The sequence below is a fragment of the Sphingobacterium sp. UBA6320 genome (genome assembly GCF_002440335.1).
Lineage (GTDB): Bacteria > Bacteroidota > Bacteroidia > Sphingobacteriales > Sphingobacteriaceae > Sphingobacterium.
The window spans coordinates 220,335-278,005 of the sequence record NZ_DJTA01000022.1; the positions used below are offsets into that span (position 1 = coordinate 220,335).

A 57,671-nucleotide genomic window follows, 5' to 3' on the forward strand; every position below is an offset into this window, starting at 1 on the left:
AAAGGCTATTTTTATTATTATAAAAAATTATTTTTAGTTCAAGACCAATTCTGTGTTGACAGTGATGGCTACATTTGCAGATACTGCTTCTACACCTGAAGGTAATTTATCATTATATTTCATTCCAAAATCAAAACGGTTTATAGTCGTTTTAGCTGTGAAACCAGCACGTGTTTTTCCCCACGGATCGGTAATGATTCCACCATTTTGAGTAACCTCAAAAGTCACTTGTTTCGTCACATCTCTGATGGTCAGATCAGCTATTAATACATATTTTCCTTTTTTGCCCGGTTTAAAAGAAACAGATTTCAATTTCATTGTCGGGTATTTTTCCGCACTGAAAAAATCATCAGATTTCAAGTGGCCGTCACGCGCATCAACACGTGTATCAATACTGTTGACATCAATAGTAAAATCTATTTTAGCATTATTAAAGTTTTCTTTGTTAGGAGCATCGATTGTGCCCGAAACTTTGGTAAATTCACCATCAACAAAACTAATACCGAGGTGGTTGACATCAAATCTGGCATTCGTATGTGCAGGGTCTGCTGTCCATTTAACCTGTGCTACGGCGCCATTGATCATTAAGGCTGCAGCTACTACAATTTTGAAAAAATTATTCATCATCTTATCTTTTATCTTTATTTAACAGCAAGGTGGTATAAATTGTTTTTATGATCCACAAACCAGCTGTTTGATTTACTTCAACAAAGATCAGCAATAGAAAGCTTTAAAAAATTGATCTACATCAATAAATAGCTTTATTTGCCCGGTTTGAGGATTTGTCTTTTCAATCGACTTAGGAACTCTTGGGTCACACCAATATACGATGCCAACTGCAAGTTAGAAATTCTGGGATATATTTTCGGGTAGCGCTTTATAAAATCCAGATACCGCTCTTGCGCTGTAAATCCCAGTGCTGCGATGATGCGATGCTGAGAAGCTACCTGAGACCGCTGTGCCATAATGCGAAATAGGCGTTCAACCTGCGTGCAGTTAAGAAACAGCTGTTCCTTTTGTTCTTTGGAGATGATGAATACTTCTGAGTCCTCCAAAGCCTGAATATATAATTGAGCCGGTTCTTGCTCATTGAAACTTGCAATATCCGAAATCCACCATTCCTCTATCGCAAAATATAAAATATGCTCTTCGCCATTAGGAGTTAAGTAGAAAATCTTAAAACAACCTTTTTTGACAAAGCCTTCAAAATTACAGATCTCTCCGGCACGGAGAATAAAACTTTTTTTCTTGACATGAGTGGAGGTATAGCTGGAGGTGATCTGTTCCAGCTGTTCATCCGTTACGGATATTCTTTTTTTAATATATGCTCTAAAAATTTCCATGTAGTGATTAAGTCTGCGATACGCTTAGTCAAGGACCTTTATAAAAGAAATCTCCTCTAAGGTATCTGAAACTCCAAAAATTTGGTAGCCGTGGCGGTGTAATGAATCTAATAGTAATTGCGTTTTCTCCATTCCATTATCAAAAAAACGTTCGTGTATTTCTAGTAAAATTTGTTTGACTTGAATGGATGAATCTAAGATACTATCGATCACGCAATATTCCGATCCTTCAATATCCATTTTCAATACATCGATATAGGTATGGTCATTTTCCGATGCGATATCGACGATTGATTTCATCTGTACTTCCACCATGTTATGCTCATCGACATTGGGATGGTTGATAATAGAACCAGATACATGATCTTTATTTTTAGGCAGATTGAAATGTGTTATTCCCGTTTTATTGTCCAATCCAACAGGATGAAAATGAAATTTTGGCGAAAGATCTGTCCGTTGTGCTATCCATTCAATGGACTTTGGGGTAGGATCATAACCAAATACATGACAATTGTGTTTTTGTATCAGGGTATCGTCAAAAGAAGTATCTTGTCCTATGCCAAACGAGTAGACTATAGAATCAGCATCTAACAGTTCGGGATTAACGTAAAATCCACCGTACGAATTACCGTACCATACATGAGGGCATTTATGCTCGATTTTAAAGGATGTTATTTTTCCAGAAAGTATTTTATACTGCTTCTTTAACGTATTGATCAGGCTTTGCCTCATATAATTTCTATCTTTAATGGTGCTTGTAAGTTACGATAAAAATTAATTTTAAATGAAATCGAAATTTAATTTACAGCGTGAGATCGCCAATTTTTACTAATTTTTCCGATGCCGCCAGTCCGTTAGGATTGCAACCCAATTCTCCTTCAGGCACTTCCAGTCCCTGCTTCTGATAAAAATCTCTCCAAAAACTGTCGATTTGACCTGTCGCTGGGTTTATAAAAGTCATGGGTTCTAAATGAAAAATATGCCCATGGCGAAAAGCTCTCTCGATAAAGTCGGAACAGTAAAAACTGCTGTCGTTCAAGATGTAGCTCCAATTGTACGGTTTTCCCAGCAGCAGTTTTGCTGTGGTAATGGCTTCTGGTATCGTATGTTGATACGCTTCCTTTAGACGGTAAACCACTAAGTGGTTATGCTCTTTTTTTTGAGTCTGGTAGAAACTGTCAATCCCTTCACGGATAGATCCTTTTTTGGAACTTGCATGTAAGACAAAGAAATTGCCCTGATCATATTCCAAGAGTCCAATATGGTCAAAAGAACTATTTGTATCACGTTGTGTGACCCGATTGATGGCACCAGACAAATGCTCCTGTTCGGCTTCGACAAAAATTAAATCACCATTTTTAAGGTTGGTCAGTTTCAGATGCTGGGCGAAACCCAATGAGCTGATCAGAATCAATAAAATACCTAAAACTACGGATTGTATTTTCATGGCCTAAAGGTACAAGCTATTTGATAGAAATAGATTCATTACCTAAAAATAAGTGTCTAATGAGAGAATCTTTGTATCTTTGCAAGATGGGAAAAATGTACAATGATGTGGTGGAGTTATTACCAGAACTGATTCATTGCTTCAATAATCATTTGATGTTTGATAGCTTAGAAGAAGAAGATGTAATTTCTTTTCTTCCGATCGAAGATGAGGAGGTTGCACGAGAATTTGTCGCACACACCAATAAAGTTTTAGCCGATCATTTTGAAGTAGAAGATGGTGAATTATGTTATCCGGAGGATAGTTATCTCGATAAGATAGATAACCCTATTTTCTTTTGGAAAGATTATTTAGGCTGTTTTTTCAATTTTGAATTGGTGGAGGATTTATTAGAGCGAGAAGATATGAAAGGGACTAGTTTTGGGACATTCCGTATCACTCAAATTGCCTATATCAATGAGGTGAACAAACGCATTAAAAAAAGACGTCTGAATGGAATCAACCTCGAATATCGGGTGATCCCTACGCCGTTAGATAGCCATAAACACTGGAATCGGACATACGATAAAGAATGTTAATTTTTGTCGTATCAAGGAATGGAGAGGATGTTCATATCCATCTGACCTTTTTGGTCTAGGTATCTTATCCTAATTTCTTACTTGATGCGGATGTCAGCTAAACGTATAGGCATAGCGTATCCAGTTCATGGTTAACAGCTCTTTTTAAGTATCTTTATACACAAAACTCAATTGAAATGAAATATATTTTTTTCGGATTGTCAATCTCGATATTGATGAGCTGTTCCGAAGCTAATCAAGAAAAACCATTAGAGCAATTGGATAAGAAATCAGCACGTGAAGTTGTTTTGGTTACGGAGACAAAAGGCGATTCGGTTTTACATATCACCAAACAGCATATTTGGTTTAATGGTGAAAAGATTGCGGACAAAAGTGATACCATCATCACAGCTAAGCGCGTCAATACCTGGAGTGTGGGAGATACAGCTCAAACATTGAGTGAAGTACCGATCTATGTAACTGTTCAATAAATATGAGAAAAAAAGCATCTTCAACGATCAAGTTGGTCCTGATTACTTCCGTATTGGCTTCATGTGGTCAGCAGCCTGTTGCACCAGCAGAGGAAACGAAGCAACGCGTTTTTATGCGTGCCGATTCTACAGCACCTTACACCGAAGTGACCAAAGATTATCGCGATCAGCACCGCACAGGAGGAGGGATGGGCTCATCACTTTTATGGTTTATGGCTTTTAGACATATTGGTGCAGGTCTGGGCTATTCAAATAACAATCTGAACCCAAGTTCTGTATCGGGTACCAATGCAAAGAAAGCGGCTGCATATCAAGCAAAGAGAGGTGGATTTGGCAACACTGCAGCGTCATCTCAGTCATCTTCTTTCGGTTCATAATGAAACTCAAAAAGCTCACGATCGATCCCAATTGGAAATCCAGATTGACTGCCATCGGATATGGTTATCATACGGACAACGATGAACCCTATTGGATCGAGGATTATTATTACGAGATCACCAATAGCGAAGCGGATACCATTTATCAAGCAACGGCCGAAGTGTGGGACATGTGCCTCAAAGCGGTTGAACACGTGATGGCCAACAAGCTATATCATCTCTTTCATATTCCCAGTCATATGATACACCATATCGAACAATCGTGGGAAAATGAATCTCCCTCGATTTATGGTCGCTTTGATTTTGCATACGACTCGGTCAAAAGAAAATTGAAGTTGTTGGAATTTAATGCCGATACACCAACCTCTTTATTTGAATGTGGAATCGTCCAATGGAACTGGAAAAATCATTATTTTTCTGAATCTACCGATCAGTTCAACAGCGTACATGAGCAGCTTATAGCGAGCTGGAAAGAGATCAAACCCTATCTAAAAGGAGATGTACTTTACTTTTCATGTGCGAAAGAAACATTAGAGGATTTGACCAATGTTGAATATTTGAGGGATACCGCTATTCAGGCAGGTATACAGACACAATTGATTTATATCGATGATATTGGTTGGAATGGTCATGCTTTTATAGATTTGGAGGGTGAATCGATTACCTCCATTTTTAAGTTATATCCCTGGGAGTGGATGGTTCATGAAGAGTTTGGCCATCATATCGTAAATGATATCCATAGAACACAATGGATAGAACCTTCATGGAAAATGATCCTTTCCAATAAGGCGATTTTACCCATTTTGTGGGAATTGTTTCCGCATCACCCCAACTTATTGGCTGCCTATTTTGAGCCCCAGAGAACGCTTAAAAATTACATCAAAAAACCGATCTTATCGAGAGAAGGTGCCAATATTGATCTCTACTATGATAAAGAACTGATCTATGCGACGCCAGGGGATTATGGACAGGAAGGTTATATTTATCAAGAATTAGCTACTTTACACAAAGAAGAATCTGGTTTTTCTATTATAGGAAGTTGGATTATTGGGCAAGAGCCCTGTGGAATCAGTTTTCGGGAGTCTACGATGCCCATCACAACGGATAAAAGTCGATTTGTACCACATATCATCAAGCATTAAAAACCTCGATATTTTTAGCATTAAAACCATTGCCACTGCTTATATCTGAAAAGGGTTAATGAAGTAGTGCAGGCACAAAAAACGCGCATAATCGGAGTTTTTTAAATTGAGGGCAATGATATCTATGGATGCGAGGCTATTTTATTCCTCCATATATTTATCATTTAAACTTCTTAACACTTGCCGCTATCGGCAATAAAATCACTGTTTAAAATACTTTTTTATTGTATATTTGCCGATAACGGCATTTATCATAAAATTATGAATTATATTTCAGTAAGTGAATTTGCGAAAAAATGGAGTATTCCAGAAAGAACTATTCGTAATTACTGTGCTATAGGCAGAATTAAAGGAGCATTCTTAACTGGTAAAACTTGGAATATTCCAGAGGATGCTCTGATATCTGAAAAAGGGCGTAAGAAAAAAATCAGTGACAACATTTTACTCAATCATCTGAAAGAGCAAAAACAAATGAAGCTGAAAGGCGGAATTTACCATCGTACACAGATCGATTTAACTTATAATTCGAATCGTATTGAAGGTAGTAAACTAACCCACGATCAAACTCGATATATCTTCGAAACCAACACCATTGGAGCATCTACAGAAAGTGTTAATGTCGATGATATTATAGAAACAACAAATCATTTTCGCTGTATTGACTTCATTATTGATAAAGGTAAAACCAAGCTGACAGAATCTTTAATTAAAGAATTACATTATCTTTTAAAGTCAGGTACTTCCGATAGTCGAAAAGATTGGTTTAATGTTGGTGAATACAAGAAACTTCCGAACGAAGTTGGGGGCAATGAGACTTGCCCTCCAAAAGAAGTTTCAATTAAAATGAAAGAATTGCTTTCACATTATCATGATATTGAAAAGAAAACTTTTGAAGATATTATCGATTTTCATTATAAATTTGAAGTAATCCATCCTTTTCAAGATGGTAATGGTCGTATTGGTCGTTTGATTATGTTTAAGGAATGTCTAGCCAACAATATTGTTCCATTTATAATCGATGAAGAGATCAAATTGTTTTATTACAGAGGCTTACAAGAATGGACAAATATAAAAGAGTATTTATTAGATACTTGTCTTACCGCTCAGGATCATTACAAAACTATTCTTGAATATTTTGAAATTGAGTTCCAATAAATTAAGCGTGACCATGCTCATAATTCTTTTTTAAGGCATTTATAGAGTTGATTTTTTTAACTTCACTTTATACCTACTATATGGAGTACGCTTTTGAGTCAATTTAACTAGTTCGCGTCTCCAAGCGGAGCCTGATTACAATCCTTGCAGAAAGTGGATTAAAAAGACCCTTTATTTATTTTTTCAGATTACCGAAGATTTCCTCGTATTCTTCAAATCGATGTGCCCTTATGGGTCTTATATAAGGTTCCGTATTAAAATACAGTAAGAGGCATGGCGCTATTTGTTTATACTTGTCCACATACTCATACCTGATGAGTTCACCATTGTTAATACGCTGTTTAATTTTATTGTGATAGGGATACATTTCTTTCCTTCGCTCAGGTGGACAATATACTGGATCTAATTGATATGAAGGTAATGAGATGTCAAAAATGATAAAAAACAAAAACGGTTATGATTTGTTCTAGTCATAAATACCAATAAGAAAAGGAGAATATTATGAACCTTATTCACAAAATCGAACACTGGGGAGATACCCATCATCCCAGATGGATAGATTACCTACGGATATTAGTAGGTATTTTGATCCTAATCAAAGGACTTAGTTTTGTAGGCGATCTTGATCGCGTCAGTTCCTTGGTGCAGCAAGTGAATTATACCATCTATATATGGGGAGGTGTGCACTATATTGTTTTTGCTCAAATTGTCGGTGGTTTGTTTATCATTTTTGGTTTCCAAACCCGATTAGCGACAATTGTCTTGTTGCCCATTTTATTTGGAGCGGTTTTCTTTATTAACTTAACAAATGGATTTAGTTTTTTAAACGGGGAACTGTGGCTATCTGTTGTTGTCTTGCTTATGCTCATATTATTTCTGGTGATGGGATCGGGTAAATATTCACTAGACAATTTGATGAATAAACCAGGTTACAACAGGGAAATTTAAGCAGAGTTACCAACCACATGATCTAAACATGTATATCGTGAAGGATATAAAAAAACCTCCTGCAATTTTTTGCAGGAGGTTTTTTGTCAAGATGTTATTGTAAACTATTTTTTATTTTCTGCGATCCAGTTGCGCGCATTAACAAAAGCCTCTAACCATGGCGTAACTTCATCTTGACGTCCTTTTGGATAGTTAGCCCAATTCCATTGGAATGTAGAACGCTCAATATGTGGCATAGTGACCAAATGGCGACCCGTTTTATCGCAAAGCATTGCTGTATTATAATCAGAGTCATTTGGATTGCCAGGATATGCTTCGTAAGCATATTTTGCTACGATTTGGTAAGCGGACTCCTCCTGAGGCAAATTGAATTTTCCTTCACCATGTGAAATCCATACCCCTAACGTTGTACCCGCTAAGGTTGATAACATGATCGAGTTATTTTCTTGAACGGTAACCGATACGAAATTGGACTCATGCTTCTGTGAGCTATTGTGGATCAATTTACCATGAACCTCATGTTCAGGATTGATCAATTCCAGTTCCATAAACAATTGACATCCGTTACAGATACCTACTGACATCGTATCAGGGCGGTTGAAGAAATTTTCTAACGCTGTTTTAGCTTTTTCATTATATAAAAATGCACCAGCCCATCCCTTTGCTGACCCTAATACATCAGAATTGGAGAACCCACCAACAGCACCGATAAATTGGATGTCTTCTAGGTTTTCGCGTCCCGAAATTAAATCCGTCATGTGGACATCTTTCACATCAAATCCTGCTAGAAACATGGCGTTAGCCATTTCTCGTTCAGAGTTGGAACCTTTCTCACGGATAATAGCCGCTTTTGGTCTAGGCTTTGATTGGTCTAGTGCAGGTTGCAATCCCGTGAAATGATTCGGGAATACAAAATTCAATGGTTGATTTTTGTAATTGTTATAACGCTCTTGTGCCGTTCCATTTTTAGATTGTTTTGAATCCAATAGGAAAGAAGTTTTATACCAAGTATCACGTGTTTCGATTACATTGAAAGTAAACGTATCCGCATTATTTTTAAATGAAACTTCCGTGCCAGCGATCGCTTCACCAATTTTCACCGCTTCAATTCCAGCCGCAGTCAATGTGCTTTCAAAAATAGCATCATCTTTTGCTTGTAAAACAACAGCGATATTTTCATTAAACAACGCTTTTACCGTATCAGCCTCACCTAAGCCTGACAAATCATAATTTGCAGCTAAATCAACGTCGGCAAATGTCAATTCCAATAAAGTCGTGATCAAACCACCAGAACCAATATCATGACCTGCTTCAATTTGTCCTGCTTTAATTAGATCTTGGATGGTATTAAATGCTGTTTTGAAATAAGCTCCATCTTGAATCGTTGGCACTTCTTTACCAATTTTGTTTAAGATCTGAGCAAATGAAGAACCCCCTAATTTGAAACTATCTTTTGATAGATTGATATAATAGATCGATCCCGCATTTTTGTTTAATACAGGTTCAATAACTTGTGTAATATCGGTACAATTACCAGCTGCAGAAACAATCAAAGTACCAGGCGCGATCACATGGTCACCGTTCGGGTATTTTTGTTTCATCGATAGCGAATCTTTTCCGGTCGGGATATTGATTCCTAATTCTAAAGCAAAATCAGAACAAGCTTTTACAGCTTTATATAGACGCGCATCTTCACCCTCATTGTTACAAGCCCACATCCAGTTTGCCGAAAGTGATACACCTGCAAGGCCATTTTTAATAGGAGCAAACACTAAGTTTGACAAAGATTCGGCAATAGCCGTTCTACTTGCAGCTGCTGGGTCGATAATTGCTGCCACAGGAGAGTGCCCTACAGTAGTGGCCACACCTTCCTTACCTTTATAATCTAATGCCATTACCCCAACGTTATTCAGTGGTAATTGCAATGGACCGACGCACTGCTGTTTCGCTACACGACCACCAACACAGCGGTCTACTTTATTGGTTAACCAGTCCTTAGATGCCACTGCTTCCAGTTGTAGGACTTGATTTAAGTAAGTTGGAATATTTTCGGTACTGTAGTTTACATCTTCATAATTTCTGACAATTGTCTTGTCGCTCATGATTGTTTTTGGAGACGAACCAAAGAAATCTTCCAAGGCATAATCCATTGGTTTTTCACCCGTTGTTTTGGATTCGAAAGTAAAGCGGTGATCGCCCGTTACATCACCCACGGTATACATCGGTGAGCGTTCACGGTCAGCAACACGTTTTAATGTTTCGATATCTTTTTCACCAATGACCAATCCCATCCTTTCCTGAGATTCATTACCAATGATTTCTTTCGCCGAAAGGGTAGGGTCACCTACAGGTAAAGCGTCCAAATCAATTAAACCTCCAGTTTCCTCAACAAGTTCTGAAAGACAATTTAAGTGACCACCTGCACCATGATCGTGAATAGATACAATTGGATTATGATCAGATTCCACCATACCACGAACTGCATTTGCAGCACGTTTTTGCATTTCTGGATTTGAACGTTGAATCGCATTCAACTCGATGCCCGAACCGAAAGCTCCTGTATCTGCAGAAGAAACGGCTGCTCCACCCATACCGATACGGTAATTTTCGCCACCTAGAATAACAATTTTGTCACCAACTTTTGGCGTATGTTTCTTAGCCTGATCCAATTTACCGTAACCAATACCACCAGCCTGCATGATTACTTTGTCAAAACCTAATTTGCGCGCATCTTCTTCATGTTCGAATGTTAATACCGAACCTGTGATCAAAGGCTGTCCAAATTTATTTCCAAAGTCGGAAGCACCATTTGATGCTTTGATTAAGATATCCATCGGAGTTTGGTACAACCAAGGACGTTCTTCCATCGCTTGCTCCCAAGGGCGGTTTTCTTCCAGACGAGAGTAAGAAGTCATGTAAACGGCAGTTCCAGCCAAAGGTAAAGAACCTTGACCCCCAGCTAAGCGGTCGCGGATTTCACCTCCAGAACCCGTTGCGGCACCTGAGAATGGTTCTACGGTCGTTGGGAAATTATGTGTTTCCGCTTTTACGGAAAGAACAGAATCAAATTCCTTTTCAGCATAAAAATCAGGTTTATCTGCCGATTGTGGTGCAAATTGTGTGATCCGTGGGCCTTTAACAAAAGCAACGTTGTCTTTATATGCCGAAACGATCTCATTAGGATTGGTTTCGGATGTTTTCTTAATCAGTTTGAATAATGAAGTCGGCTGTTCTTCGCCATCGATAATAAATGTACCGTTGAATATTTTGTGACGACAGTGTTCGGAGTTTGCCTGTGAAAAAGCAAATACTTCAGAGTCGGTCAACTTACGGTCTAGTTTTGTCGCTAAGTCCGAAAGATACTGTACTTCCTCCGGATTTAAAGAAAGGCCTTCTTGTTTATTATAAGCATCGATATCCTCAATTTCCAGAATAGATTCTGGCGCAATATCAATGGTGTACATTTCTTGTGTCAATGCCTCATATTTTTGAGAAATCATTGGATCGAAATCATGAAAATCAGCTTGTACTTTTCGGAATTCTTCTATTCGAATGATGCCTTCAATACCCATGTTTTGGGTGATCTCCACAGCATTTGTACTCCAGGGAGTAATCATAGCTGCACGAGGACCAACATAATAATCGTTTAGAGTTTCTTTTTCGATTTTGTTAGCGTTTCCAAATAGCCAGTTTAGTTTAGAGATATCATTGGTAGATAAATCTTGTAGGGTTTGCACACCGTAAACGATGTCGCTTGGGTTCACAAAGAAATGAATCATTATAACTGTAAGTTTTTGAACGTTCTTCAAATTAAAGTACAAATTTACGTTAATCCTTTGACTTATCGGGAATCAAAAGTCTAAATAATCGTAAAATTTATTTTTCTGATACCGTCATCTTATTTTCCCTTAAACTTGATCTATTCGACCGGTCGATATGTTGACTAATTTAAGGTGTTTGCATGGTAAAATCAGAAAAATATACGCCTCCTGATGTATGGATTTCTACTATAAAAGTGAAAATAATCCAATTGATCGACGATAAAAACACACAAGGGCTGAGGCGAAAACGATAAATATGACTTGATAACACTGCAATTATATTGCGAATCAGAGCAAATTTATCTAAGTTTGTGCGTAAAATCAGATTCTAAAAATGAATATTTCATATAAGTGGCTTAAAGATCATATTGATATCGATACCAAACCAGAGGAGTTATCTTTAATTCTAACGAACGTTGGGCTGGAGGTAGAGGTATTAGATGTGGTGCAAAGTATACCTGGAGGATTAGCGGGATTGGTCATCGGCGAAGTGAAATCTTGTGAACAACACCCCAATGCAGATAAATTGAAAGTAACGACGGTTGATGTCGGTCAAGCAGATTTATTACACATTGTGTGTGGTGCTCCAAACGTTGCAGTAGGTCAAAAAGTGATTGTCGCAACGGTTGGTTCCACTGTTCACCCAACAAGTGGCGAGCCCTTTAAAATCAATAAATCAAAAATTCGTGGTGAAGTTTCTGAAGGAATGCTTTGTGGTGAAGATGAAGTTGGCTTGGGCAATTCACATGCCGGCATCGTCGAGTTGCCATTGGATGCTCAGGTAGGTACACTTGTTAAAGATTTTTATCATATAGAGGACGACTATCGTTATGAAATTGGTTTAACACCAAATCGTGCAGATGCAGCTTCACACCTTGGAGTGGCTCGTGATATTGCCGCTTTCTATAGAAAAGAAATGAAAGCTTCTGATCTTTCTTTATTTAAAGAAGGAACAGGGATCAACACGGAGGTTGTTGTTGAAAATCATGCAGGAAGTCCACGTTACTCAGGTATCAATATCTCAGGAGTACAAGTAAAAGAATCCCCTGATTGGTTAAAGGAACGCTTGAATGTCATCGGTATCCGTCCGATTAACAATATTGTAGATGTTACGAATTTTATCTTGCATGATCTTGGACAACCCTTGCATGCCTTTGATCAAGACAAGATCGCAGGTAATAAGATCGTTGTGCGACAAGCAAAGCAAGACGAGCTGTTCACGACATTGGACGCTGTAGAGCGCAAACTATCCGCAGAAGATCTTGTTATTGCCGATGCTGAAAAGCCAATGTGTATTGCTGGTGTTTTCGGTGGTGCTCATTCAGGTGTGTCGGAGTCTACGACAAATATATTTTTAGAGTCCGCCTATTTTAATGCCGTTTCTGTTCGTAAAACAGCGAAACGTCATCAATTAAAAACAGATTCTTCATTCCGATATGAAAGAGGAACAGATCCGAATATCACGGTAAATGCACTCAAAAAAGCAGCTATCCTGATTCAAGAAGTGGCTGGTGGACATATTAGTTCGCAGATCACAGATCTTTACCCATCAGAAATAACACCTTTTGCTTTTCATGTAAGCTACCCTAATGTACGTCGATTGATCGGTCAGGATATCCCAGATGAGGAGATCAAATCGATTATAGTAGCCTTGGGTATCGGTATCGAGCAAGAATCAACCGATGGTCTGGATGTTTTAGTTCCAGCTTACCGTGTAGATGTCACCCGTGAAGTGGATGTTATCGAAGAAGTATTGCGTATTTATGGATATAATAACGTGGAATTAAAACCACAGATCAAATCTTCCTTAAATACGTCTGAAAAGCCAGATAAAGAAGTTGTTTTAAATCAATTGGCAGATCTGTTAATTGCCAATGGTTTTAGAGAGACCCTTTCAAACTCGTTAACAAAGTTAGATTATGCAGATGACGAAGCTACAGCTGTCCGTCTATGCAATCCGCTGAGTTCAGACTTGGATACCATGCGTCAAAATATGTTGTTTTCTGCTTTGACAACGGTTTCATACAATCAAAAAAGAAGAAATTCGGATTTAAAAATCTTTGAATTTGGAAAGACTTATGCGATTGATGGCGAAGGGTACAAAGAAAAGCAGCATTTGTCTATTGCTATCAGTGGTAAACTGGAAGTGGAGCAATGGAACAACAGCAAACAATCTGTTAATTTCTATAATCTCAAAGCGGTTGTTGATCTGATCTTAAAAAGATTAAAAATCGAAGGACTTCAATTGGAAGATGCGCCTGCCGATCATTATGCCTATGGCCTCAGTTATTTGAAAGGTACAAAAGCATTGGTCACCTTTGGTGCGGTATCCACTGCAGCATTGACAAAAGCGGATGTAGAAGGACAGGTGTTTTTTGCAGATTTTGACTGGGATCAACTCTTGAAGATCATCCGTAAAAATGTCATCAAATTTAAAGAGGTATCTAAGTTTCCTGCTGTGAAACGCGACCTATCGCTGTTAATTGATGAAGCCGTTACCTTTAAGCAACTGGAAACAATAGCGTATAAGACCGAGCGTAAACTGTTGAAAGAAGTCAAAGTATTTGATGTTTATAAAGGAGATAAAATTCCTGCGGGCAAAAAATCTTATGCTTTAAGTTTTATGATCGAAGATGATGAAAAAACTTTAATGGACAAACAAATTGACGCAATAGTTCAAAAATTAATTCTTAACTTTGAGAAAGAAGTAAGCGCAGAAGTGCGTGGTTAATTTGAATAATAAGATTTAATTGTATAAATTTAATATATGGCAGCATTATCTTCACAAATGAATATTATCGTTGAGAAAACGAAAAATTTAATTCAAATGTGCGAAGTCTTGCAAGAAGAGAATGATTTACTTAAATTAGAGGTTCAATCACTTCAAGTTGCTTTTAATACGTGTAGCGATAAGAACAAGCAAATGGAAGAACAGATGAAAGCAATGGCAGTTGCTCGTTCTTTAGATAGTTCTGAAGCTGACAAAGATGCAATTAATGAAAAAATACTTGACACAAAGCAAAAAATTAACGATTTTGTGCGAGAAATAGACAAATGTATTAGTTTGTTGAAGTAAGTCGGTCGAGTAGCATAAGGATAACTTACTAATACAACGTAAAGCTCAAATAACAATGGGAGAGATTTCCATCAAAATAAATATCGCTGATCGCGTGTATCCGCTTCGTGTAGATATAGCAGAGGAGGAAATTATCCGCCATGCAGCGAAATTGATTAATGAAAAAGTAAAAGAGTTACAGGATAGTTATACTGTTCGTGATAAGCAAGATTTATTGTCGATGTGTGTGCTTCAATATGCAACAGGAATGTTGAAAGCGGAGCGACAGGTACAGACACAAGATCAAGGTTTAGAGCAGTCGGTTCATGAACTGGATCAACTATTATCTAATTTCTTTACAAAATAATCGTTCTTTATAGCGCTTTACTAAACGAATTTGCCGCAATTGAATTCGGGTTGTCACTATTTTAAACTTAACGCTTCAATATTACAGGCGAAAAGATGTAGGTCATTTTGCGTAAGCCATCTGGACCATGATCATAGCCTAATTATGTATATTAGAAGTTTAATAATATTAGATACCCGGTATTTAATTGCGGTTTTTTTTTGAAAATTATAAATAAATAAACTACATATAAACAATTAATAAATACATGGACATCGCAATTTATATCATACTTTCTCTGATTGTTGGTATTGCAATTGGCCGTTATCTTTTAGCTCTTATGTTTACTAAACAAACACAAGAAGCTCAAGAAAAGGTGAAAAGCATTATAAAAGAAGCCGATCAAGAAGCAGAACATCTGAAAAAGAAAAAACTATTAGAAGCAAAAGAAAAGTTTCTACAGTTGAAATCAGAGCATGAAAAAGAGGTCAGCCAACGCAATAATACCATCAGTCAAAAGGAAAATACCTTACGTCAGAAAGAACAATCAGTCAACCAGAAGCTTGAAAACTTAAACCGTGAAAAGCAAGAATTAGACGCTACACGCAAGCAACTTGAAAAGCTTGTTGAAGTCAATGAAAGTAAGTCTGAAGAAGTCGAGCAGATCAAATTACAACATATCAAGCAATTAGAAGGTATTGCTGGGGTGACCGCTGAAGAAGCTAAAAACCAATTGGTAGATTCACTACGCGAAGAAGCTCGCTCTCAAGCGATTAGTCAAATTAAAGATATCGTTGACGAAGCTAAATTGACAGCAACTAAAGAAGCAAAGAAAGTCGTTATCCAGACCATACAACGTACGGCAACTGAATCTGCAATTGAAAACACCGTTTCGATTTTTAACATTGAAAATGATGAAATCAAAGGACGTATTATCGGACGTGAAGGACGTAATATCCGTGCTTTAGAAGCAGCAACCGGTGTTGAGATCATTGTAGACGATACACCTGAAGCCATTATTTTATCTGGTTTTGATCCAGTACGTCGTGAAATCGCACGTTTAGCTTTACATCGTTTGGTCACAGATGGACGTATCCACCCGGCACGTATCGAAGAGGTCGTCGCAAAAACACGTACGCAGATTGAAGACGAAATTGTGGAAATCGGTGAACGGACTGCTATTGACTTAGGTATTCACGGTTTACATCCGGAATTGATCCGTATGGTAGGCCGTATGCGTTACCGTTCTTCTTATGGACAGAATCTATTGCAACACTCACGTGAGGTCGCAAATTTTGCCGCAACAATGGCTGCAGAATTGGGCTTAAATGTGAAACACGCAAAACGAGCTGGTCTTTTACACGATATTGGTAAAGTGCCTGACGATAATCCTGAATTGCCACACGCGATTTTAGGGATGCAGTTGGCCGAAAAATACAAGGAGCATCCTGATGTGTGCAACGCAATCGGTGCCCACCATGATGAAGTCGAGATGACTGCTATGATTTCACCAATTGTTCAAGCTTGTGATGCGATCTCTGGAGCGCGTCCAGGAGCACGCCGTGAAGTGGTAGAGAGTTATATCAAACGTCTTAAAGAATTAGAAGATCTAGCATTATCATATCCAGGAGTTGAAAAAACTTTTGCGATACAAGCAGGGCGTGAACTACGCGTTATTGTTGAAAGTGAGAAGATATCAGATGCGCAAGCAGAGATTTTAGCCGCTGATATTTCAAACCGGATTCAGACCGAGATGACCTATCCAGGTCAAATCAAAGTAACTGTTATCCGTGAAATCCGTTCTGTCGCATACGCGAAATAACGCGAATGTCAACATATCAAGTACAAAAGCCTCAACATCGTTGAGGCTTTTGCTTTTAATAGCGCTTTAGGTCTATATTTCAATTTTTATTTTTAGTATTTTTGCTGTATTATTTGGCAAAAACTGTAATCTCGATTAAATGAAGAAAAAACAAGCTCCCGTACCAGAAGTCAAAAGGCCCGTTGATCAATATTTTGATCATTTAGATGCTAATTTTCAAGATCCTAACAATAGGATGATTCAAATTATATTTTTACCGCTATTTTTTTTCGGCTTGATGGGGATGATTTGGATGATTCCATTTCCACAATTTGATTTTTTAGTCAAACTGGGCTGGCACACCTTTTTGAATTGGGGATCTTTCTTTATTGCAATTGTTATTTACTACTATTTAAAGCTTTCTCCGACCTTATCGTATGCCGTATTGCTCTGCATTGGTATCATGAGTTATTTTATTGTACAGCTCGAATATATAGAGCGTGATGGTGGTCCAGGTGTATTGTTGGTTTCTACGTTAATCACTTTAATTTCACTACTTGTATTATGGGTAGGGAAGTCCAAGGAAAAAAATACGATTTCGTTCAAACAGTTTTGGTTGTTTCTGACGGTAGGGCCTATTTGGTTATGGCACTTTGCTTTTCAGAAGATCAAACTTAAATATTAAAAGTTTTTGAGCGATCTTAAAAGCCTTGTTGTTTCAGTACAACAAGGCTTTTTTTATGCAATTATCATGTTAGGTATTCCTTTTGCCCAACGAGCTGCCTCAATATGTGTATTTGCGTATCTTCTATAATCAACACGCCCACATTGTAGGGCTGCTTACTGGAGTCAAATTTTTAAGGGAAATATTGAAATTGGAATACAATCACTAGCTCCATTTTTTGCTCCTCTAAATCCGTTTGTATGGTGTGCACTTGACGTGATCGTTAACCGTCACTGATTAGCTTTGACAGGTCATAAATCTAATTTGCTCAACGATGAGTTCTATTAGTTAGCGTGCTAATTTATTCAAGATTCGATCGGCGCGGTGAGAACAAACTCAGCCAGAGTAGGATCACTTCTTGCAAAGAAGCCATCATATGTTTCAAATAGGTGATTGTTTCTTCTAAACAAGTGATCGCTTCTTCCAAGAAAGTGATTACGTTGGGCTAAAGTAATCACTTGCTTGGAAGAAGAAGGTGTATCTTACCAAGAAGTGATCACTTGTGAGACAACATGGAGGTAAATCTGATAGAGAAGTCATCACTTGTTGAGAACAAATAGGTACATCTTTTGGATAAGTGTTCATATGTTACAAATTTGTGATCACATCTTTACTAGATGGAGATGCTTCTTAGTAAGATGTGTTTCAAACTTGACAACAAGTGATCCCTTTAGGCTTATGCGATCATGAATCGTGAGAAAGAAGTAGGATTTTATTGAATAATAGTAAGGTTATCTGAAATAAGTGATTCTTTCTTGAAAAGAAGGGATTACATTTTGGAAAGAAGTGATCAAATCTTTTCAAGTTGTGACTTGTCAAAGCTAAGAAGTAGTCCCAGAAATAGGCATAATAAGTATGGAAACGGTCTCTATGATGTCTTAAGCATGTTTCTTTATTCAGATATCTGATCATAAAGGCAGTTTCATGATTACGTTTTTTTAATTGTTATGCTAACCTTTAGCTGTCTTAAACGATGGTGATCTTGTTATCTAAAGTTTGATGAAGATCAGTGACTATGCTATTTTATAGGGTAATAGCTGAACAAAAACTTTTCTGCTACTTGTGGTTAATAATCCCGTAAATCTAAAATATTTAAACAAAGCGTGAAGTTAGTTTGTTTAATAAAGTGGAAGTTTTATGATAGAATAATCAAAAAATAAATCATTTTTGTAGAAAGAGGATGATTTATGAAAATAACGTTGCTGTGCATTGGGAAAACAGATGAAAAATATTTGATTGAAGGTATTGAAAAATATTTGAAGCGATTAAAGTTTTATATTACCTTTAACTTGGTCGTGATTCCTGCTATCAAGAATAGCAAAAATTTGACCCAAGAGCAGCAGAAAGAGAAAGAAGCACAGCTTTTGCAGAAGTATATCACTTCTCATGATACGGTGGTCTTACTGGATGAGTTTGGAAAGGAATATCGTTCTTTGGAATTTGCATCCTATCTGGAAAAGCACATGGTTCAGAGCACGCAGCATCTTATTTTTATCATAGGTGGACCTTATGGTTTCGATGATCAGATCTATCAGCGTGCAAATCAGAAAATATCATTGTCAAAAATGACCTTTTCACATCAGATGATCCGTTTGTTTTTTGTTGAGCAGACGTATCGCGCATTTTCAATATTAAAAGGTGAGCCATATCATCATGAATAATTATGGAATTTATTTAATTTGAGCATCTACTAAAGAAAGGAGTTAATATGTTACCAAGTAAAAGAGATTATAACTTTAAAAGCGATGATAGTAATTCCCGTATCACCAAAATTATTATTATTGTCGGCATTATCCTCGTATTGCTATTGGCTTATTTTACATAGCATATCGGGGAGTACCATGTTTATAGAAAAGTTCTAGATGTATATTTAGAACTTTTTTTATTTGATGGTTATCCCATATTTGGTGACCAATTAAATAAGCGTACCATATACTCAAATCGGCACTATTTATGATCATAAATTGGGTCAGAGACTTAATTGATCGATACTCAGAATAGAGGCAGTTGAATGGCTTAAATCACCAAGGTGATCCTGATCAAAACGAATCTGGCGTACCGTAATTCTTTAGCATAGAGCAGATGGATTATACACTGTTTCTAGGGTAAAAAGAAGATGCCCCCCAATAGCAACTATAACCTGAATATATAGTCGAAAAATATGTGTTGAAATTAAAATTGTACCAACAACTATCCTTCTTTTTCTTCCTAAATCCTATAGCCCATTTTCTAGTTTTTGTGGTTGTCTTTTTAGTTGCGCTAGGAGCGGAGATCATGAAAACGCCATGACTGCCGAAAGCTGGCTCAAGTTGGGGCAGATCTATACCGGCTCCATACCAGATTCGGACACTGTTTTACCGAAAGCCGTCTATACACCGCTTCTGCACCGCCTATTTCCCGTCCCTGACCCGGGAAATGGACGGTGCAGGGACTGTGCAATTGCGGAGTAGGGACAAGAAAGTTTAAAACAAGGTACGAACAAGGTTAAAACAAAGTACGAATCAGATCCAAATAACTTGACATTTTTGCTGTCCATTTTAAAGCAAAATAGAGCTTTCAAATGGGCCAAGAGTGTACCGTTAGTGTACGGGTTATTCATGGGGAGTGTACAAAAGAGCTACTAAGAGTCTACGGGAAAGCGAGTAAGAAGCTGCCGAATAGTTACTCAGGTTAGTCGCTTGGCTCAAGATCAAGAGGAGAGACTAGGCAAGCACAGGAGTACCGTTGTTCAGGTATAGATCAAGCATGCGTAGTGCATATGCTAAGTAATGATAAAGCATAGATAGTGCGTAAAACGGTACCCATTGATACACTATCTATGCACTATCAACGCTTTATCTATGCTTCATTTATACTTGATCTTTACCTCAAAGGTGCTTCATTTGAAATAAGAAGTTTTAAGCTGTTAAGTTTTATTTATCATACATGAGGGTATTTTTGTGATGATCATCTCGTAAATCGCTTAAAATGCTTGTGAGATAAAAAGATGGTGGGTGTTGATGATGTCGGAATCAATGGGCTGTGCACAGGTATGAAGTTTAAGATATCCTTTCTGCAGCTCAGGAATAAGGCGAAATTGACCGATTGGGGTGAGAAAATTTAAGCGGTGGATTCGATCTGAAAAGAAGTATTGTTTGTGCAACTAAATTGGTTGAATGGTCAAGTTGAAGGGAGTTGTTATTTTTGGTATTCTAAAAGGCGTATTACCAAATGTGTTAATATATTTTCTGATAAAGAAAATCTGCTCCATGTCAGGATTTTACAAAATACAGCGACGTTTACTCATTAAGTATTTACTTGTGAAATTTGTCGGTGTATAATTGATCTCTATAAAAAAAATAGGCGATACTGGGAGTATCGCCATAAAATCACACTAACTATTAAAAAACCTATAGAACTAGGAATTTGCAAATTTGATTATACCAAAACGTCATGCTTTCACATGATGAGTAATCTTAAAAAAAAATAAACGTATTCGGTTTCTTTTACAAAAGATGTTTCTCTTGTTGGTCAACGTAAATTTAATGAATTTTTTTAAAAATGCAAATTTATTTTTTATCTCTATAAAAAACATTCCAGGCGACCTGATCTGTTTTAAAAGTTAGGCTCATTTCTTGTAAATCATCGATTTTTACCCAACGGAACGATTGTGCTTTACCGTCTTCATATTCCTGTCCTTCAAAATCAAATTCTTGGCTTGTCGTTCGGATCGCGATGGGGCTGGTATTCTTAATTAAATAGTAAATGGATATAATTTGACTTTCATTGAAACTTGATTTTTCGTAAAAATCGGTCGTATAAATATGTGATATGACTTCAATATCAAAGTTACACTCTTCTTGATACTCTCTTTTTAAAGCATCAAGTAATCCTTCTCCATATTCTAAACCTCCTCCGGGAAATTTGGTAAAAGATACGTTTTCAGTTTTCTCATCGCTGATGAGCACTTCATTATTATCATTGATCAAAATTCCGTACACTCTTACATTAAAAGGAAACATGCGTTATTGTTTTATTTTTTTGATAAATCTTTCAGGTAAATATTTCTAAACTCGACAGGTTGGCCTTCACTTTGCAATGCGATAAAGCCTTGCTTCAGCTTTTTGCCGTCTATTTTTATTCTAGGGTCGTATCGGTTTGCCACTCCACCTCCTATGGTCGGTTCGCTATATTGAAGTACAGTATCGCCATTGATGATATGGGTAATCAACGAATCACCAAGGACAATTAATTCAGCCTTCACCCATTGATCTCCATCATATGTTTTAGATGATGAATCGAGGCAATGTGATTCCAGTTTTTTGCCTTGATACACAATATCTGTCCCTGGGGAACACATATTGCCCGTTGGCCTTGGCTGACCGTCACTAAGCCCTCCTAGAAATTGCATTTCAACCGATATTGGCCAATCCTGCTCTTTGGGCATAGTCTTTGGATCTTGTGAATGAAACATCAGACCACTATTGCGCAAGGTGTAAGAGGGTGCTCCTTTTTGCAGATCGCCGTAAAACCTATATTCCAATTTGACATGATAATGGGAGTAGGGGGTATCGTAATAAAGATGACCATACTGCTCATTGAAGTCGCCATAACCATCATAATTGACTTGGATGACCTTGTCTTTTACACGAAAAGTATGGGCAAAGTTTTCTCCGACCTCATGATGATGGATTTTGACTGTCCAGTTATCCAGATTTTTGCCATTAAATAAACTGATCCACTCCTTCTTTTGCTGTTTTGCGGGACTTGACTGTGTCGTACATGCAGCAGTGAACATGCAGAGGCCAATGGGTAATATATGTTTTAGTTTCATTGTTATAAAGGCATAAAACCATTTTCTACGGTATGTTCATCGATCCCCATATAAGAGTAATGTCTCGGTAAAAACCAAGATATAGACGACATAATCTGTTTAAAATCTTGTTCGGTTTGAAACATATCGGGCGTAATATTGAACACTAAATCTTGGCTTACCAAATTTTCATCTTCATAATTTCTAGCAATCAGCATCACCTTAGGATCTTTTATCCCCATGTTGACTAAGTATTCCCTGAGGTTATGACGTAAGTCCTGGGGAAGAATGGTATCCGATGGTTGACCGACTAAGATTTTTTCATCTTTATCAATATGTGGCTCTTCAGTTTTTTGGGAGAATATCGACTCATCGGTATAAAATTCTTCATTTAAGAAATAATTGACAAGGTCGCCATAGGAGAAGATCCAATCGGGCTGTTCTTGATGCGTATTGATGGCAAGTCCCATTCCTTTTTTCAACAGGAAGCTTTTCAATTTATGTTTGATCACAAATGCTTGGAAATTTTGATCTTTAGGTGCATTTTCCAATTGGAAGTATGGATAGCCATCGGGACCAATAATCAATTCTGATGGGGCCAATTGGAAGGTTGCTTCATCAATGTTCGCTAAGAAGTCCGCCACCCATTTTTCATCACGCTCTTGAAAAGGAACTTCTAGTAAAGAGTTAATGTTAATCGTCTTTGACAAGTTTCCCAATAGATTTTCGTTGGAATCCTCACTGTCGTTAAATAAATGTATCGTGCTCATATAAAATTTGAATCCTTGTAATGGTGAGTAAAAATAGTCAATTTATTAGGAATGGGGTACACGGAATGCTTAACAATTTGAATTTCTTATTTTTTTCGTCTATTTCCCTTTTTCAGTTCACTGGTTGAAATCATTTGATCCCAGCTTAATACGTACGGATGTTGGTCGTCGATTTTGATTTGTTTATGCAATGCCAATTGAAGTTGAATCCATTTATGATTATCCTCGGCATCGCAAAAGGTGTAAGCTTTACCTGAAACCCCATTTCGGCCAGTTCGCCCGATGCGATGTAGGTATAGGGCCTCTTGGTCTGGGACTTCATAATTGATCACCATGGGGAGATTTTCAATATCGACCCCGCGAGCCAGCAGGTCGGTTGCCACCAAGACCTGAATGTCCTTGGCTTTGAAGGCATTCAATACGTGGGTTCTATTTTTTTGTGACTTATCGCCATATAGTGCTTCTGCCGGGATACCGTCTTTTCTTAATTCTTGAACAATGCGCTCTACGCCATGAGTGGTGCGGCTGAAAATCAACATCTGCTCCTGCGGATTTAAGTCAATTAAATATTTGATCAACTTTTTTTTATTGCTTTTATCCACATAAAATACCCGTTCTTCGATAGCTGTATTTTTGATTTCTTTTTTGATCTCAATTTTAAGCGGATTTTTGAGTGTTTTATTTGCGATGCGTAAAATATCGTTTGGAAGCGTGGCTGAGAAAAAGAGGTTTTGTCTTTCGCTTGGTAATGCTTGCAGAATTTGATTGACTTCTTTCATAAAACCGAGTTCCAGCATTTGATCAAATTCATCAATAACAAGGGTCTTGACCGAATGAAAAGAAATGATGCCTTGAGCGAATAGATCCAACAGGCGACCGGGTGTAGCTATGATCAGGGTTGGATGCTGTGATATCGCTTGGATCTGCTGATCATAAGCTTGACCGCCACAGATGGAGACGGTGGAGATGTGGTCTGCTTGTGTGAGGGCTGTTATTCTTGCTTGTGTCTGTAGGGCCAGTTCGCGTGTAGGGTTTAAAATTAAGGTTTGATCTTGAAGCGATGCTTCCTGTGTGTGGTACCGATGTAAGATCGGTATGGCAAAGGCTTCGGTTTTCCCTGTGCCGGTGGGGGCGATACTGATAAGATCTTGTCGGCGTAATATCTGTGGAATAGCAAGCTCCTGAATGGGGGTCAGATCGGTAAAACCCGACTGCGTTAAAATAGATAAAAGATGGGAGTGAATGTGAAGATCTTGAAATTTCAATTTTTTATGCGTTGATTTTATCAAAGATATGATTTCGAGATTAAATTATTAAAAATCTTTAGAAGAGTAACTACAAGCGAATTGTAAGTGCTAATTCGTTAATACAAATATTTATATGGTATAAATAGATATCTTCAATTTTTTATTAAAGTTAATAATGATTATTTTAGAATATTATTTTTATTAAATTTGTTGGAAACTGAAAATATAATATGTTGGAAACCACATTAGACCAAGGCAGTGATTTAAGTTCGAAACTAAGTTTTGATGACTTTAGAAAGATCATTGTTGAAGATTATAGGGTTGCAGTAGAGAGCAGATATGTTAGTCTATTGGGGCGTAAGGAAGTCTTAACCGGGAAAGCAAAATTTGGCATTTTTGGAGATGGCAAAGAGCTGGCACAGATTGCCGTTTCTAAAGTCTTTCAAAAAGGGGATTGGCGCTCGGGGTATTATCGAGATCAGACACTCGCTTTTGCAAGTGGGATGACCACTATCTACCAGTTTTTCTCTCAATTGTATGCACATCCAGATGTCGAGAAAGATCCTTCTTCTGCTGGCCGTCAGATGAATTGCCATTTTTCAGTTCGTGTGATCGATGAAGATGGTAATTGGCTGGATCAAACGCAGCAAAAAAATACCTTTTCGGATATTTCAACGACTGGTGGTCAAATGGCGCGTATCCTAGGGCTTGGGCTGGCTTCAAAATTATATCGCGAAAATCCGAATCTATCGTATTTGAAGTATTTTTCAAATGGAGGAAATGAAGTGGTTTTTTGTTCTATCGGAAATGCGTCCACTTCTGAAGGTGTATTCTTCGAAGTGGTCAATGCAGTAGGAGTAAAACAAATACCTGTCGTGATCTCCGTATGGGATGATGGATATGGGATTTCAGTTCCTAATGAGGTACAAACGACCAAAGGTGATATATCTGAAATATTAAAAGGATTTCAAAAAGAAAATGGATCTAATGGTTTTGAAATATTTAAGGTAAAGGGCTGGGACTATCCTGGACTTTGCCAAACCTATGAACGTGCTGCAAAATATGCGCGTGAAAATCATACGCCTTGTATCGTACACGTGATCGAATTGACCCAACCGCAAGGTCATTCTTCTTCAGGCTCGCATGAGCGCTATAAATCAAAAGAACGTCTGGATTGGGAATTGGAAAACGATTGTATTGTAAAAATGCAAAAGTGGTTGATCGATTCGGATATTGCCACTGCAGAACAATTGAAAGTGATCGAAGAAGAGGCGAAGGAATTTGTTCGCAAGGAGCAGCGCCGTGCCTGGTCGGATTACAATAAGGCCTTGGCCGTAGATGCTTCTCAGGCGATCGCATTATTGAGTCAAATCGATGATGAAGCGGTCGAATTGCCGCTCAAGCAATTGCAGTCTCTAACCGAACCTTCGCTAAAAGAGGTGTACAGCACTGTACGTAAGGTGATTCGTGAATTGAAAGGGAAAGATATTGATGGTAAGGCGACTTTGTTGGCTTGGTATAAGCAGCAGCAGCAGGTCAATGAAAAAAGATATAACTCAAAATTGTTTACCACTGGTCATCAGGGACCGGACCACGTTGAAGTGGTCGAACCGTTTTATTCGGACGACGCCAAGATCATCGATGGACGGGAGATCCTGAACATTTGTTTTGAACAGAATTTTCTTCGTGATGAACGATTGATCGCCTTTGGTGAGGATGTGGGTAAAATTGGTGATGTAAACCAAGGTTTTGCAGGGCTACAAGAAAAGTTTGGTGAACATCGGGTATTTGATACCGGAATTAGGGAGAATTCGATTATTGGGAAAGGAATAGGATTGGCTATTAGAGGTCTTAAACCTATTGCTGAGATTCAGTATTTAGATTACCTGCTATACGGCATTACGGTAGCGAGTGATGATCTCGCGAGCTTAAGTTACCGCACGTTTGGTGGTCAAAAAGCACCTGTGATCATTCGTACACGTGGCCATCGTTTGGAAGGTATCTGGCATTCGGGATCACCGATGTCCATGATCTTGGGCACATTGAGAGGTCTGCATATCTGTGTGCCACGCAATATGACGCAAGCGGCAGGGATGTACAATACCTTATTTAGATCGGATGAACCTGCATTGGTGATCGAGTGTTTAAATGGATACCGATTAAAAGAACGTTTACCTCATAATATCGGTGATTTTACGGTACCCATCGGTTATGCTGAACGTATTAGAGAGGGGCAGGATATCACCATCGTATCTTATGGGTCTACTTTGCGTGTGGTGGAAGAAGCAGCGATGGAACTGGATCGATTGGGGATAAGTGTGGAAATCATTGACGCACAAACTTTGCAACCTTTTGATCGAGCGCATTTAAGTGCAGAATCTTTAAAAAAGACAAATAAATTATTGGTTGTAGATGAGGATGTACCTGGTGGTGCGTCGGCGTTTATAATGCAACAGATATTGGAAGAACAAAATGGCTATTATTTATTAGATAGCCAACCTCGTACATTAAGTGCCCGAGCACATCGTCCTCCGTATGGTTCTGATGGAGATTATTTTACGAAACCTTCGAGCGATGATATTGTAGAAGTGGTTTTTGAAATGATGAATGAGGGTAATCCAGATAAATATCCCGCACTGTTTTAAACAGCGTGGGATATTTTAGTTTTTAGGAGAACTGTGCTGCTGCTCCAATAATAGCAGCTTCTTCTCCTAGAATTGCTGTCTTGATATGGAATGCTTCAATTTCATTTTTCTTGCTTGCCATTAATAGAGGCAAGGCTTTGGCAATATTTCCTCCGATGACAAAATCGGTACAATGATATTTTTTACTGAAAAAATCAAGAAAATCAATCAAATGGGTGCTGTATTCATCACATATGATGTTGAATGCAGGTTTATCTTGATGTTCGGTGATTATTTGTTTTAGACCTGTGACTTCAATATTGGTCAGTTCTTTAAATCTTCTTATAAACCATCTGGTCACCAAGAATTCTTCAAAGATCAAACCCTGATACGGTGTATTCCAAAGATCTGCATCAAATGATTTTTCTCCCTTATTCCAAACGGCTGAACCTAATCCTGTTCCTAGGGTGATCCCCAGTACTCTTTGTTTTGTATGGAGATGTTGAGCAAAAACTTCTCCTTGGAGAAATGCAGCGGCATCGTTGATAAAGTGTATGTTTTGTTCCGGTATTCCGATCAATGTGGATAGAGGTGCTTTGATATTCATGTTGTACAGGTCGTCGTATTTACTCTGTCCTGTCATCATAGAAACGCCATTTTCATAATCAAAAGGTCCTGGCATAGCAATACCAATATGTTTGACATTTGAACCACCTGCTGCCACACAACTGTTGATTGTGTTTGCCCAAGTAAGGAAAATCGATTTAGCATTTTCTTGTGAAAAAACGTGGTTTCTAACCACGTTTTCTGAAATAATTTTCCAATCTAATTTATTCACTATGGCGACGCTGATGTGTGTGCCGCCAATATCCACTCCTAAAATGAATTCACTTTTATCTGACATTTTTGTAACTAGATTGTTTTAATAAATGATCAGCAATAACCAATGCAGCCATTGCTTCAACAATAATAACGGCACGTGAGACGACACAAGGATCATGTCTTCCTTTTCCTTGTACTGTAGCTTCATTACCATTTGAGTCTATGGTTTGTTGATCTCTCATGATGGTCGCAACAGGCTTGAATGCGGTTTTAAACGTGATATCCATTCCATTTGAAATACCACCTTGTATTCCTCCGGAAAAATTAGTGTGCGTTTTAGTCTGATTAATATCTTGCTCGTCGGAAATAAAAAGATCGTTATGTTGTGAACCTAATAATTCTGAACCTGCAAAACCAGACCCATATTCGAATCCGTGGACGGCATTGATGCTCATCATGGCTTTTGCCAGGTCTGCATGTAGTTTATCAAATACAGGTTCACCCAGTCCAACGGGCACATTTCTGATAATCGTCGAGATGCGGCCACCTACTGTATCACCCGATTTACGGACAGCATCGATGTATTCAATCATTTCTTTTGCTGTTGCGGGATCAGCACATCGTGCAATATTAGATTCTCTCAGATCTAACAAGGCGTTTAAGTCTTTTGTATCGAGATTTGGAGATTCAATTTTGCCGACGCCAGACACGTGTGCAAAAATTTCTATTCCATGCTGCTTTAAGAAAGATTTTGCAATGGCACCGGCCGCTACTCGAGCAGCGGTTTCTCTTGCCGAAGAACGTCCTCCACCTCTATAGTCACGATGACCATATTTCATATGGTAGGTGTAATCTGCATGTGAGGGTCTAAAAATATCTTTTATATGTGAGTAATCTTTCGATCGTTGATCTTCATTCGGAATGAGTATGGCAATGGGTGTTCCTGTTGACTTTCCCTCAAATACACCTGAAAGAATTTGAGCGGTATCACTCTCTTTTCTTTGTGTTGTTATTTTGGATTGACCAGGCTTGCGTTTATCCAGTTCTGATTGTATAAACTCCTCATCAATAGCGATATTTGGAGGACAACCATCTAAAATAACACCAATCGCTTTTCCGTGAGATTCCCCAAACGTGCTTATTCTAAATAAATCGCCAAATGAATTTCCTGCCATGATTTAATATAATTTCTATAAATATAGGTAAAACCGCAATAATAGGAGCATTATTGCGGTTTTTTTTGCTAAGTAATGATAAATTTATGCTCAGCTAAATGTTTCCAAAAATCTGGATAAGATTTTTCCACAACATGCGGCTCCTCAATTTGAATGCTTTTGAAAATTAAAGCAAGAGGGGCAAATGCCATTGCCATTCTATGATCTTCATAGGTGGCAAAAGAAACCGCTGTGGGTTCGAAGACTCCATCTGTTTTGATGTGATAGGTTGTTCCGTCTTCTATTAATTTTGCACCGAATTTAGCAATTTCAGTTTTCAGAGCTAAAATACGATCTGTTTCTTTGATTTTTAACGTTTCAAGACCAGTTAAAGAGATGTCGCGTCGTAATGCCGCAGCGACCACCACTACGGTCTGGGCCAAATCTGGACATTCTTTCATATCGAAAAATGTCTTTCCAGAAGGTTCACTTATTTTGGTGAGGTGCAATCCATCTTTTTCAAATGCGGATGCCACACCAAAATGGCTCATGATTTCTACGATAGCGATATCGCCTTGTAGACTATTTTTTTTGAGACCAGGAAGCGTGATCGATCCAGAATTGGACAGAGCTACGATCGCATACCAATAAGATGCGGCACTCCAATCTGGTTCCACATATATCGTTGCCTCTTTTGTTTCTTGATGAGGGATGTGAATGGTATTGTTGATCCATTCGTTTTTAATGCCAACTTCTTTGAGCATATTTAAGGTCATCGTCACATAAGGTCTTGAAGTCAGCTCGCCTTCAATTTCTAGCGTTAGACCTTTTTTCAAGGATGCTGCGATGAGTAGTAAAGCCGATAGGTATTGACTACTGATATTTCCTTTGATCGCAATTTTATCCTTACCTTGAAACATGCCACCTTCTATTTTAAGAGGAGGGAAGCCTGATTTTGCTTCATAGTGGACATCAGCACCAATGGTTTTTAACGCATCTACCAAAATTCCAATGGGTCTTTGCTGCATGCGTTCGGAACCTGTTAGAATAAAATTTCCTTTGATCAAATTGAGGTAAGCCGTCAAGAAACGCATCGCTGTTCCTGCAGGGCCAATATCGATTTTAGTCACACCAGATGTTGCATGAGCAGCGGTTTGAAGCGCCTCTCTTAATGTGACCGTATCAAAAGCCTGCGAAAGATTTTCTATTTGTACTTTCCCTTTTCCCAATGCTTGAATAATAAGGGCACGGTTACTTTCTGATTTTGAACCAGTCAGTTGAACCGTACCATTAATACTTTTGGATGGGTGAGTAAGTGTAATCACCTGTTGACTCATTATGCCTCCGCAGTAGGTTGAGTATTCATAATTGCATTTTGCTTACGAATCGATTCGTTGTGTAGTAATTCTAAGAACTTTACTGCAAAATCATTGCTCAACGTTAATGCCTCAGCAAGCTGGGTACGTTTTTGAACGATTTCATCCCAACGGTTTACTTGTAGGATCGTGACACTATTATCACGTTTATATTCACCGATTTTTTCAGCGATTTTCATACGTTCACCAATTTTTTGAATGATGAGATCATCTAATTTATCAATATTGGTACGCAACTCTGCAAGTTTATCTTCAAAAGCTGGATTGTCTGAATCTGCTTTACGTAAGTTTAAATGATCGATCAAATCAGCAAGAGCAGCTGGTGTTACTTGTTGTTTGGCATCAGTCCAAGCTACTGAAGGATCGATATGCGATTCAATAATCAAACCTTGTAAGTCCATATCCATTGCTTTTTGAGAAATGTATGGCAACAGTTCACGGTTACCACAGATGTGACTTGGGTCATTGATAATAGGTAAATCTGGGCATAAAGATTTTAACTGGATGGCAAGATCCCACATCGGTTCATTACGGAAAGCCGATTTTTCGTAAGATGAGAAGCCTCTGTGAATAGCACCTAATCTTTTGATCCCCGCACGGTTGATACGCTCTAAAGCACCAAACCATAATGATAAATCAGGGTTGACTGGGTTTTTAACAAATACAGGGATATCAACTCCAACTAATGCATCAGCGATTTCTTGAACTGTAAAAGGATTTGCCGTAGAACGTGCACCGATCCATAATACATCTACACCAGCAGCTAAAGCTTCTTCTACGTGCTTGGCAGTCGCTACTTCTGTTGCTGTCAATAGACCAGTTTCAGCTTTTGCTCTTTTCAACCATTCTAAACCAATAGAACCAATACCTTCAAATTCTCCTGGACGAGTACGTGGTTTCCATATACCTGCACGTAAAATGTTTACTTTACCGGTATTTGCTAATAAATGTGCTGTTGATACCAATTGATCTTCTGTTTCAGCACTACAAGGGCCTGCGATAATTAATGGCTTGTCTCCTGTATCTAACCAAGATTTTAAAGGGACGATATCTAATGTGTTTTTCATTGCTATGTAATTTTATTTTTGAGTGGTTATGAAACGATCATAATCATTATTTCTTACTTTTCGAGAGCTTTTGATGATGATGGTTTCAGCGCTATTTTGAGTTTTACTTTTTTAATTTATTTACGATTTAGATGCGGTCATTTTTGACATATTCGCCCATAATATTAAAATTGATACTATGTTTTAATACTTTACGGATAGCGGCATCATAATCGGACTGTTTTTTCCATTCGACATCAACGAAAAAATCATATTCGTTTCTTTTCCCGATGACAGGCATGGACTGAATCTTGCTCAGATTAATATTTTGATCAGCAAAGCATTGTAGAATAGAGGCTAAAGACCCTACTGAATTGCCCGTCTGAAAAGATAATGATGCTTTATTGGCATTGGCCTGCTCCTCTACATCATTGGATAATACCAAAAATCGGGTACTATTCTTTTTGTTGGTTTCAATCTTGGCTTCTAATATATTGAGGCCATATGTTTTTGCGGCAAGAGTACCTGCAATAGCAGCTGTATCGGTCAATTTTTGATTGGCTACTTTGGCTGCCGAAGCGGCAGTATCTGAACTTTCTGAAATCTTTACATCTGGCAATTCTTGTAAGAACTCTTCGCATTGACGAATAGCCATTTGATGTGACTCGATAAATTTGATGTCAGCAAGTTTAACGCCGGGTAGGGCTAGTAAATTTTGATGAATACTCAAAGCAATTTCACCCACAATATTGAATTTATAATCTCTTAACAGATTATAATTGGGCAATATGCTTCCTGCAATTGAATTTTCAATGGCCATGACAACATAATCAACTTTTTTCTGCTTTAATAATTCGCAGGTCTTTTTGAAAGTATCGCATTCTATCGTTTCGATGTCTTCACCAAAATACTTCAGTGATGCTTCCTCATGAAAGGAAGCTTTTACTCCCTGTATTGCAATTTTTAAACCCATTGTCTGTTTTATATGTTCTTAGAAAAAGCAAAAGTTCCGATTGTTGACCGGAACTTTTGCTTTTTAATATCTTGTGATGATTACAAATTCGTTCCAGCTCTTATTGTCTAAAATAAAAGTAATTAAAAAAATATGTAGTCGTCATTTTCATTATTTGTTCGTTTCGATGTTTCAAATATACGCATGTTTTTTAATAATACAAGAGAAAAAATAAATATTTTTAATCTATTTATTTTATTCAATTTTTGATATAAAAATACGCTTTATTTTAATCGAATTTTAGGTTAATTTTTTAATCATTTATTTTGTTAAATAATGTGTTTAAATATATTTAAACACATTATCGATGGTTTTTTAACCTTTATTTTACCTTTAAAAAACATTATTTTTACCATTTTTATATGGCATTTTTTATTAATTTTTTAGTTGTTTTTACCATTAAAAATGGTCTATTTTTAAGGTTATTACATCTGTTTTAAGTCAAAAATTGTTATCATAATTCGTATTTTTGTCTCCTATATATCGCAATTTATACAACAATGTTTAAGCTCATAATCGCTCATTTCCTAATTTTTATCTTTTCATACAGCTTCGTAATCGCAAGCGTTAAGGATGATCCCCGCTATTTTAAAGTAAAAAGAGTCATCGATGGCGACACTTTTGTCATTGTCGATCGGCAGCATCAGGATGTAAAAGTTCGTTTAATTGGTGTAGATGCTCCTGAAACACGTAAAACGAGAAAAAAGCCCGTAGGCTACTATGGTCAAGAGTCAAAAGCATACCTCAAAAAACTGATTGATCAAAAAACTGTCCAATTGGTATTTGACGTGGGTAAAAAGGATCAATACGGCAGATGGCTTGCTTATGTGTATGTCAATCGCACATTTGTCAATGCTGATCTGGTGAAAAAAGGTTATGCGGTGACGTATACGGTGCCGCCTAATGTGAAATATGCGGAATATTTCGTAAAATTGGAACAAAAGGCCCGAATACAGGAAATGGGACTTTGGAAATATAAGAATTTATGATTTTTGTCCTTTTAAGTGTTCTGTGTAGTGTTGCTGTTGCCGTACTGCTCAAGTATGCAAAACTCCAGCAGATCAGTACAAAGCAAATGATTGTCTGGAACTATCCGGTAGCAGCAATACTGACGTATTTTGTGTTGCAACCCAGGCTCGCAGATATTCACGTCGAGCAGATGCCTTGGCAGTTGTATATTCCTCTAGCGATTTTATTGCCGACTCTTTTTATTTTTATAGCACTGACTATTCAGTATACAGGATTGGTCAAGGCTGAGATCGCACAGCGCCTGTCTTTGTTTATTCCTTTAATGGCTTCTTTTATTCTTTTTTCTGAAGTGATTTCGTGGAATAAAGGAATCGGTATTTTGGTCGGTTTAGCGGCCATTGTCTGTTCCATTGGCTGGCAAAAGGGGAATGTAAAGCAAAGGAATAAAGTGGGAAGTATAGCCTATCCTTTACTGGTTTTTGTTGGGATGGGTATTATCGATATTCTTTTTAAACAGATCGCGCTCCATCAATCTGTACCTTATATTACGGCGATGTTTATGGTGTTTCTAATCGCGATGTTTGTCGCCTTTTTATTCATGATTTATTTTTTGGCAGTTGAAAAGCAAGCATTTTCTGTTAAATCTCTGGTTTTGGGAATTGTACTGGGTTTTTTCAACTTTGGGAATATTTTATTTTATATGAAAGCACACCGCGCAATTCCAGAAAATCCTTCTATTGTATTTACAGGTATGAATATTGGCGTGATTTCAGTAGGAGCGGTAGTCGGTGTTTTATTATTTAAAGAAAGGCTAAGTGTGATCAATAAAATTGGTTTGGCACTGGCTATTATATCGGTTTTAATTATAACATATTTGTGAGTTTATTTGAAGATACATATCGTACTATTGAAAAAAGTGCAGAGGGAATATTTCGGGATAAGGGCAGTAAATTTATTGCTTATGCATATCCTTTCACTCATGAAGAGCAGCTCAAGGAAATTATTGTGGAGTTGAAAGCGCTGCATCCTAAGGCGCGCCACCATTGCTGGGCATACCGGATGAGCCCGGATCGTACGGTCTTTCGATTGAATGATGATGGTGAACCTTCGGGGACAGCAGGCAGGCCTATTTTAAATGTGCTGCTCTCACAGGATGTAACCAATATTATTGTGGTGGTCGTCCGTTATTTTGGAGGAACACTCTTGGGGGTACCTGGTTTGATCAATGCTTATAAAACAGCGACACAAGAGGTCTTGTCCGTGGCCGAAATTGTAGAGAAAACAGTCAACGATATTTATAAGATTGAGTTCGATTATTTAGCGATGAATGATGTGATGCGTGTGGTCAAAGAAGAAAATATCGATATCAGTAAACAAGTTTTTGATAATACCTGTTATATGGAGGTGGAAGTGCGAAAAATGCAGGTCAATTCGGTCGTTTCACGTTTTGATAAAATTGAAAATTGTAAACTCTCTTATTTGCGAACGATATGATAAATGATTCAGAATTAATATTGAACAAAGATGGTAGTATCTACCACCTCAATCTGATGCCGGAAGACATTGCCGATACGATTATTACAGTCGGCGATCCCGATCGTGTGACGAAAGTATCTCAGTATTTTGACCGTATCGAATTGCAAAAAGGGAAGCGGGAGTTTATCACCCATACCGGATATATGGGTCATAAACGTATTTCTGTGATCTCGACAGGGATAGGGACCGATAATATTGACATTGTCTTTAATGAGCTCGATGCCTTGGTCAATATAGATTTTGTTTCTAAAGGATTGAAATCAAAATTAACCAGTCTAAATATTATTCGGATCGGAACTTCTGGTGCCGTTCAGTCGGATATTGAGATGGGAACAATTTTGGCATCTTCGTTTGGGGTAGGTTTTGATGCGCTTATGCAATATTATATCAAACCTTATTCGGCTGCGGAGAAAAAACTGGAAAAGGCCGTATGGGATGCTTTTCCTAATTTATACCTCAAACCTTATGTTGCAGAGGCCAGCGCATCTTTATTAGCGCAGTATGCGCATGATTTACCTCAAGGTGTGACGATGACCGCTCCGGGATTTTATGCGCCTCAGGGGCGGAATGTACGTTCGGAAAATACCTTTCCCAATTTAATTCAATTGGCAAATACATTCCAATCTGAAGATTTACGGATTACAAATTTAGAAATGGAGACCGCAGGAATCTATGCGTTGTCGCGTATGTTTGGACATCATGCCTTATCCATTAATGCCATTTTAGCGAGCCGAGTGGCGGGACATTTTAGTGCTGAACCCGAAAAAGTAGTCGATCGCGCCATAAAATTGGTCTTGGAACGCTTTTAATCCAATAGAAAAGGAGTGGTTTTAAACGACTCCTTTTCTATTGGAATCAAATTTTAGCATAATGAAGAGCAAGATGGTGAAACTCCATAAGGACGATCCTCCATAGCTAATGAACGGTAAAGGAATACCAATAACAGGTACTATCCCGATGGTCATGCCGATATTGATAAAGAAGTGGAAAAAGAGGATGGAAGCCACACCATATGCATAAATACGGGCAAAGGCCGAACGCTGTCGTTCTGCAATATGAATGATGCGGAGCAACAATGTCAGATAAATGCCGATCAGAAATAAGGAGCCTACAAATCCCCATTCCTCGCCCACCGTACAGAAAATAAAATCAGTACTTTGCTCGGGAACGAAGTTATATTTGGTCTGTGTACCTTGCAGATATCCTTTTCCCCAAAGCTGACCGGAACCAATTGCTATCTTAGATTGATTTAAATTGTAACCCTGTCCTCTTGGATCATCCATTTTTCCCAGGATGATATCGATACGATTTCTTTGATGTGACTGTAAAACATGATTATAGACCAGATCCACGGATAATATAAATACCGCAGACGCAGCAAAAATAATCCCGATATTGATTAAGTTTTTCCGCTTTTTTCTAAATGTCCACATAAAGAATCCTGCCAGTACAGCGAGTATGCCAATTAAGATCCAGGCATTGACCAAAAGCGCCATGACAAACAACACAATACACAGGCCTCCGAAAATAAGCAAACTGTTATTGACATATCCTTCGCGATAGAATACAAAGATAAGGGAAAAGAAGGCGAGGGCAGAACCTGTATCGGGCTGGAGCATAACCAGGAATACCGGAAATAATACAATACCAGCACCAATGGCTAACGTATGCATATTTGGATTTTTATTGCTCTGAGAACTCAAATAATTGGCCAGCAATAGACAGGTCGCTAGTTTTCCAAATTCGGAGGGTTGAAGCCTGAAACTCCCGATAGGGATCCATGCTTGATTTCCTCCAACATTTCTACCGATGACCAGTACGGCAATTAGGAGTAAAACAACTACTGCATAGATAACTGGAGATGCAGAACTGAAAAATTTGGCATCTATAATTAATATGGTAATGCCAATGATCAATGCAGAAGCAATATACATGGATTGCTTACCATAGTTGGTGGCCATATTAAACAAGCCCGGATTTTCTGGATCATATACTGCTGCATGAATATTGAACCAACCGATCAAACATAAAGCCAACCAGAGCGAAATGGTTAACCAGTCTATTTTTCCGAAAAAACTGTTTTTTTGGTTATTCATGACTTCTATTTACGGCACTATGATGAACGATTGTCTCCCTTGTTGTTACTGCAGCAATGCGGTTGACACTTTTTGTGGTATCTTTTTTGGATTTAGTTGAATCCGTTGTTTTTTTTATTTCCGCTTTTTTAGGATCTGCTTTTGGAGCAGGCATAAAATTAGCATTGTAAATACGGTCTTGTATATGTTTCGGCATCGTAATGGTATCCTTGATGTATTTTTCAACCATCATACTGGCGATGGGGCCTGCCCATACACCACCATAGCCTGCATTTTCAACAAATACCGCAATGGCTATTTTAGGATTATCGCGTGGAGCGAAAGCGAAAAATACAGCATGATCTTTACCATGTGGGTTTTGTGCTGTCCCTGTCTTTCCGCACATTTCAAGACCTGCAATTCGATTGGCAAAAGCAGTTCCCTCGCCCATGTTGACAGCTCGGCTCAATCCTTCGATTACCGGCGTATAATATTTAGCATCGACGCCTGCTGATATTTTTTCTGTAAACTCTTTTTTCACGATCTTTCTATCCCCGATAGCTTTGATGAGATGAGGACGATAATAAAACCCTCTGTTGGCTACAATAGCCATGATATTGGCCATTTGAAGAGGAGTGACACCCATTTCACCTTGGCCGATGGATAGGGAGATATTAAATGCCGAACGCCATTTGTCATTTCTGTAGCTTTTAGTGAAATGATCAGATTTATATAACAAACCTGCGTTTTCTCCCGGTAAATCAATGCCTAAGCGATGACCGATACCAAATTTGGAAATGGCTTCATACCAAAGATCGTAAGCCTTTGGTCCTGATAAACCTCTGGAATCTATCATTTTAGCGTAAGTATACCCATAATAGGTATTACAAGACACTTGTATGGATCTGATCAAAGAAGTCGCTCCGTGGTAATGGGTACAACGCATAAAACCTCTTCCGCCGCCATAGCTATAACCGTGAGGACAAAAGAACGTGGTGTTTTCATCAATCACGCCAGCCTGTTGAGCCGTTAGGGCAGCGACGACTTTAAATACGGACCCAGGAGGATAGGATGCCTGAATAGGACGATTAAATAATGGTTTACTTTCATCGTTTAATAATTTCATGTAATTATTGCCTGTTTCACGCCCCACCATATCATTCGGGTTGTAACTTGGACTGCTGACATAGGCAAGGACTTCACCCGTTGAAGGTTCTATGGCCACAATGGATCCTAACTTATTTTTCATCAGTTTCTCTCCCAAGATCTGCAGTTCCTTGTCCAATGAAGAAACCAATCCTTCTCCCGAAACAGCTAAGGTATCGTAACGGCCCTCCATAAATACGCCTTTGGGTCTATTGAGCGCATCGACCATCAGATTTTTGACGCCTCTTTTTCCTCTTAATAGGTCTTCATACGATCGCTCGACACCACTTCTGCCTATATAATCTCCAGGACGGTAAAAACCGTTTGATTTTTCAATATCTTTTTCTGTTACTTCATTGACATAACCCAAAAACTGGGCAGCAATACTATCCGGATAACTACGGACGGTTCTATTTTGCACATAAAATCCTCTAAAGCGGTAGAGGTATTCTTGCAAATGTGCATAGGTACGGGAAGATAATTGTTTTTCAAATATAGAAGCACGATAAGGCGAATGGGCTCGTGCTTTATCCATGCGTTTAATAAAACCTTCCTTATCAATTTCGATGAGTTGACATAATAATGCCGTATCTATATCTTTTGCTTCTCTCGGCGTAACCATGAGGTCATATACGGGTTCATTTTGCACCAGAACTTGTCCGGTACGATCTAAAATAACTCCGCGAGCCGGATAGACAACAACCTTACGCATAACATTGCTATTGGCCGAATGAATGTAAGAATCGTCAATGATCTGGAGATAAAATAGTCGAGCGATTATTAATAATGCAATACTAATAATAATGCCTTGAATGACAAATTTACGTGCGAAAAAACTGTTCATAGACTCTTTATCCTTTGTTTAGCAATGGAACTCTTAAATTCTGCTCTTTCTTTTATAGAAAAGAAAACTGAAAATGAGCAGAATAGCCATTGTAAAGATACAACTTAAACCAATAGTTGCTAATGTGTATTGAAACTGTTTGAAACTAAATGTTTCTAATAAAACCAGAACAAAGTGGTGAATCAGTGTTCCAAAAAAGGTATAGGATAGGAACCATTTAAAATTCATTTCACCCAATATGGGGGTAATGAATGTATCCATATCATTTTCAATCGTAATTTTCATGAAGAATACCCGATAGGCTGCCAGTGCTACACAAGCTGCGGCATTGACACCAAGTGTATCATAAAAAGCATCAACTGTCAAACCCGTTAAAAATGCAATTGTAAAGAGTAGAAAATTGGATATTCCAGTAGGAAGCAAAAAAATAAATAGAATGTACGGGAAAGGGCTTGCCAGATTATAATAGCCAATATTTTTGAATAAAAATACTTGCATGGCAATAAGTACCAAAAATCGAATGATATTAAATAGTAATATTCTAGCCATTATCCTGATTCGTTTCTTCTAATTGTTTTAATTCTTTTGCAAATAAATCTTTTACTACGTAGACATGGTGTAGGTTGGAGAAATTGGTACTTAACAGGATGCGTAAATCCAGAAAAGAATCTCCTGATGATATTCCAGTCTCGACCACAGCTCCAACAAGAATGCCTTTTGGAAAGTGCCCCGAATAGCCTGATGTATAAACTTTTTCAGCTGTCTTCACTTTGACATGATTGGGGATTTCTTTGACCATTGCAAAACGATAATCGACATTACTTCCCCACACCAAAGAACCAAACACCTCGGTGTTGGCTAATGTTACAGATATTTTGGTGTCCGGATGTAAGAGTGACTGTACTGTTGAAAAGTGTGGGGTCACATTGAGCACAATGCCGACTACGCCATTTGGAGCCAGTACACCCATTCCTTTTTCGATGCCGGCTAGGGAACCTTTGTTGATAGTCAGGTAATTGCTTTTTTGATGAATACTATTGTTCGTTACACTTGCAATGATAAATTCATATCGACCAAATTCGCTACTGTCAATAACAGGGCTTTTTGCCATCGCAACGGTATCTGTGGTTAAGTAATTCTCCAGTTGCGTTCTTAGACTTGCATTTTCTTTGACCAATTGATCATTGGTTTCGGTAAGTGATAAGTAGCTTTTCCATGAATTTACTTTTTCATAGATATGCCCAATAATATGATTGGATGAATTGAGCGCACTAGCACGCTGGAAAGTATTGTTAGTAACAACCAGAAACACTGAAAATCCAAAAAATAGGATAAACCAAAAAAATGCGTTATAACGTCTCAGAAATAACCAGAGGTTTCTCATTGTTTATTAATTATTACTTTGCTATTTAATAAAGAAGCGATATAGTGAAAAATCAACTATATCGCATATAAAATTTTATGTTGTGGCAATTATGATTGCATTAAGAATTTAAATCTTCCGATATTCTTTAAGGCGATGCCTGTACCGCGGACTACTGCACGAAGAGGATCTTCTGCAATATGAACTGGTAATTTTGTTTTGGCTTGAATTCTACGATCTAATCCTCTTAAAAGTGCTCCACCACCTGTCAGGTAAATACCTGTCTGGTAAATATCTGCGGACAATTCCGGAGGAGTGATTTCTAAAGCTTTTAAAATTGCTTCTTCAATTTTCGAAATGGATTTATCTAAACAATGGGCAATTTCTGTATAGGAAACTGTAATTTGTTTGGGGATACCAGTCATCAGATCGCGACCTTGAACGGCGAAATCTTCAGGTGGATCTTGCAATTCTGGAAGTGCGGCTCCAACTTCGATTTTAATCTTCTCAGCTGTACGCTCACCGATCATGATATTGTGCTGTCTACGGATATATTGTACGATATCAGAATCGAAGTTATCTCCCGCAACGCGGATCGACTGGTCACAAACAATACCGGAAAGAGCAATCACGGCAATCTCTGTGGTTCCACCACCGATATCAATAATCATGTTACCCATGGGCTCTTCCACATCAATCCCAATACCTACTGCGGCTGCCATCGGTTCGTGGATCAGATATACTTCTTTTGCTCCTGCAATTTCTGCAGAATCGCGTACGGCACGTTTCTCTACTTCAGTAATTCCTGAGGGGATACAGACCACCATTCTTAGCGAAGGAAAGAACCAGCTTTTCCCATTATTGACCAATTTTACCATTCCGCGAATCAAGTGCTCTGCGGCTGTAAAATCTGCAATAACACCATCACGAAGCGGACGTACTGTTTTTATATTATCGTGTGTCTTTCCCTCCATTTGCATTGCCTGACGTCCGATTGCAATTACTTTGTTTGTCGTACGATCAAAAGCCACAATTGAAGGTTCATCAACTACTACTTTGTCATTATAGATGATTAAGGTATTTGCGGTACCTAAATCGATGGCAACTTCTTGTGTAAACCAGTTAAATAAACCCATTTGCTGTATTGTAAACTACTTTTTATGAATATGCAAACCTACTAAAAATTATTAGTTTTTGAAGGTAAGTCTTGATTTTTTTTATTGATAAATTAGAACTCTTTTGAGGAGCTGTAAGATGATAACAAGTAAACGTTTAATAAGGCATTTTCTTATGTTTTTACTTCGAAATTAATTTTTCTGTACGTCAATGTAGTAATTAAAAGTGTCAATCTTTACATTTTTTTTTGTTAGATTGGGAATATCTAATGTTTGATCGTTGTTAGTGATATTAATTGCTTTTAAAGTATTATCTGAAGTCCCGATATAGATCGGCATCTGAAAATTGGCGACTGTATTTTTCCATTTAGCTTGAATTTTTCCATCTTTTGTCTCTGAAATGTACAGCACAGGAATGGAAGTAGTCTTGACATATTGCTCAAAAATAGAACTGAAATTTATACCCGATTCTTGATTGATGTAACGCACAATATCATCATAATTAACTTGTTGATGATAAAACTTAGCGTTTAATCCTCTCAGAATAGCTCGCCATTTATCATCATCTGCTATGATGGTTCTAATCATGTTGTGCAGGACACCGCCTTTATTGTACATATCTCCGGAGCCTTCGTTATTGACATGATATTGACCTTGTATAGGTTTATCATTTTGAATGGCTCTTCGATTGCCATAAATATATTGCTGCCCCGCTTTTTTACCGAAATAATAATCGATATACAGGGATTCGGAATAATTGGTGAAACTTTCATGAATCCACATATCAGCAATATCTGCTGCTGTTATATTATTGCCAAACCACTCGTGCCCAGCTTCATGGATAATGATAAAATCCCATTTCAACCCCCATCCTGTACCCGAACCATCTCTGCCCAGATAACCATTCAAAAATCGGTTGCCGTAGGCAATGCCGCTTTGGTGCTCCATGCCGAGGTGCGATGTTTCGATCAGTTTGAAACTGTCTTCATAAAAAGGGTAGGGGCCAAACCAGTATTCAAATGCTTTTAACATCGGTTTTACATTGGCCTCAAAATGCGGTTTTGCCCGATCTATATTTTCGCGCAATACATAGTAATCGATATCCAATTTTCCCTTCTCACCCTGATAGCCATCTTGAAAATGAACATAGTCACCGATATTGATGGCGATATTGTAATTGTTAATGGGGTTGGAAACAAACCAGTTGAATTTAGATTTTTTCTGACCGATGCTTTCCATATTTCGTAATCGACCATTAGAGATATTCATCAGTCCTTTGGGTACTGTTACCGAGATCAACACGCTATCCGGTTCATCCGACTGATGATCTTTATTGGGCCACCATAGACTCGCTCCAATACCTTGGTTTGCGCTCGCTACCCAAGGCTTATTGTTGCTGTCTTTCTTCCAATCAAATCCGCCGTCCCATGGGGCACGATTGGCTTGATGTGGCGTGCCCGAGAAATATACTTGGATAGAGTCTAAGGTATTGGCTTTAATGGGCATAGGGAAATCGATAAACACGGCATTAAATTCGCGGGAATACCTTAACTTTTTGCCCCGATAAATAATTTTTTCAATAGCCATATTATCAAAGAGATCAATCTGTATGCGATTGAAATCCTGTATGGTTTTAAATTTGATGAGATTGCTGCCAGAAATGCTTCGTGTGGGGATGTCGACATCAACATCGAGGTGATAATAGGTGACATCATAGCAGGTCCTTAAAGGTGTCAATTGGCCTCTTAAAGAATCTTTACGAGAAAATTCAGTTTTGTTTGATAATAATTGCCCGTTGACTAGACAAGGATAGAAAAAAAATAGTGCAATTAAATAGAATAGATTTTTCAACGCTTTTGATATTGATATAAACGTTAAATATAAGAGAATTTACCTAGTTTAAAAAATACGAACACTTTTTAAACCTAGGTATCGTCTATCTTTTTTTGTTAAAAAAGCTTTCAATTTCGGCTAAAGTAAAGCTATTAAGACAGTTTTTGGCGCTTAATCCACCTTTTCTTGCCACAAATATTCCATAATGCATATCCAATAAACCTTCGGTACGGTGCGCATCTGGATTGATGGATAATAGTACGCCTTTTTCTAAGGCATAACGATGCCATCGCCAATCTAAATCCAGGCGTAATGGATTGGCATTGATTTCAATCACAACGTTGTGGGCAGCACAGGCATCAATTATTTTTTTATAATCCAATGGGTAGCCTGATCTGCTTAATAAAAGTCGTCCGGTAGGATGTCCCAATATCGTGGTATAGGGATTTTCTATGGCTTTTAACAAACGGGCGGTTGCTTTTTCTTCGTCCATTTTGAGATTGGAGTGGACAGAAGCGACAACAAAATCAAAACCGGCAAGAATCTCATCGGGATAATCTAAGGAACCATCGGCTAAAATATCGGACTCAATGCCTTTAAATATTTTAAAGGGCGCCAGTTGCTGATTGAGCTGATCAATTTCTTCCCATTGTTTTTGTACACGGTCTATCGGCAGACCATTGGCATATACAGCAGTTTTGGAGTGGTCACAGATTCCGAAATAGCTAAGCCCTAATTCTTCTTTCGCGTAACGAGCCATTTCAGCTAAGGTATGTACCCCGTCGCTGTAGGTAGAGTGGTTATGCAAAGTGCCTTTCAGATCATCGAAATTGATCAATCTGGGTAGTTGATGGTTTTTGGCCAAAAACACCTCATCCAGACCTTCTCGAAGTTCGGGTTCAATATAATCCAAGCCTTGTACCGCATAGAGCTCTTCTTCCGAATTTAAAGCCGTTATCAACTTTTCATCTAATAGTTCCAAGTGTTTTTTGGAACCTGTAGTTAAGATCAGATGTTGGTAAAATTCTGTTGTTGTGGAGAGGTAGAGGTGAAAGGAAAACCCAAGTTCATCTCGGAATGAGATATACTCCAGCTCTTCATTTACCTGATCAGGATAATGCGCATGTAGATAGGCCAAGGTGCTATCTCGATCTGCGCTTAATAGGATATCGACCGAACTTAATACTTCACATTTTCTACGGAATTCTCCAGTAAAGGAAATGAGGGTAGGAGATAGGCTGTTTTCAAGTGCTGTAATGACGGCTTCTGCACTCTTCAGTACTCTTGCATATAAAAACCATCCTTGGTTGGATATGGAAAATTCAATGGATTTTTTAATATCCTCTTGTGTTTTCAGTCCAAAACCTTTGGCTTCTATCAATCGATTTTCGTTGCAGGCATATAAAAGCTCACCCACACTCTCAATCTGAAGGTCTGTCCAGATAATTTGTATTTTTTTGGGACCTAAGCCTTTTATGTTAAGCATTTCCAGAATTCCTTCTGGGGTAATGCTTAACATCGCATCTAACTCATCGAATGAGCCAGTTTCGGCTAATTTTTTAACCTTTTCTGCCGTGCTTTTCCCGATTCCGGGTTGGCTGCTGATCTCTTCTAGAGAAGCGGTTTCAAGCAGAAAGGGTAGTTTATCTAACTTAAAGGATGCACTGGCAATTGCTTTTATTCGGAAAGGATTTTCATTATGCAATTCCATCAGCTGGCTACATAATTTGAATTTTTTAGCAATTGTCTTGTTATCCATTTTAGTTGTTTTCTATGACTTGATTATCGTTTTTTACCTCTGGAGCGGGTTGATTGTACTTGTAAAATATTAATCGAACACCTGAGTTTTTAGTGAAAAATTTCACTGTCCAGTTGATAAAGGTAATGACTTTGTTTCTAAAACCAAAAATAGACATTAAGTGAACAAACATCCAAACGATCCAGCCGAAGAATCCGTTAAAATGGATTTTACCCATATCCACCACCGCTTTGGCACGGCCAATAGTCGCCATGGAACCTTTGTCGAAGTAGGAGAATTTCTCATTTGAACGTTGACCCATCACATTGCTAATGTGTTGTGCAACGTATTTACCTTGTTGCTGTGCTACAGGGGCTACACCTGGCAATCCACGAGGTAGATCATCGGTAATAAATGCGGATACGTCGCCAATTGCATAAACATTTTCCATATCTAAGACACGGCATTGATCATCTGTCTGGATACGATTACCACGTTGGATATTTTCTTTTTTGAAGCCTTCTGGAAATTGACCTGCAACTCCAGCACCCCAGATCACTGTCTTTGTCTCGATCGCGCTACCATCACCAAAAGAGATTGCAGTGCCATCAAATCCTGTTACAGAAACATTTAATAATATTTTAACACCTAATGCTTTTAGGTATTTTTCCGAATCTTCGGAAGATTTTTCAGACAAATTAGCTAACACTTTACTTTGGCCTTCGACCAAGTAAACGTTCATTTCTTCTTTGCGTAATTCGGGATAATCTTTTTCTAAGATGTTATTTCTGATCTCAGCAATTGCACCGGAAAGCTCAACACCTGTGGGACCTCCACCGACAATGACAAAGTTTAAAAATGGTTTACGCTCCTCTGGATTTGCAATTTGAACTGCTTTTTCCAGATTTTGTAACACATAGCTACGGATATTCAATGCTTCCTGAATGCTTTTCATCGGTAAGGCATATTTTGCGATTTGCTGATTACCAAAGAAATTGGTCGTAGCTCCTGTGGCAACGACTAAAAAATCATATTCAAAATCACCAATATTGGTTTGAACCGTTTTATTGATCGCATCGATATGATTGACTTCTGCAATTCGGAAACTAAAATTCTCCTGAGATTTGAACATCTTACGGATAGGGAATGAGATCGAATCTGCAGACAATGTACCTGTAGCTACTTGATACATTAAGGGTTGGAAAGTATGAAAATTATTTCGATCTAATAATAGTACTTCTACTTCCTTATTTTTTAACTTTTTAGCAACTTCAATTCCACCAAAACCAGCACCAATAATGACCACTCTTGGGAATTTTCTATCTGAACGATTGCTTAGCATATTATTTGAAATTTATATAAAATATTCGGAAACGTGTAATCCTTCTGCAAATATCTTAATTTTTCATTCAAAAAACTAAAATATCTTTATATATACTTGCTTTTTATTGTCATATTTATGGAGAACAAGCTATTTTTTTATTTTGTTTATTTTATTACTACTTGTTAATCAGTGTCTTGCAAACAGAATTAATTGCATAGTTCATTAATTCTGTTTGCGTGGATATTTTAAAAATTGGGTGTAAAAAGTACACTTTGAATAATTTCTTATTGTAATGCGCCTTTTATTTTAATACTTAAGCCTTCATTTTCGTTGGTTAATCTCAGTTGGCAAGCGAGTCGGCTATCGTCGTCGGCATCTGGTAAAGTATCTAGCATATCGAGCTCCTGGTCTTGGGGTTCTGATAAATGTTCTCCTCCTGATTTGATCTGTACATGGCAGGTGGCGCAAAGAGCCATTCCTCCACAAGTGGCTAAGACCTCATACTCGGATGCTTTTAACAATTCCATTAAAGATAAGTTGACATCTGTAGGAACTTCAATTTTTTGAACGGTACCATCCCGATCTTCAATTTCTATTTCAATAATATTGTCCATAACTAAAAAGTATTGATGCCATTTACAGTGGTATATTTGAAACTTAGTTTTTGTTCGGGATACACATATTTAAAAGCACTTTGTGCCATTAATGCCGCTTCATGGTATCCGCATAAAATCAATTTTAATTTACCTGGATAGGTATTGATATCTCCAATGGCATAGATACGTTCGATATTGGTTGAGTAATCATATGTATTGACCTCAATCGCATTTTTTTCAATCTGTAGACCCCAGTCCGCAATCGGTCCCAGTTTTGGTGTTAAACCAAATAACGGTATGAAATAATCGGCCTCCATGCGGACTTCTTCTTTCTGTTTATTGATCGCGATGACATGCGATAGACGGTCTGAGCCATGCACATCTGCCAGATTGTGGGACAATAACAGATTGATCGCTCCTTTTTGAGCAAGCTCTAAAACCTTGTCGGCAGAGTCTGGTGCTCCTCGGAAAGAATCACTGCGATGTATTAATGTCAATTCTTTTGCGATATCAGCTAAATAGATCGCCCAGTCTAAGGCAGAGTCTCCACCACCGGCGATGATAATCTTTTTATCGCGATAAGTCTCTGGATTTTTGACCATATAATCAACACCTTTTCTTTCGTATTGGGCTAAATGGGGCAACTCGGGCTTACGAGGCTCAAAACATCCTAAACCACCTGCTATCACGACAACTTGACAATGTATGCGTGTTCCTTCGGCGCTAATAACGATATACGAACCATCATCTTGTTTTTCGAGACCTTCCACACGTTCTCCAAGTGTAAATGTGGGATGGAATGGCTCGATTTGTTTCATTTGATTGTCAATCAGTTCCTGTGCTCGTATCGTGGGATACCCCGGTATATCGTATATCGGCTTATGTGGATAGATTTCGGAGAGCTGACCACCGACTTGAGGTAAAACATCAATAAGATGACATCTCATCTTTAACAAACCTGCTTCAAATACAGCAAATAGACCTACTGGTCCAGCTCCTATAATACAAATGTCCGTTGTAATCATATCAAATTTTATTACTTAAGTTGTTATAAATTTTATCCAGTATACGCGTGAATGCAGTAAAGTCATCATCGGTTAAATTTTCCCAAGCCTTCATGCGGATGTTTGCAACGATTGGAGAGTAGGCTTCTACTTTTTTTCGACCTTCATCTGTCAAATGCAAATAGATACTGCGGCGATCAGAGGGATGAATGACACGTTCTGTCAATCCTTTTTTTATTAATAGGTCAACAATACGGGTCAGGGTAGGCTGATCTTTACAACACTTTTCAGCGAGTTCTTTTTGCAATAGATCATCATTTTCATAAAGTGTTTTCATGATGGTCCATTGATCTACCGTGATGTCAAAGTCATTTTCAGTAAAAGAATTTTGTGCAAATTGTTTTACTTTTTTTGCTGTTCTTTCTAAAATGAAAGAGTATCGGTTGAATTTTTCGTCTTGCATTTAAATATTTGTATACTAATATTTAGTACAACAAATATAATCAATAAATACTTCGTGCAACAAGTATTATGTGAATATATTGTAAAATAAAAAAAGGCTTTCGGATCAATTTCCGAAAGCCTTTTACAAATTATGATAATTTTAAATTATGGAGTCACCGGTTCAGCTTTTTTAGGAGCGTCTGCCAAGTGTTTTCCTTTACTCAAATCGTATACTGCTGGTGCAGCTAAGAATATCGATGAATAAGTACCTACAATAATACCAATTAAGATGGCGAAAGAGAATCCTCTGATCACTTCACCACCGAAAATGAATAATACGGCTAATACGAATACAATAGTCAACGACGTAATCACTGTTCTACTTAATGTGGTATTGATCGCGTGGTTGATCGTTTCACCAAAATCTTTATTTAAAGCATTTGGTTTATTCAAATCTTCACGGATACGGTCAAATACAACTACTGTATCATTGACAGAATACCCTAATACCGTTAAAATAGCGGCAATAAAATGCTGGTCAATATCTAATGAAAATGGAACGATACCATCTAAAATAGAGAACAAGCCCAATACAATAATGGCATCATGAATGGTTGCGATAGCAGCCCCTGCTGAATATTGCCATTTACGGAAACGTACTAAAATATAGACTGCGATGATCAATAAGGCAAAGATAGTGGCATAAATTGATCTTGCTTTCATATCTGTAGCGATACTCGGTCCAACTTTCTGAGAAGAAAGAATCTCATGTTTGTTGCTCGCATCTACTTTAGATAATCCTTGATTCAATTTAGTCAATACTTCTTTATCTGCTTCGTCAGAGGTCTCATCAATATGATAAGTCGTGGTGATACGAAGTTGGTTTGCTGCTCCAAATACTTTAACCTCAGTTGTTTTTTGGAAGATATTATCTAAGTTTTCACGTACAGCTTCTAGATCTACAGGTTTGTCGTAACGAATGGTATAGGTACGTCCTCCTTGGAAATCGACCCCTTGACTAAATCCTTTAATGAAGATCGATGCAAAACAAGCGATAACGACAACAATAGAAACGATGTAAAGTCCTTTTCTTTTCTTGATGAATTGGAAATTGGCATTTTGCAATGTTTTCGCAGACCAAGGGAAGGAAACTTTAATTTTCATGTCACGCTCCAACATCCACTCAAAAATAATACGAGTCAGGAAGATGCCGGTGAATAATGAGGTGATGATACCCACCATTAATGTGGTTGCAAATCCTAAAATCGGACCTGTTCCGAAGAAGAATAATACTAAACCAACTAAGAAGGTTGTAATCTGTGAATCTAAGATCGAAGGTAATGCGTGTTTGTAACCATCGGCAACAGCTTGACGGATTGACTTGCCGCCCGCTAATTCCTCACGTATACGTTCGTAAATCAGTACGTTGGCATCCACCGCGGTACCCATTGTCAATACGATACCCGCGATACCAGGTAACGTCAGTACAGCATTTAATGATGCTAATACCCCCATGATAAAGAATACGTTTACAAGAACAGCAACGTTTGCTACCAAACCTGCAGTATTGTAATAGGCGATCATGAATACAAGAACCAATACGATACCGATCACTGCTGAATTTACACCCGAATCAATTGCCGACTGTCCTAAAGTTGGACCTACAATTGCCTCTTCAACGATTTTAGCAGTTGTTGGTAAACGACCAGCCTTTAATACGTTTGCTAAATCTTTTGTGTCTTCAACGGTAAATGAACCTGAGATGGATGAATTACCACCAGCGATCTCTTCATTCACACCGGGTGCTGAATATACGACATTATCAAGCACGATAGCGATCGATTGGTGACCTTGTGCTGCTTTAGCGGTAATTTTTTTCCATTCACGAGCACCTTCGCTGTTCATTTGCATGGAAACAACAGGTTCGTTTCTTTCATTAAATTCGTCACGAGCATTGGTAATAACGTCACCTGTTAAAACAGGGCCATTATCCGCACCTGCAGGTCTGATGGCATATAAAGAAAGGATATTGGGTGTTTTAGCTTCTGGTTTTACCGACCATAGCAATTTTAAATTTCCTGGAATAATCGATTTAACCTCAGGTCTGTTTAAAAAAGCATTTACTTTTGCGGTATCTTTTAGATCTGCACTACCCACCATTGCTCCAGGCATCAAAGCCATTTGTTGATTCTCGCCCATGTAAACAGCAGGTCTCAACACATCAAACAATGGGTTATCTTGCGATAATTTTGTCGTAGCACTATCTTTCGTGTTTTTATTTGCACCTAAGTTCGCCAATAAATCATCTGATTTTTTAGTCGAATCTGTTGTTGCTTTATCCTCCGTAGGAGCTACTTTTAAAGTTGCAGATAAGGTTTTGTTGATGTTTTCCAACAAAGGATACACCTCCTGATTAGCGTGAGTTTCGTAAAACTCTAACTTGGCCGATCCCTGTAATAATTTACGGACACGCTGCTCATCATTCACACCTGGTAATTCAATTAAAATACGGTTTGTACCTTGTTGAATCTGGATGTTAGGAGAAGCAACTCCAAACTTATCAATACGTGTACGAAGTACTTTGTATGAATTTTGGATAGCATTGTCAGCTTCTTTTTGTAAAAAAGATTCCAATTGTCTATCAGAGTCCCCCGCTTTGATTAAAGATGCATTATCTTTAGTCGCGAAATAAGTTGAGAGTGGAGTCGTACTACCCGTAGCTTTATATTCTTCAATGAATAAATTTACTAGAGATTTTTGACTTGTTTTACTTTTCGAAATTGCAGCTGTAAGTGCCGCATTGAATTTCTCGTCTTTAGGATTATCTGCTAAGTTACGAATCAACTCATCGATTGAGATTTCCATCGTCACGTTCATACCTCCTTTTAGATCCAGTCCTAAAGCCAATTCTTGTGCTTTAGCTTCTCTGTAGGTGTATTTTGCAAAACCTAAATTGTAAACAACCTCGCCAGCGATAGAGTCTAGGTACGATTTTTCACGTGCCATATCTCCTTGTGCATAATTCTCAGCATCACGCTCAACTTTGCGGGTTACAAAAGTGAATGATAGGGCGTATAGACATGCTATAGATACCGCTATCACCAAAAATTTAATCAGCCCTTTACCTTGCATCGTCTGTTTTTAGTGTATTAGTTTGATATTATATGATATAATTGATAACTCATTCTTGTTTGAAAATTACAATTCTCCAAGAATGCCAAAGGTATAAAAATTTTGTAAAATGAAAAGCTTTATTTGATTAAGCTTATGATAAAAAGCGATTAATTTACAATCAATAGGTTACGCTATTTACTTTAAATAGAAAAAGCCTCCCTTTTGGGGAGGCTTTTTTATGCATCATGCAATTCTACCTATCTTAATGTATATTTAATACCGAAAGAAAAAGTGGATGCATCAAAATCATTACCGTGATTTAATCTCCAATCTGGTTTCCAATCTGCGTGAAGACCGATAGGTGCTGCAGGAATTTTAAATTCCAAACCTAATTGTGGACGTAAAGCTACCCAAGTTTGGTTATCGCCAGCATCAATAAATGATAACTGTGCACCAATACCTGCATACCAACCTAAACCGTTAGTGCCTGAGAATGGTCTTGCATATTGGTAATCAGCTCCAACTGCAACAACATGGTCATCAAACATAATTTGTGCTTGACCATTATTTGCACCACCCATAGATTGTTTGTATTGAACACCCCATAAATCACCTACTGTACCATCAAATACAACACCGATAGCCGCGCGTTGTGGTGATTGAGCTTTAGCCTCTTGTGCTCCTAATGCTAATATGGCAACTGCAGCCATTGATAGTAATACTTTTTTCATAATATGTGTTTTTAAATTCAATTCAGACTTAGTGTGCAAATAGCTTGCCAAAAGTTGTAAGTAGAGATTGAGGACAAGAAAAAATAAGGGAATGCAAAAGAATGTTGAAGGATGCCGTTAACGATCTTGATTAAGGTAATATTTTGACAATGAGTTATTAAGTTGTTTTTTTTGAGGTAAGATCATTGCGATAATCGGCATGATGTCACCAACTATATTCATTTTTTTTCTTTATAAAAATTGATCCATTGTTATTGGAACACAACAAGAAGTCTATAGATATACCTAATAAATACACAGGATCAGCGGTGCGGATCCCTGGAGTGCGGCTATAGATAGAGCAATATTCATCTAAAAACACAGGGTCGTTTGATATGGATGATCTAGAACATAAAGTATGAGCGATTTGCTCGCTTATATAATACGATATTAAAAAGCCATTGATGGTCTATAGAATTATGTAGAAGTGGTATTAGGTTGAAAAAATGTTGTGGTAGATCTGTTTGTCTTTTTAAAATGTTATTATTTTATCTAGCCAGCTATGTTAAGCTTAAGTTATATTAATCATTTCAATGTAATTAGTCAAAATAATTTTCGTTTTTCATGAATTATTCTTAATTTTGCCTGGCAAATAGAAAACCCAATACATATTTGCCATGCAATTAGATCCACAAAAATTCGTAGCAGAAGGACTTACCTACGACGACGTATTATTAATTCCAGCTTATTCTGAAGTTTTACCACGTGATGTCGATACAAGTACTTTCTTGACAAAAAAAATCAAATTAAATATTCCATTAGTTTCTGCGGCAATGGATACGGTGACGGGTGCTGATCTAGCGATTGCGATTGCACAAGCGGGCGGTATTGGTATGTTGCATAAAAACATGACGATCGCAGAGCAGGCGGCAGAAGTACGTAAAGTAAAGCGTTCGGAAAGCGGCATGATCCAAGATCCGGTTACGTTATTGGAAACAGCAACAGTGGGTGATGCTTTCAAAATTATGAAAGATCATAAAATTGGTGGTATTCCGGTAATCGATGTTGAGGGTAGGTTAGTTGGAATCGTGACTAATCGTGACTTACGTTTCCAAAAAGTCATGAGTCAGCCGATCGCCTCATTGATGACGAAAGATAATCTGGTAACCGCTCCTGAGGGTACCGATCTAGTAAGAGCAGAAGAGATCTTGCAAGACCATAAAATCGAAAAACTTCCAGTTGTGAATCATGAGGGTATCCTGAAAGGGTTGATTACTTTTAAAGATATTCAAAAATACAAACATTATCCTAATGCTGCTAAAGATACGCACGGACGTTTATTAGTCGGTGGGGCAGTTGGAGTCACTCCTGATACATTAGATCGTGTAGAAGCTTTAGTAAAGGCTGGTGTGGACGTAATTACGATAGATACTGCTCATGGTCACTCAAAAGGTGTTATCGATAAATTGAAATTGGTGAAGGCAACATTCCCTGATCTACAGGTAATCGTTGGAAATATTGCTACTGGTGCAGCTGCAACAGCGTTAGCTGAAGCGGGTGCAGACGCGGTAAAAGTTGGTATCGGACCTGGATCAATCTGTACCACACGTATCATCGCAGGTGTTGGTGTACCTCAACTGTACGCGATCTATGAAGTAGCACAGGCACTAAAAGGCACTGGAGTTCCTTTGATCGCAGATGGTGGTATCAAACAAACTGGTGATATCGCTAAAGCAATTGCTGCTGGCGCTTATACCATCATGGCTGGTTCATTATTTGCAGGAGTGGAAGAAGCTCCGGGAGAGACGATCATTTATGAAGGACGTAAATTTAAGTCATACCGCGGTATGGGATCTATCGAGGCCATGGAAAAAGGATCTAAAGATCGTTACTTCCAAGATGTTGAAGATGATATCAAGAAATTAGTTCCAGAAGGTATCGTTGGTCGCGTTCCATACAAAGGAACCTTAGCTGAGGTGGTGTACCAATACATGGGCGGATTGAAGGCTTCAATGGGCTACTGTGGAGCTGCAACTATCTCGAAGTTGCAAGAAGCACAATTTGTACGTATCACAGGTGCGGGATTGCGCGAATCGCATCCACATAATATTTCGATTACAAAAGAAGCTCCTAACTACAACAGTAGAGGTTAATACCGAATAAACAAAAAAAGGTCAGCAAATATAAGCTGACCTTTTTTTTTATACTTCATCTGTTTTTTTTCTCAGATAGTTATAGATTTCAATTTGTGAACGACAAGGTTCCTTGTCATTTGTAACGTATCGGTTGTTCAGTTCATTGTTTAAAATACGGGCCTTTACATTATCACGCAGCTGGATCTGCAACATATCTTTGATTTCATCCCTGATTTTTTTACTGCTGATTTTGACGGCTGCTTCTATGCGGTGATCCAAATTTCTAGTCATCCAATCTGCCGAAGAGATATAGGTCACTTCTTTGCCCGCGGCATAGAAATACATGACCCGAGCATGCTCTAAAAATTCGTCAACAATACTGATCGCGTTGATTGGTTTTTTAAATTTTGTCTGATTGGTTGCGCAGTAAATCCCTCGTACGATCAGATCAATCTGTACCCCAGCTTCTGCAGCATCGTATAATTTTTTGATCAGAATACGGTCGCTGAGCGAATTTACTTTTAAGATGATACGTGCTTTTCGTCCCGCTTTCACTTCCTCGATTTCTTTATCGATATAGTGAATGATTCCATTGCGCATATCTGTCGGACAGATGAGCAGGCTATTGCAATTTTTAATGACCTCAGCGGGATTGCTTTTTGGTTTTTTTAGGAAATGAAAGACTTTGTTAATATCTGCCATGACGCTTCTATTGCTGGTCAGTAAACAGTAATCGCCATAGAGCTTGGCTGTCTTTTCATTGATGTTGCCCGTACTTACAAAACCATATTGAATGGTTTTGGCACCTACTCTCTTTTTAATGATACAGAGTTTGGCATGTACCTTTTTATTAGGAACACCTGTTAAAACTCGAATACCTTCAAGTTCTAGTTTTTCTTTCCAATACAGATTGTTCTCTTCGTCAAACCGTGCTTGAAGTTCAAGCATAACGGTGACGTCTTTACCATTTCTAGCGGCATTGATCAGTGCGTTGACGATTTTACTATTGGAGGCAAGTCGATAGGCAGTGATTTGAATGGTCTTGACATCTGGATCCATTGCTGCCTCGCGAAGTAGATCGATCACGGGGCGGAAAGTATGGTATGGAAACGAAAGCAAGATATCTTTTTTGATGATAATATCTGTAATCCGCTGTGTTTTGTTCAGTTGAGGATGTGTAAATCCAGGATTTGTAATGGGCAGGTTGGGTTGCTTAAAAACATTTGGAAAGTCCATAAAATGTTTGAAATTATGAATTTTCTGACCCGGTATAATATTATCTTTTTTTGTTAACTGTAATTTCTTGATTAAAAATTCCACCAGCTTTGGATCCATTTCTTTATCAAAAATAAAGCGGGTCGTTTTACCTTTTCTCCTATTTTTGATGCCTTTGGATATTTTTTCAGCCAGTGTGGTATTGATATCATTGTCTAGGTCAAACTCTGCATCTTTAGTGATTTTAAAGACATGTGCATGAAATTCATCGAATCCAAAATAAGAAAAGATATAGGGAAGATTGAATTTGATGATATCCTCTAATAAGATAATATGTTTTTCCTTTGCCGATGCAGGTAGGATTACAAAACGCCCGTTCAAGGTCGTCGGGATTTCGATAATTGCAAATTTTGTTTCATATTCCCATTCTCGTTTGCGCATGGAGATACCCAGATAAAGACTTTTATCTCGAAGATAGGGCATAGGGCGGCTATCATCCAGCAATAATGGGATGACGTTAGATTCGACTTCTTCCGAGTAAAAGTTACGAACAAATTCTTCCTGTTTGAGGTTGAGTTGGCTGGCATCTTTGATGTAAACATGCTGTTGTGCCATTTCTTTTTGTATCAACGCCCAAAAATTATCAAATTTTTTCTGCTGTTTAATGACAATGGTATTGACCTCATCGAGTATGATCTGTGGATCTTCAAAAAAGGAGGTGTTCGCTTCCTTGTCTTTGATATCGATTGCGCGTTTTAAGCCCGGTATGCGTACTCTAAAAAATTCGTCCAGGTTATTGGAAAAGATTCCTAAGAATTTGATTTTCGAAGGTAGAGGGACTGTTTCATCAGCAGCTTCTTGTAGCACTCTGCTATTAAAACTTAACCAGCTTACATCTCTAGGAATGAATTTTCTTGCCATATTTTTTTAATACTTCTTTTTATTCGATTAGCCTCAAATGTAAATTTACTTAATTAATGTAGTATTTTAATAGTATTAAATAATTGTTAAATCTACGTGTAGTAACAACTCTTTAATACTATTAATGGGTCTATTGATCTGTTATACGGACCTGAATTCCCGTTGAATGGGATGACATTTCTGGTGCATATAGATTTTGGATACTAGTGATTCCATTTGAAAATATACCCGCATTATTTGCTCTCAATTCGTATTCAAATACATAGCTTCCCTGTGGTAAATAGTCGATAAAGAAATTCGTTGCGGCATCTTTTGTGCTTTCATAATAACCAAAACCTTGTTTGTATTGATAGGTTGACGTGACATTGGTGGGTTCAAATCCGGATGCGCGCATATCTTTTAGATGGATGAATGACAGACTTCTATCAGTCTTTATCGTAATACGTACTTTGACAATATCTCCCAGTTGAATGGGTGTTGCAGCTGTTATGGGTACGAGTACTTCTTTCAACTGTACAATTTTCTTGAGATATAAATCTTTTTGTAAGTTAATGGTGGAAGAGGCGGACTGTATCTGATCTAATTGCTCAAAATACTGATAATATAAACCTCCCAGTGCAATACCTGGACTTGTTTTTGAAATCTCTACGTGACCAAGTGCTGGTTTAATTTCTTTTTTCAGCCAACTTTCTTTTATATAACCAGAACCAATCTGTTTTGATATCTGAATGTTATCTAATGGCTTTCCTGCTACTTTTATCGTCATTGCTTCTGGAGCATCTAACCAGTTTTCACCATAGTTGATTAAGGCATCAACAGCGGCAACCGTCGCTTTGGTTGAATTCCAGTGACGTACTTGCTTATTTTTGATCAGCCAGATCTTCATGTTTTCAATGGCTTTTTTATCTTGGCTTACTTCGTCAAACGCTTGTATCAATTGGGATTGTGTCTCGATTGGTGCTTCGTACCAAGACCAGCCGGCCTGATTTTGATTCCAGTACATGCCTTTTTCGACTGATTCAACAGATTTTTGTTGCAATTGTTTGATGACCAGTGCAGCGGATTCTTTTAAGTTGTAGCGATTTAAAATTAGGGCTACTTTGGCTTGTGTAGCTATACTATAGTTAAGCTTGTCCTTATCGATCTCCTTTATAAAATAGGCAATAGCTGCTTCCAATGGTGCATTTTTCTCCACAGCAGGAGAGCTGCTTCTGACCAGTAGATATTCGATACCTTGATCAATACTCGGTTTCAGCTTATTGTCTTGCTGGTAACGAGACCAATGATATAAAATCTCATTGTCTAAAAATGCGATGCCTTTTGTCATAATCGGTTTAACAGTATTTGTTAAATCAAATTCGGCAATGATTCCTTTGGCATGCAATTTATTGATCCCATTAAGAATATAGGTCGAGATGTGGAAACTTTCATTGCCTCCGGGGTACCATGAAAAACCACCGCGTGCTGACTGTAAGGCCGCCAGTTTGGCTATATCGGTAGTCAAGGTGTTTTTAAGCGTATTTTGATCAAACAGAAGCG

Annotated in this window: 47 protein-coding genes (1 of these 47 only partly in view); 18 read left to right on the forward strand and 29 right to left on the reverse strand. The window is 38.1% G+C overall.

Annotated elements, in window-relative coordinates; translation table 11 throughout:
* Positions 1 to 33: 33 nt before the first annotated feature.
* The 4 genes from B3P23_RS14650 to B3P23_RS14665 all read right to left on the reverse strand — a co-directional run bounded on the left by B3P23_RS14650 (position 34) and on the right by B3P23_RS14665 (position 2,790).
* Complete coding sequence (locus tag B3P23_RS14650) at positions 34 to 627, reverse strand: YceI family protein (RefSeq protein WP_248753223.1); 594 nt, start codon at positions 625 to 627, stop codon at positions 34 to 36.
* Between the two features lie 134 nt (positions 628 to 761).
* Positions 762 to 1,343: a Crp/Fnr family transcriptional regulator gene (locus tag B3P23_RS14655; protein ID WP_094772487.1), complete on the reverse strand. Its 582-nt coding sequence runs from the start codon at positions 1,341 to 1,343 to the stop codon at positions 762 to 764.
* A gap of 24 nt (positions 1,344 to 1,367) precedes the next feature.
* Complete coding sequence (locus B3P23_RS14660) at positions 1,368 to 2,075, reverse strand: FkbM family methyltransferase (RefSeq protein ID WP_293927470.1); 708 nt, start codon at positions 2,073 to 2,075, stop codon at positions 1,368 to 1,370.
* A gap of 70 nt (positions 2,076 to 2,145) precedes the next feature.
* On the reverse strand, positions 2,146 to 2,790 hold the full coding sequence (locus B3P23_RS14665; protein WP_293927473.1) for a YiiX/YebB-like N1pC/P60 family cysteine hydrolase: 645 nt from the start codon (positions 2,788 to 2,790) through the stop codon (positions 2,146 to 2,148).
* Between the two features lie 59 nt (positions 2,791 to 2,849).
* Between B3P23_RS14665 and B3P23_RS14670 the strand changes: the two genes are divergently transcribed.
* The 6 genes from B3P23_RS14670 (at position 2,850) to B3P23_RS14695 (ending at position 7,460) form a co-directional block, all read left to right on the forward strand.
* Positions 2,850 to 3,368 carry a hypothetical protein gene (locus B3P23_RS14670; protein WP_248753226.1) on the forward strand — a complete coding sequence of 173 codons (519 nt, stop codon included), beginning with the start codon at positions 2,850 to 2,852 and terminating at the stop codon, positions 3,366 to 3,368.
* Positions 3,369 to 3,544: 176 nt separating this feature from the next.
* The gene (locus B3P23_RS14675) at positions 3,545 to 3,838 is read left to right on the forward strand and encodes a hypothetical protein (RefSeq protein WP_248753227.1); all 294 of its coding nucleotides are present in this window, start codon (positions 3,545 to 3,547) and stop codon (positions 3,836 to 3,838) included.
* Between the two features lie 2 nt (positions 3,839 to 3,840).
* The gene (locus B3P23_RS14680; protein ID WP_248753228.1) at positions 3,841 to 4,215 is read left to right on the forward strand and encodes a hypothetical protein; all 375 of its coding nucleotides are present in this window, start codon (positions 3,841 to 3,843) and stop codon (positions 4,213 to 4,215) included.
* Complete coding sequence (locus tag B3P23_RS14685) at positions 4,215 to 5,357, forward strand: glutathionylspermidine synthase family protein (protein WP_293927478.1); 1,143 nt, start codon at positions 4,215 to 4,217, stop codon at positions 5,355 to 5,357. Before B3P23_RS14680 ends, B3P23_RS14685 begins: the two co-directional genes overlap by 1 nt.
* Before the next feature lie 261 nt (positions 5,358 to 5,618).
* Positions 5,619 to 6,512: a Fic family protein gene (locus B3P23_RS14690; protein WP_293927481.1), complete on the forward strand. Its 894-nt coding sequence runs from the start codon at positions 5,619 to 5,621 to the stop codon at positions 6,510 to 6,512.
* Between the two features lie 501 nt (positions 6,513 to 7,013).
* Positions 7,014 to 7,460 (forward strand): DoxX family protein, encoded by a 447-nt coding sequence (locus tag B3P23_RS14695; RefSeq protein WP_248753230.1) that lies wholly within the window; start codon positions 7,014 to 7,016, stop codon positions 7,458 to 7,460.
* Positions 7,461 to 7,564: 104 nt separating this feature from the next.
* On the opposite strand, the gene purL is transcribed toward B3P23_RS14695, so the two are convergent.
* Positions 7,565 to 11,239, reverse strand: coding sequence for a phosphoribosylformylglycinamidine synthase (purL, locus tag B3P23_RS14700; protein WP_293927484.1), 3,675 nt, complete (start codon positions 11,237 to 11,239; stop codon positions 7,565 to 7,567).
* A gap of 376 nt (positions 11,240 to 11,615) precedes the next feature.
* Between purL and pheT the strand changes: the two genes are divergently transcribed.
* The 6 genes from pheT to rlmH all read left to right on the forward strand — a co-directional run bounded on the left by pheT (position 11,616) and on the right by rlmH (position 18,868).
* On the forward strand, positions 11,616 to 14,012 hold the full coding sequence (gene pheT, locus B3P23_RS14705; protein WP_045754169.1) for a phenylalanine--tRNA ligase subunit beta: 2,397 nt from the start codon (positions 11,616 to 11,618) through the stop codon (positions 14,010 to 14,012).
* A gap of 36 nt (positions 14,013 to 14,048) precedes the next feature.
* Positions 14,049 to 14,357, forward strand: a complete 309-nt coding sequence (locus B3P23_RS14710) for a hypothetical protein (protein ID WP_045754170.1) — start codon at positions 14,049 to 14,051, stop codon at positions 14,355 to 14,357.
* A 55-nt stretch (positions 14,358 to 14,412) separates the two neighbouring features.
* Entirely contained in the window at positions 14,413 to 14,703 is a 291-nt protein-coding gene (locus B3P23_RS14715) for a cell division protein ZapA (protein ID WP_045754171.1), read from the forward strand.
* 247 nt (positions 14,704 to 14,950) lie between these two features.
* Positions 14,951 to 16,504: a ribonuclease Y gene (gene rny / locus B3P23_RS14720; protein ID WP_045754146.1), complete on the forward strand. Its 1,554-nt coding sequence runs from the start codon at positions 14,951 to 14,953 to the stop codon at positions 16,502 to 16,504.
* A gap of 139 nt (positions 16,505 to 16,643) precedes the next feature.
* Positions 16,644 to 17,168, forward strand: a complete 525-nt coding sequence (locus B3P23_RS14725; RefSeq protein ID WP_293927489.1) for a hypothetical protein — start codon at positions 16,644 to 16,646, stop codon at positions 17,166 to 17,168.
* Between the two features lie 1,226 nt (positions 17,169 to 18,394).
* Complete coding sequence (gene rlmH, locus B3P23_RS14730) at positions 18,395 to 18,868, forward strand: 23S rRNA (pseudouridine(1915)-N(3))-methyltransferase RlmH (RefSeq protein WP_293927492.1); 474 nt, start codon at positions 18,395 to 18,397, stop codon at positions 18,866 to 18,868.
* A gap of 1,887 nt (positions 18,869 to 20,755) precedes the next feature.
* Here rlmH and B3P23_RS14735 read toward each other — a convergent pair.
* From B3P23_RS14735 to B3P23_RS14750, 4 genes are all read right to left on the reverse strand, one after another.
* On the reverse strand, positions 20,756 to 21,208 hold the full coding sequence (locus B3P23_RS14735; RefSeq protein ID WP_108158941.1) for an NUDIX domain-containing protein: 453 nt from the start codon (positions 21,206 to 21,208) through the stop codon (positions 20,756 to 20,758).
* An 11-nt stretch (positions 21,209 to 21,219) separates the two neighbouring features.
* A complete protein-coding gene (locus tag B3P23_RS14740; RefSeq protein WP_084405338.1) occupies positions 21,220 to 22,020 on the reverse strand; it encodes a 3-keto-disaccharide hydrolase in 801 nt (266 codons plus the stop codon).
* 2 nt (positions 22,021 to 22,022) lie between these two features.
* Entirely contained in the window at positions 22,023 to 22,769 is a 747-nt protein-coding gene (locus B3P23_RS14745; RefSeq protein WP_045754142.1) for a hypothetical protein, read from the reverse strand.
* A gap of 86 nt (positions 22,770 to 22,855) precedes the next feature.
* Complete coding sequence (locus tag B3P23_RS14750) at positions 22,856 to 24,058, reverse strand: DEAD/DEAH box helicase (protein ID WP_293927496.1); 1,203 nt, start codon at positions 24,056 to 24,058, stop codon at positions 22,856 to 22,858.
* A gap of 188 nt (positions 24,059 to 24,246) precedes the next feature.
* Here B3P23_RS14750 and B3P23_RS14755 point away from each other — a divergent pair, with 188 nt between their 5' ends.
* Positions 24,247 to 26,661: an alpha-ketoacid dehydrogenase subunit alpha/beta gene (locus B3P23_RS14755; protein ID WP_293927499.1), complete on the forward strand. Its 2,415-nt coding sequence runs from the start codon at positions 24,247 to 24,249 to the stop codon at positions 26,659 to 26,661.
* 22 nt (positions 26,662 to 26,683) lie between these two features.
* Here B3P23_RS14755 and B3P23_RS14760 read toward each other — a convergent pair whose 3' ends face one another.
* From B3P23_RS14760 to B3P23_RS14780, 5 genes are all read right to left on the reverse strand, one after another.
* Positions 26,684 to 27,544, reverse strand: coding sequence for an ROK family protein (locus B3P23_RS14760; protein ID WP_293927501.1), 861 nt, complete (start codon positions 27,542 to 27,544; stop codon positions 26,684 to 26,686).
* Positions 27,534 to 28,637 carry a chorismate synthase gene (aroC, locus tag B3P23_RS14765; protein ID WP_293927503.1) on the reverse strand — a complete coding sequence of 368 codons (1,104 nt, stop codon included), beginning with the start codon at positions 28,635 to 28,637 and terminating at the stop codon, positions 27,534 to 27,536. Before aroC ends, B3P23_RS14760 begins: the two co-directional genes overlap by 11 nt.
* A gap of 68 nt (positions 28,638 to 28,705) precedes the next feature.
* Positions 28,706 to 29,953 carry a 3-phosphoshikimate 1-carboxyvinyltransferase gene (aroA, locus tag B3P23_RS14770; RefSeq protein WP_045753819.1) on the reverse strand — a complete coding sequence of 416 codons (1,248 nt, stop codon included), beginning with the start codon at positions 29,951 to 29,953 and terminating at the stop codon, positions 28,706 to 28,708.
* Positions 29,953 to 31,059, reverse strand: a complete 1,107-nt coding sequence (locus B3P23_RS14775; protein ID WP_045753820.1) for a chorismate mutase — start codon at positions 31,057 to 31,059, stop codon at positions 29,953 to 29,955. Before B3P23_RS14775 ends, aroA begins: the two co-directional genes overlap by 1 nt.
* 127 nt (positions 31,060 to 31,186) lie before the next feature.
* Positions 31,187 to 32,011: a prephenate dehydratase gene (locus B3P23_RS14780; RefSeq protein ID WP_045753821.1), complete on the reverse strand. Its 825-nt coding sequence runs from the start codon at positions 32,009 to 32,011 to the stop codon at positions 31,187 to 31,189.
* A 539-nt stretch (positions 32,012 to 32,550) separates the two neighbouring features.
* Here B3P23_RS14780 and B3P23_RS14785 point away from each other — a divergent pair.
* From B3P23_RS14785 to B3P23_RS14800, 4 genes are read left to right on the forward strand one after another with little or no spacing between them, the layout of a single operon-like run.
* Complete coding sequence (locus tag B3P23_RS14785) at positions 32,551 to 33,039, forward strand: thermonuclease family protein (RefSeq protein ID WP_293927507.1); 489 nt, start codon at positions 32,551 to 32,553, stop codon at positions 33,037 to 33,039.
* Entirely contained in the window at positions 33,036 to 33,899 is an 864-nt protein-coding gene (locus tag B3P23_RS14790) for an EamA family transporter (protein ID WP_293927510.1), read from the forward strand. Before B3P23_RS14785 ends, B3P23_RS14790 begins: the two co-directional genes overlap by 4 nt.
* Positions 33,896 to 34,513, forward strand: coding sequence for an IMPACT family protein (locus B3P23_RS14795; RefSeq protein ID WP_045753824.1), 618 nt, complete (start codon positions 33,896 to 33,898; stop codon positions 34,511 to 34,513). Before B3P23_RS14790 ends, B3P23_RS14795 begins: the two co-directional genes overlap by 4 nt.
* The gene (locus B3P23_RS14800) at positions 34,510 to 35,364 is read left to right on the forward strand and encodes a nucleoside phosphorylase (protein WP_293927513.1); all 855 of its coding nucleotides are present in this window, start codon (positions 34,510 to 34,512) and stop codon (positions 35,362 to 35,364) included. The genes B3P23_RS14795 and B3P23_RS14800 overlap by 4 nt, the downstream gene beginning before the upstream one ends.
* 21 nt (positions 35,365 to 35,385) lie before the next feature.
* Here B3P23_RS14800 and rodA read toward each other — a convergent pair whose 3' ends face one another.
* The 13 genes from rodA to B3P23_RS14865 form a co-directional block, all read right to left on the reverse strand.
* Complete coding sequence (gene rodA / locus B3P23_RS14805; RefSeq protein ID WP_045753826.1) at positions 35,386 to 36,651, reverse strand: rod shape-determining protein RodA; 1,266 nt, start codon at positions 36,649 to 36,651, stop codon at positions 35,386 to 35,388.
* Positions 36,644 to 38,620 (reverse strand): penicillin-binding protein 2, encoded by a 1,977-nt coding sequence (gene mrdA / locus B3P23_RS14810; protein WP_293927516.1) that lies wholly within the window; start codon positions 38,618 to 38,620, stop codon positions 36,644 to 36,646. The genes rodA and mrdA overlap by 8 nt, the downstream gene beginning before the upstream one ends.
* Positions 38,621 to 38,653: 33 nt before the next feature.
* On the reverse strand, positions 38,654 to 39,169 hold the full coding sequence (locus tag B3P23_RS14815) for a rod shape-determining protein MreD (RefSeq protein ID WP_248753245.1): 516 nt from the start codon (positions 39,167 to 39,169) through the stop codon (positions 38,654 to 38,656).
* On the reverse strand, positions 39,162 to 40,004 hold the full coding sequence (gene mreC, locus B3P23_RS14820) for a rod shape-determining protein MreC (protein WP_248753246.1): 843 nt from the start codon (positions 40,002 to 40,004) through the stop codon (positions 39,162 to 39,164). The genes B3P23_RS14815 and mreC overlap by 8 nt, the downstream gene beginning before the upstream one ends.
* Before the next feature lie 89 nt (positions 40,005 to 40,093).
* The gene (locus B3P23_RS14825; RefSeq protein ID WP_021191193.1) at positions 40,094 to 41,119 is read right to left on the reverse strand and encodes a rod shape-determining protein; all 1,026 of its coding nucleotides are present in this window, start codon (positions 41,117 to 41,119) and stop codon (positions 40,094 to 40,096) included.
* A gap of 171 nt (positions 41,120 to 41,290) precedes the next feature.
* Positions 41,291 to 42,949, reverse strand: coding sequence for a M1 family metallopeptidase (locus B3P23_RS14830; RefSeq protein ID WP_293927526.1), 1,659 nt, complete (start codon positions 42,947 to 42,949; stop codon positions 41,291 to 41,293).
* Between the two features lie 85 nt (positions 42,950 to 43,034).
* A complete protein-coding gene (locus B3P23_RS14835; protein WP_293927529.1) occupies positions 43,035 to 44,690 on the reverse strand; it encodes a DNA polymerase/3'-5' exonuclease PolX in 1,656 nt (551 codons plus the stop codon).
* A gap of 1 nt (position 44,691) precedes the next feature.
* On the reverse strand, positions 44,692 to 46,011 hold the full coding sequence (locus tag B3P23_RS14840; protein ID WP_248753248.1) for an NAD(P)/FAD-dependent oxidoreductase: 1,320 nt from the start codon (positions 46,009 to 46,011) through the stop codon (positions 44,692 to 44,694).
* 266 nt (positions 46,012 to 46,277) lie between these two features.
* Complete coding sequence (locus B3P23_RS14845) at positions 46,278 to 46,607, reverse strand: 2Fe-2S iron-sulfur cluster-binding protein (RefSeq protein WP_248753249.1); 330 nt, start codon at positions 46,605 to 46,607, stop codon at positions 46,278 to 46,280.
* A gap of 2 nt (positions 46,608 to 46,609) precedes the next feature.
* Entirely contained in the window at positions 46,610 to 47,614 is a 1,005-nt protein-coding gene (locus B3P23_RS14850) for an NAD(P)/FAD-dependent oxidoreductase (protein WP_293927534.1), read from the reverse strand.
* Between the two features lies 1 nt (position 47,615).
* A complete protein-coding gene (locus B3P23_RS14855) occupies positions 47,616 to 48,056 on the reverse strand; it encodes a MarR family winged helix-turn-helix transcriptional regulator (RefSeq protein WP_045753876.1) in 441 nt (146 codons plus the stop codon).
* A gap of 146 nt (positions 48,057 to 48,202) precedes the next feature.
* Positions 48,203 to 51,169, reverse strand: a complete 2,967-nt coding sequence (gene secDF, locus B3P23_RS14860) for a protein translocase subunit SecDF (protein ID WP_293927537.1) — start codon at positions 51,167 to 51,169, stop codon at positions 48,203 to 48,205.
* A 239-nt stretch (positions 51,170 to 51,408) separates the two neighbouring features.
* The gene (locus B3P23_RS14865; RefSeq protein ID WP_045753874.1) at positions 51,409 to 51,882 is read right to left on the reverse strand and encodes a hypothetical protein; all 474 of its coding nucleotides are present in this window, start codon (positions 51,880 to 51,882) and stop codon (positions 51,409 to 51,411) included.
* A 656-nt stretch (positions 51,883 to 52,538) separates the two neighbouring features.
* On the opposite strand from B3P23_RS14865, the gene guaB reads away from it, so the two are divergent.
* Positions 52,539 to 54,014 carry an IMP dehydrogenase gene (gene guaB / locus B3P23_RS14870; RefSeq protein WP_045753873.1) on the forward strand — a complete coding sequence of 492 codons (1,476 nt, stop codon included), beginning with the start codon at positions 52,539 to 52,541 and terminating at the stop codon, positions 54,012 to 54,014.
* A gap of 48 nt (positions 54,015 to 54,062) precedes the next feature.
* On the opposite strand, the gene ppk1 is transcribed toward guaB, so the two are convergent.
* Together ppk1 and B3P23_RS14880 are read right to left on the reverse strand one after the other, a co-directional pair.
* On the reverse strand, positions 54,063 to 56,132 hold the full coding sequence (gene ppk1 / locus B3P23_RS14875; RefSeq protein ID WP_293927543.1) for a polyphosphate kinase 1: 2,070 nt from the start codon (positions 56,130 to 56,132) through the stop codon (positions 54,063 to 54,065).
* A 130-nt stretch (positions 56,133 to 56,262) separates the two neighbouring features.
* Positions 56,263 to 57,671, reverse strand: the 3' portion of a protein-coding gene (locus B3P23_RS14880; RefSeq protein WP_293927545.1) for an alpha-2-macroglobulin family protein. 4,528 nt of this gene lie beyond the right edge of the window; 1,409 of the gene's 5,937 nt are visible here — the last part of the coding sequence; its start codon lies off the right edge, out of view — the gene reads right to left on this strand; its stop codon occupies positions 56,263 to 56,265.

What these genes read in the sequence shown, in the direction of transcription:
- B3P23_RS14650 (WP_248753223.1), bottom strand. Translation starts at nt 627, where the DNA reads ATGATGAATAATTTTTTCAAAATTGTAGTAGCTGCAGCCTTAATGATC.
- B3P23_RS14655 (WP_094772487.1), bottom strand. Translation starts at nt 1,343, where the DNA reads ATGGAAATTTTTAGAGCATATATTAAAAAAAGAATATCCGTAACGGAT.
- B3P23_RS14660 (WP_293927470.1), bottom strand. Translation starts at nt 2,075, where the DNA reads ATGAGGCAAAGCCTGATCAATACGTTAAAGAAGCAGTATAAAATACTT.
- B3P23_RS14665 (WP_293927473.1), bottom strand. Translation starts at nt 2,790, where the DNA reads ATGAAAATACAATCCGTAGTTTTAGGTATTTTATTGATTCTGATCAGC.
- B3P23_RS14670 (WP_248753226.1), top strand. Translation starts at nt 2,850, where the DNA reads ATGAGAGAATCTTTGTATCTTTGCAAGATGGGAAAAATGTACAATGAT.
- B3P23_RS14675 (WP_248753227.1), top strand. Translation starts at nt 3,545, where the DNA reads ATGAAATATATTTTTTTCGGATTGTCAATCTCGATATTGATGAGCTGT.
- B3P23_RS14680 (WP_248753228.1), top strand. Translation starts at nt 3,841, where the DNA reads ATGAGAAAAAAAGCATCTTCAACGATCAAGTTGGTCCTGATTACTTCC.
- B3P23_RS14685 (WP_293927478.1), top strand. Translation starts at nt 4,215, where the DNA reads ATGAAACTCAAAAAGCTCACGATCGATCCCAATTGGAAATCCAGATTG.
- B3P23_RS14690 (WP_293927481.1), top strand. Translation starts at nt 5,619, where the DNA reads ATGAATTATATTTCAGTAAGTGAATTTGCGAAAAAATGGAGTATTCCA.
- B3P23_RS14695 (WP_248753230.1), top strand. Translation starts at nt 7,014, where the DNA reads ATGAACCTTATTCACAAAATCGAACACTGGGGAGATACCCATCATCCC.
- purL (WP_293927484.1), bottom strand. Translation starts at nt 11,239, where the DNA reads ATGATTCATTTCTTTGTGAACCCAAGCGACATCGTTTACGGTGTGCAA.
- pheT (WP_045754169.1), top strand. Translation starts at nt 11,616, where the DNA reads ATGAATATTTCATATAAGTGGCTTAAAGATCATATTGATATCGATACC.
- B3P23_RS14710 (WP_045754170.1), top strand. Translation starts at nt 14,049, where the DNA reads ATGGCAGCATTATCTTCACAAATGAATATTATCGTTGAGAAAACGAAA.
- B3P23_RS14715 (WP_045754171.1), top strand. Translation starts at nt 14,413, where the DNA reads ATGGGAGAGATTTCCATCAAAATAAATATCGCTGATCGCGTGTATCCG.
- rny (WP_045754146.1), top strand. Translation starts at nt 14,951, where the DNA reads ATGGACATCGCAATTTATATCATACTTTCTCTGATTGTTGGTATTGCA.
- B3P23_RS14725 (WP_293927489.1), top strand. Translation starts at nt 16,644, where the DNA reads ATGAAGAAAAAACAAGCTCCCGTACCAGAAGTCAAAAGGCCCGTTGAT.
- rlmH (WP_293927492.1), top strand. Translation starts at nt 18,395, where the DNA reads ATGAAAATAACGTTGCTGTGCATTGGGAAAACAGATGAAAAATATTTG.
- B3P23_RS14735 (WP_108158941.1), bottom strand. Translation starts at nt 21,208, where the DNA reads ATGTTTCCTTTTAATGTAAGAGTGTACGGAATTTTGATCAATGATAAT.
- B3P23_RS14740 (WP_084405338.1), bottom strand. Translation starts at nt 22,020, where the DNA reads ATGAAACTAAAACATATATTACCCATTGGCCTCTGCATGTTCACTGCT.
- B3P23_RS14745 (WP_045754142.1), bottom strand. Translation starts at nt 22,769, where the DNA reads ATGAGCACGATACATTTATTTAACGACAGTGAGGATTCCAACGAAAAT.
- B3P23_RS14755 (WP_293927499.1), top strand. Translation starts at nt 24,247, where the DNA reads ATGTTGGAAACCACATTAGACCAAGGCAGTGATTTAAGTTCGAAACTA.
- B3P23_RS14760 (WP_293927501.1), bottom strand. Translation starts at nt 27,544, where the DNA reads ATGTCAGATAAAAGTGAATTCATTTTAGGAGTGGATATTGGCGGCACA.
- aroC (WP_293927503.1), bottom strand. Translation starts at nt 28,637, where the DNA reads ATGGCAGGAAATTCATTTGGCGATTTATTTAGAATAAGCACGTTTGGG.
- aroA (WP_045753819.1), bottom strand. Translation starts at nt 29,953, where the DNA reads ATGAGTCAACAGGTGATTACACTTACTCACCCATCCAAAAGTATTAAT.
- B3P23_RS14775 (WP_045753820.1), bottom strand. Translation starts at nt 31,059, where the DNA reads ATGAAAAACACATTAGATATCGTCCCTTTAAAATCTTGGTTAGATACA.
- B3P23_RS14780 (WP_045753821.1), bottom strand. Translation starts at nt 32,011, where the DNA reads ATGGGTTTAAAAATTGCAATACAGGGAGTAAAAGCTTCCTTTCATGAG.
- B3P23_RS14785 (WP_293927507.1), top strand. Translation starts at nt 32,551, where the DNA reads ATGTTTAAGCTCATAATCGCTCATTTCCTAATTTTTATCTTTTCATAC.
- B3P23_RS14790 (WP_293927510.1), top strand. Translation starts at nt 33,036, where the DNA reads ATGATTTTTGTCCTTTTAAGTGTTCTGTGTAGTGTTGCTGTTGCCGTA.
- B3P23_RS14800 (WP_293927513.1), top strand. Translation starts at nt 34,510, where the DNA reads ATGATAAATGATTCAGAATTAATATTGAACAAAGATGGTAGTATCTAC.
- rodA (WP_045753826.1), bottom strand. Translation starts at nt 36,651, where the DNA reads ATGAATAACCAAAAAAACAGTTTTTTCGGAAAAATAGACTGGTTAACC.
- mrdA (WP_293927516.1), bottom strand. Translation starts at nt 38,620, where the DNA reads ATGAACAGTTTTTTCGCACGTAAATTTGTCATTCAAGGCATTATTATT.
- B3P23_RS14815 (WP_248753245.1), bottom strand. Translation starts at nt 39,169, where the DNA reads ATGGCTAGAATATTACTATTTAATATCATTCGATTTTTGGTACTTATT.
- mreC (WP_248753246.1), bottom strand. Translation starts at nt 40,004, where the DNA reads ATGAGAAACCTCTGGTTATTTCTGAGACGTTATAACGCATTTTTTTGG.
- B3P23_RS14825 (WP_021191193.1), bottom strand. Translation starts at nt 41,119, where the DNA reads ATGGGTTTATTTAACTGGTTTACACAAGAAGTTGCCATCGATTTAGGT.
- B3P23_RS14835 (WP_293927529.1), bottom strand. Translation starts at nt 44,690, where the DNA reads ATGGATAACAAGACAATTGCTAAAAAATTCAAATTATGTAGCCAGCTG.
- B3P23_RS14840 (WP_248753248.1), bottom strand. Translation starts at nt 46,011, where the DNA reads ATGCTAAGCAATCGTTCAGATAGAAAATTCCCAAGAGTGGTCATTATT.
- B3P23_RS14845 (WP_248753249.1), bottom strand. Translation starts at nt 46,607, where the DNA reads ATGGACAATATTATTGAAATAGAAATTGAAGATCGGGATGGTACCGTT.
- B3P23_RS14850 (WP_293927534.1), bottom strand. Translation starts at nt 47,614, where the DNA reads ATGATTACAACGGACATTTGTATTATAGGAGCTGGACCAGTAGGTCTA.
- B3P23_RS14855 (WP_045753876.1), bottom strand. Translation starts at nt 48,056, where the DNA reads ATGCAAGACGAAAAATTCAACCGATACTCTTTCATTTTAGAAAGAACA.
- secDF (WP_293927537.1), bottom strand. Translation starts at nt 51,169, where the DNA reads ATGCAAGGTAAAGGGCTGATTAAATTTTTGGTGATAGCGGTATCTATA.
- B3P23_RS14865 (WP_045753874.1), bottom strand. Translation starts at nt 51,882, where the DNA reads ATGAAAAAAGTATTACTATCAATGGCTGCAGTTGCCATATTAGCATTA.
- guaB (WP_045753873.1), top strand. Translation starts at nt 52,539, where the DNA reads ATGCAATTAGATCCACAAAAATTCGTAGCAGAAGGACTTACCTACGAC.
- ppk1 (WP_293927543.1), bottom strand. Translation starts at nt 56,132, where the DNA reads ATGGCAAGAAAATTCATTCCTAGAGATGTAAGCTGGTTAAGTTTTAAT.